Source organism: Desulfosarcina alkanivorans (genome assembly GCF_009688945.1).
Taxonomy (GTDB): domain Bacteria; phylum Desulfobacterota; class Desulfobacteria; order Desulfobacterales; family Desulfosarcinaceae; genus Desulfosarcina; species Desulfosarcina alkanivorans.
Map to the genome: position 1 here is coordinate 6,559,848 of NZ_AP021874.1, position 57,671 is coordinate 6,617,518.

At 59.3% G+C, this 57,671-nt stretch carries 48 protein-coding genes and 1 tRNA gene (1 of these 49 only partly in view); 33 read left to right on the forward strand and 16 right to left on the reverse strand.

The genetic code is table 11. The features are described 5' to 3' along the window. Positions 1–69 precede the first annotated feature (69 nt). The 10 genes from mraY (at position 70) to DSCA_RS28520 (ending at position 11,699) form a co-directional block, all read left to right on the forward strand. Complete coding sequence (gene mraY / locus DSCA_RS28475; RefSeq protein WP_155319665.1) at positions 70–1,149, forward strand: phospho-N-acetylmuramoyl-pentapeptide-transferase; 1,080 nt, start codon at positions 70–72, stop codon at positions 1,147–1,149. Positions 1,150–1,175: 26 nt separating this feature from the next. Continuing rightward, positions 1,176–2,537 carry a UDP-N-acetylmuramoyl-L-alanine--D-glutamate ligase gene (gene murD, locus DSCA_RS28480; protein WP_231716307.1) on the forward strand — a complete coding sequence of 454 codons (1,362 nt, stop codon included), beginning with the start codon at positions 1,176–1,178 and terminating at the stop codon, positions 2,535–2,537. After that, complete coding sequence (gene ftsW, locus DSCA_RS28485; protein ID WP_155319667.1) at positions 2,534–3,658, forward strand: putative lipid II flippase FtsW; 1,125 nt, start codon at positions 2,534–2,536, stop codon at positions 3,656–3,658. The genes murD and ftsW overlap by 4 nt, the downstream gene beginning before the upstream one ends. Then, a complete protein-coding gene (gene murG, locus DSCA_RS28490; protein WP_155319668.1) occupies positions 3,645–4,769 on the forward strand; it encodes an undecaprenyldiphospho-muramoylpentapeptide beta-N-acetylglucosaminyltransferase in 1,125 nt (374 codons plus the stop codon). Before ftsW ends, murG begins: the two co-directional genes overlap by 14 nt. Next, complete coding sequence (murC, locus tag DSCA_RS28495) at positions 4,760–6,157, forward strand: UDP-N-acetylmuramate--L-alanine ligase (RefSeq protein WP_155319669.1); 1,398 nt, start codon at positions 4,760–4,762, stop codon at positions 6,155–6,157. The genes murG and murC overlap by 10 nt, the downstream gene beginning before the upstream one ends. Before the next feature lie 79 nt (positions 6,158–6,236). Beyond that, positions 6,237–7,094 carry a cell division protein FtsQ/DivIB gene (locus tag DSCA_RS28500; RefSeq protein ID WP_155319670.1) on the forward strand — a complete coding sequence of 286 codons (858 nt, stop codon included), beginning with the start codon at positions 6,237–6,239 and terminating at the stop codon, positions 7,092–7,094. 1 nt (position 7,095) lies between these two features. Beyond that, positions 7,096–8,328: a cell division protein FtsA gene (gene ftsA / locus DSCA_RS28505; RefSeq protein WP_407924221.1), complete on the forward strand. Its 1,233-nt coding sequence runs from the start codon at positions 7,096–7,098 to the stop codon at positions 8,326–8,328. Positions 8,329–8,448: 120 nt separating this feature from the next. After that, positions 8,449–9,645, forward strand: coding sequence for a cell division protein FtsZ (gene ftsZ, locus DSCA_RS28510; RefSeq protein ID WP_407924262.1), 1,197 nt, complete (start codon positions 8,449–8,451; stop codon positions 9,643–9,645). Positions 9,646–9,710: 65 nt separating this feature from the next. Beyond that, entirely contained in the window at positions 9,711–9,917 is a 207-nt protein-coding gene (locus DSCA_RS28515; protein ID WP_155319673.1) for a hypothetical protein, read from the forward strand. 45 nt (positions 9,918–9,962) lie between these two features. After that, positions 9,963–11,699: a radical SAM protein gene (locus DSCA_RS28520; protein ID WP_231716308.1), complete on the forward strand. Its 1,737-nt coding sequence runs from the start codon at positions 9,963–9,965 to the stop codon at positions 11,697–11,699. A gap of 35 nt (positions 11,700–11,734) precedes the next feature. On the opposite strand, the gene DSCA_RS28525 is transcribed toward DSCA_RS28520, so the two are convergent. Next, the gene (locus tag DSCA_RS28525; protein ID WP_197904685.1) at positions 11,735–13,297 is read right to left on the reverse strand and encodes a sigma-54-dependent Fis family transcriptional regulator; all 1,563 of its coding nucleotides are present in this window, start codon (positions 13,295–13,297) and stop codon (positions 11,735–11,737) included. Between DSCA_RS28525 and DSCA_RS28530 the strand changes: the two genes are divergently transcribed. Next, on the forward strand, positions 13,296–13,508 hold the full coding sequence (locus DSCA_RS28530) for a hypothetical protein (protein WP_155319674.1): 213 nt from the start codon (positions 13,296–13,298) through the stop codon (positions 13,506–13,508). The two genes, DSCA_RS28525 and DSCA_RS28530, sit on opposite strands and share 2 nt — an antisense overlap. A 126-nt stretch (positions 13,509–13,634) precedes the next feature. On the opposite strand, the gene DSCA_RS28535 is transcribed toward DSCA_RS28530, so the two are convergent. The 7 genes from DSCA_RS28535 to serS form a co-directional block, all read right to left on the reverse strand. After that, positions 13,635–14,003, reverse strand: coding sequence for a hypothetical protein (locus DSCA_RS28535; protein ID WP_155319675.1), 369 nt, complete (start codon positions 14,001–14,003; stop codon positions 13,635–13,637). 294 nt (positions 14,004–14,297) lie between these two features. After that, positions 14,298–15,371 (reverse strand): GAF domain-containing protein, encoded by a 1,074-nt coding sequence (locus DSCA_RS28540; protein WP_231716309.1) that lies wholly within the window; start codon positions 15,369–15,371, stop codon positions 14,298–14,300. Beyond that, the gene (locus DSCA_RS28545) at positions 15,257–15,991 is read right to left on the reverse strand and encodes a PAS domain-containing protein (RefSeq protein ID WP_167527992.1); all 735 of its coding nucleotides are present in this window, start codon (positions 15,989–15,991) and stop codon (positions 15,257–15,259) included. Before DSCA_RS28545 ends, DSCA_RS28540 begins: the two co-directional genes overlap by 115 nt. Before the next feature lie 4 nt (positions 15,992–15,995). Further along, the gene (locus tag DSCA_RS28550) at positions 15,996–16,763 is read right to left on the reverse strand and encodes a tetratricopeptide repeat protein (protein WP_155319678.1); all 768 of its coding nucleotides are present in this window, start codon (positions 16,761–16,763) and stop codon (positions 15,996–15,998) included. Positions 16,764–16,830: 67 nt separating this feature from the next. Beyond that, positions 16,831–18,669 carry a LysM peptidoglycan-binding domain-containing protein gene (locus tag DSCA_RS28555; protein WP_155319679.1) on the reverse strand — a complete coding sequence of 613 codons (1,839 nt, stop codon included), beginning with the start codon at positions 18,667–18,669 and terminating at the stop codon, positions 16,831–16,833. Between the two features lie 14 nt (positions 18,670–18,683). After that, positions 18,684–20,189 carry a threonine synthase gene (thrC, locus tag DSCA_RS28560; RefSeq protein WP_155319680.1) on the reverse strand — a complete coding sequence of 502 codons (1,506 nt, stop codon included), beginning with the start codon at positions 20,187–20,189 and terminating at the stop codon, positions 18,684–18,686. After that, positions 20,186–21,460, reverse strand: a complete 1,275-nt coding sequence (gene serS / locus DSCA_RS28565) for a serine--tRNA ligase (protein ID WP_155319681.1) — start codon at positions 21,458–21,460, stop codon at positions 20,186–20,188. The genes thrC and serS overlap by 4 nt, the downstream gene beginning before the upstream one ends. Positions 21,461–21,834: 374 nt before the next feature. On the opposite strand from serS, the gene DSCA_RS28570 reads away from it, so the two are divergent. The 6 genes from DSCA_RS28570 (at position 21,835) to DSCA_RS28595 (ending at position 28,221) form a co-directional block, all read left to right on the forward strand. Further along, on the forward strand, positions 21,835–22,422 hold the full coding sequence (locus DSCA_RS28570) for a 5-formyltetrahydrofolate cyclo-ligase (RefSeq protein ID WP_167527993.1): 588 nt from the start codon (positions 21,835–21,837) through the stop codon (positions 22,420–22,422). Positions 22,423–22,594: 172 nt separating this feature from the next. Beyond that, complete coding sequence (locus DSCA_RS28575; protein WP_155319683.1) at positions 22,595–23,239, forward strand: protein-L-isoaspartate(D-aspartate) O-methyltransferase; 645 nt, start codon at positions 22,595–22,597, stop codon at positions 23,237–23,239. Next, positions 23,240–23,821 (forward strand): YqaA family protein, encoded by a 582-nt coding sequence (locus DSCA_RS28580; protein ID WP_155319684.1) that lies wholly within the window; start codon positions 23,240–23,242, stop codon positions 23,819–23,821. 165 nt (positions 23,822–23,986) lie between these two features. Beyond that, the gene (locus DSCA_RS28585; protein WP_155319685.1) at positions 23,987–25,201 is read left to right on the forward strand and encodes an aspartate kinase; all 1,215 of its coding nucleotides are present in this window, start codon (positions 23,987–23,989) and stop codon (positions 25,199–25,201) included. Between the two features lie 45 nt (positions 25,202–25,246). Continuing rightward, positions 25,247–26,047: an alpha/beta hydrolase gene (locus tag DSCA_RS28590; protein WP_155319686.1), complete on the forward strand. Its 801-nt coding sequence runs from the start codon at positions 25,247–25,249 to the stop codon at positions 26,045–26,047. A 245-nt stretch (positions 26,048–26,292) separates the two neighbouring features. After that, on the forward strand, positions 26,293–28,221 hold the full coding sequence (locus tag DSCA_RS28595; protein WP_155319687.1) for an oxidoreductase: 1,929 nt from the start codon (positions 26,293–26,295) through the stop codon (positions 28,219–28,221). Between the two features lie 52 nt (positions 28,222–28,273). On the opposite strand, the gene DSCA_RS28600 is transcribed toward DSCA_RS28595, so the two are convergent. After that, positions 28,274–29,935, reverse strand: a complete 1,662-nt coding sequence (locus tag DSCA_RS28600) for a methyl-accepting chemotaxis protein (RefSeq protein ID WP_155319688.1) — start codon at positions 29,933–29,935, stop codon at positions 28,274–28,276. 508 nt (positions 29,936–30,443) lie between these two features. Between DSCA_RS28600 and DSCA_RS28605 the strand changes: the two genes are divergently transcribed. Genes DSCA_RS28605 through DSCA_RS28615 form a run of 3 tightly spaced genes read left to right on the forward strand, consistent with a single transcriptional unit; the run spans position 30,444 to position 31,383 of the window. After that, a complete protein-coding gene (locus tag DSCA_RS28605; RefSeq protein WP_155319689.1) occupies positions 30,444–30,713 on the forward strand; it encodes a Smr/MutS family protein in 270 nt (89 codons plus the stop codon). 26 nt (positions 30,714–30,739) lie between these two features. Then, positions 30,740–31,201: a putative molybdenum carrier protein gene (locus DSCA_RS28610; protein WP_155319690.1), complete on the forward strand. Its 462-nt coding sequence runs from the start codon at positions 30,740–30,742 to the stop codon at positions 31,199–31,201. Next, complete coding sequence (locus DSCA_RS28615; RefSeq protein ID WP_155319691.1) at positions 31,198–31,383, forward strand: hypothetical protein; 186 nt, start codon at positions 31,198–31,200, stop codon at positions 31,381–31,383. Before DSCA_RS28610 ends, DSCA_RS28615 begins: the two co-directional genes overlap by 4 nt. A gap of 61 nt (positions 31,384–31,444) precedes the next feature. On the opposite strand, the gene DSCA_RS28620 is transcribed toward DSCA_RS28615, so the two are convergent. Further along, a tRNA-Ala gene (locus tag DSCA_RS28620) sits at positions 31,445–31,520 on the reverse strand. A gap of 387 nt (positions 31,521–31,907) precedes the next feature. Here DSCA_RS28620 and DSCA_RS28625 point away from each other — a divergent pair. From DSCA_RS28625 to DSCA_RS32155, 3 genes are all read left to right on the forward strand, one after another. Continuing rightward, positions 31,908–33,788, forward strand: coding sequence for a SurA N-terminal domain-containing protein (locus DSCA_RS28625; protein WP_269434693.1), 1,881 nt, complete (start codon positions 31,908–31,910; stop codon positions 33,786–33,788). A gap of 56 nt (positions 33,789–33,844) precedes the next feature. Continuing rightward, on the forward strand, positions 33,845–34,096 hold the full coding sequence (locus DSCA_RS28630) for a hypothetical protein (RefSeq protein ID WP_155319693.1): 252 nt from the start codon (positions 33,845–33,847) through the stop codon (positions 34,094–34,096). 331 nt (positions 34,097–34,427) lie between these two features. Continuing rightward, positions 34,428–34,901, forward strand: coding sequence for a hypothetical protein (locus DSCA_RS32155; RefSeq protein ID WP_174784002.1), 474 nt, complete (start codon positions 34,428–34,430; stop codon positions 34,899–34,901). Here DSCA_RS32155 and DSCA_RS33030 read toward each other — a convergent pair. Then, on the reverse strand, positions 34,880–35,005 hold the full coding sequence (locus DSCA_RS33030) for a hypothetical protein (protein ID WP_269434621.1): 126 nt from the start codon (positions 35,003–35,005) through the stop codon (positions 34,880–34,882). The two genes, DSCA_RS32155 and DSCA_RS33030, sit on opposite strands and share 22 nt — an antisense overlap. Before the next feature lie 93 nt (positions 35,006–35,098). Between DSCA_RS33030 and DSCA_RS28640 the strand changes: the two genes are divergently transcribed. Next, a complete protein-coding gene (locus DSCA_RS28640) occupies positions 35,099–38,050 on the forward strand; it encodes a M16 family metallopeptidase (protein ID WP_155319694.1) in 2,952 nt (983 codons plus the stop codon). 220 nt (positions 38,051–38,270) lie between these two features. Here the strand turns inward: DSCA_RS28640 and DSCA_RS28645 are convergent, their stop codons facing one another. The 4 genes from DSCA_RS28645 to DSCA_RS28660 all read right to left on the reverse strand — a co-directional run bounded on the left by DSCA_RS28645 (position 38,271) and on the right by DSCA_RS28660 (position 43,053). Then, complete coding sequence (locus DSCA_RS28645; protein WP_155319695.1) at positions 38,271–39,401, reverse strand: DUF4340 domain-containing protein; 1,131 nt, start codon at positions 39,399–39,401, stop codon at positions 38,271–38,273. A 3-nt stretch (positions 39,402–39,404) separates the two neighbouring features. After that, positions 39,405–41,285: a GldG family protein gene (locus DSCA_RS28650; RefSeq protein WP_155319696.1), complete on the reverse strand. Its 1,881-nt coding sequence runs from the start codon at positions 41,283–41,285 to the stop codon at positions 39,405–39,407. A gap of 15 nt (positions 41,286–41,300) precedes the next feature. Then, the gene (locus tag DSCA_RS28655; RefSeq protein ID WP_167527995.1) at positions 41,301–42,053 is read right to left on the reverse strand and encodes an ABC transporter permease; all 753 of its coding nucleotides are present in this window, start codon (positions 42,051–42,053) and stop codon (positions 41,301–41,303) included. Between the two features lie 61 nt (positions 42,054–42,114). Continuing rightward, positions 42,115–43,053, reverse strand: coding sequence for an ATP-binding cassette domain-containing protein (locus DSCA_RS28660; RefSeq protein WP_155319697.1), 939 nt, complete (start codon positions 43,051–43,053; stop codon positions 42,115–42,117). 720 nt (positions 43,054–43,773) lie between these two features. On the opposite strand from DSCA_RS28660, the gene qrcA reads away from it, so the two are divergent. The 7 genes from qrcA (at position 43,774) to DSCA_RS28695 (ending at position 53,675) form a co-directional block, all read left to right on the forward strand. Continuing rightward, positions 43,774–44,463 (forward strand): menaquinone reductase multiheme cytochrome c subunit QrcA, encoded by a 690-nt coding sequence (qrcA, locus tag DSCA_RS28665; RefSeq protein WP_155319698.1) that lies wholly within the window; start codon positions 43,774–43,776, stop codon positions 44,461–44,463. Positions 44,464–44,533: 70 nt separating this feature from the next. Beyond that, on the forward strand, positions 44,534–46,702 hold the full coding sequence (gene qrcB, locus DSCA_RS28670; protein WP_155319699.1) for a menaquinone reductase molybdopterin-binding-like subunit QrcB: 2,169 nt from the start codon (positions 44,534–44,536) through the stop codon (positions 46,700–46,702). Positions 46,703–46,723: 21 nt separating this feature from the next. Further along, positions 46,724–47,551: a menaquinone reductase iron-sulfur cluster-binding subunit QrcC gene (gene qrcC / locus DSCA_RS28675; protein ID WP_174784003.1), complete on the forward strand. Its 828-nt coding sequence runs from the start codon at positions 46,724–46,726 to the stop codon at positions 47,549–47,551. Between the two features lie 82 nt (positions 47,552–47,633). After that, entirely contained in the window at positions 47,634–48,938 is a 1,305-nt protein-coding gene (gene qrcD / locus DSCA_RS28680; protein ID WP_155319701.1) for a menaquinone reductase integral membrane subunit QrcD, read from the forward strand. A gap of 21 nt (positions 48,939–48,959) precedes the next feature. Continuing rightward, entirely contained in the window at positions 48,960–49,121 is a 162-nt protein-coding gene (locus tag DSCA_RS32070) for a hypothetical protein (protein ID WP_167527996.1), read from the forward strand. A gap of 233 nt (positions 49,122–49,354) precedes the next feature. Then, positions 49,355–51,703, forward strand: a complete 2,349-nt coding sequence (locus DSCA_RS28685) for a GAF domain-containing protein (RefSeq protein ID WP_155319702.1) — start codon at positions 49,355–49,357, stop codon at positions 51,701–51,703. A gap of 709 nt (positions 51,704–52,412) precedes the next feature. Then, the gene (locus DSCA_RS28695) at positions 52,413–53,675 is read left to right on the forward strand and encodes a cation diffusion facilitator family transporter (protein ID WP_155319704.1); all 1,263 of its coding nucleotides are present in this window, start codon (positions 52,413–52,415) and stop codon (positions 53,673–53,675) included. Positions 53,676–53,884: 209 nt separating this feature from the next. Here DSCA_RS28695 and DSCA_RS28700 read toward each other — a convergent pair whose 3' ends face one another. Next, entirely contained in the window at positions 53,885–54,310 is a 426-nt protein-coding gene (locus DSCA_RS28700; RefSeq protein ID WP_155319705.1) for a hypothetical protein, read from the reverse strand. A 98-nt stretch (positions 54,311–54,408) separates the two neighbouring features. On the opposite strand from DSCA_RS28700, the gene DSCA_RS28705 reads away from it, so the two are divergent. Both DSCA_RS28705 and DSCA_RS28710 read left to right on the forward strand, forming a co-directional pair. After that, on the forward strand, positions 54,409–55,119 hold the full coding sequence (locus tag DSCA_RS28705) for an ABC transporter ATP-binding protein (protein ID WP_155319706.1): 711 nt from the start codon (positions 54,409–54,411) through the stop codon (positions 55,117–55,119). Continuing rightward, a protein-coding gene (locus tag DSCA_RS28710; protein WP_155319707.1) for an FtsX-like permease family protein crosses the window boundary here: on the forward strand, positions 55,116–57,671 show its 5' portion. It continues 48 nt past the right edge of the window; the window shows 2,556 of its 2,604 coding nt (coding positions 1–2,556); its start codon is at positions 55,116–55,118; its stop codon lies beyond the right edge, outside the window. Before DSCA_RS28705 ends, DSCA_RS28710 begins: the two co-directional genes overlap by 4 nt.

Here is a 57,671-nt window from a genome sequence, read left to right on the forward strand (position 1 = left end):
CGTCCTGATACTTTTTTCAACTTTGCCGGAAAGCGAACCTAAACCAAAAGAGAAGCAGACAATCACCAGATGATCTACCACTTCCTATATCCGCTGCATACGACTTTCGCAGCCTTTAACGTGTTCCGGTACATCACCTTCCGGACCATTTACGCCAGCCTTACGGCCTTTCTGATCTGCTTTCTGCTGGGGCCCTGGGTGATCCGGCGGCTCTCCATGATGCAGGTGGGCCAGTACATCCGGGAAGACGGGCCCAAGGACCATTTCAAAAAGGCGGGCACCCCCACCATGGGGGGCGTACTGATCATCTTCGCGGTGGCCGGGTCCACCCTGTTGTGGACCGATCTGACCAACCGTTTTGTCTGGATCGCCCTGCTGGCCACCCTGGGGTTCGGTGCCATCGGTTTTGCCGACGATTACCTGATGCAGGTCAAAAAACGCAGCCTGGGGCTCACCGCCAGACAGAAATTGCTCCTTCAGGTACTCCTGGCGCTGCTGGTCGGATGGCTGGCCACCCTGGTGCCCGAGTTCTCGACCCGGCTCAGCATCCCTTTTTTCAAACGGATAACGCCGGATCCGGGTTGGGGGTACATTTTTTTCGCCGCCCTGGTCATCGTCGGGGCCTCCAATGCCGTGAACCTGACCGACGGCCTGGACGGGCTGGCGATCGGTCCGGTTATCATTGCCGCCGTGACCTACATGATTTTCGCCTATGTGGCCGGTCACGCGCGAATTGCCGACTACCTGCAGATCGCCCCGGTTGCCGGGTGCGGGGAGATCACCGTCTACTGCGGCGCCCTGGCCGGTGCCGGGCTGGGCTTTTTATGGTTCAACGCCTACCCGGCCCAGGTGTTCATGGGGGATGTGGGATCCCTGTCCATGGGCGCGTCCCTGGGCACCGTCGCCGTGATTACCAAACAGGAGATCCTGCTGGCACTGGTGGGCGGCCTTTTCGTCATCGAGGCGCTGTCCGTTATCTTTCAGGTGGGGTTTTTCAAGATGACCAAGGGGCGCCGCATTTTTCGCATGGCCCCCATTCACCACCATTTTGAACTGAAAGGATGGCCGGAGCCCAAGGTGATCGTAAGGTTCTGGATCATTGCCATCGCCCTGGCCCTGATTTCCATGAGTACCCTGAAACTGCGCTAACGCTGGTGCTGAAACGGGACGGTTGCATGCTGATTGAAAACAAACAGGTTGTGGTGGTGGGAATGGGCCGGTCCGGGGTGGCTGCGGCGCGGTTTCTGGTCCGCCGGGGAGCCCGGGTGACAGTGACGGATCGCGCGCCCGCCGATTCCCTGAAAGCCGCCATCGACGCCCTGGGCGGATTGGACATCCGGTTTAAGCTGGGCGGCCATGATGCCGGGGATTTCGAAAGGGCCGATCTGGTGGTGCTCAGTCCCGGCGTGCCCCATACCCTGCCGATGCTGGAACCGGCCTGGGTGAAGGGTACCCCGGTGATCGGAGAACTGGAACTGGCCGCCGGCTTCATCGCCGAACCGATCCTGGCGGTGACCGGTACCAATGGAAAAACCACGACAACGGAGCTGGTGGGACATATGCTTGGCAACAGCGGAAAGCGGGTCTTTGTCGGCGGTAACATCGGCACTCCGCTGATTGCCTATGCCGACGGTGCCTATCCGCGGGCCGATGTCGTCGTGGTCGAGACTTCCAGTTTCCAGTTGGATACCACCATCGATTTCAGGCCGGATACCGCCGTGATGCTCAACATCACCGATGACCACCTGGACCGCTATTCGACGTTTTCGGCATACGCGGAATCCAAGTGGCGGATATTCAACAACCAGCGGCCCGCAGATTCGGCGGTGCTCAACGCCATGGATGCCACGGTGGCGGCGATGATCAAAAAACATCCGCCCGTGGCCCGCCGGCAGCTTTTTTCGGATCAGGCGGTGGTCAACGGGGCACAGATATTCAAGGACAGGATCCTGGTTTTCGATGGCGGCCGTCAAAGCGGTTGCTTTTCATTGGACAAAACCGGGCTGCTCGGCCCCCATAATCGCGAAAACATGGCGGCCGCCTGCCTGGCATGCCTTGGACAGGGGGCCACGGTCGCGGGTATTCAGCAGGCCATCGACGAATTTCAGGGACTCGCCCATCGTCTGGAAACGGTGGGCCGGGTCGGTGGCGTGCGCTTTGTCAATGACTCCAAGGCCACCAATGTGGATGCCGTGAAACGGGCGCTGTCCTGTTTCGACACGCCGGTGGTGCTGATCATGGGCGGCCAGAACAAAAAGGGCGACTTCACCGGGCTCAAATCGCCGGTGCGCCGGCATGTCAAAACCCTGGTGGCCATGGGCGAGGCCAGGGACGAGATCGTTACCGCCCTGGCCGGGGATCCGGAAAAAGGAATCATCGAAGCCACCTCCATGGAAGAGGCGGTCGAAAAGGCTTTCGATGCGGCCGTGGCCGGGGACACCGTCCTCCTCTCCCCGGCCTGTGCCAGTTTCGATATGTTCGACAATTACGGCCAGCGGGGCGATCGGTTCCGGGAAATCGTGGAAAGGCTGGGATGAGCACTGCGGTAAAGCGAAACGGGAGTCAACCGGTAACCTATGACCTGGGGTTGCTGTTCCCCGTTCTGCTGCTCGTGGGCATGGGCATCGTCATGGTATACAGCGCCAGTTCCGCCCTGGCTTTCAAAAAATACGGCAGTGATTACTTTTTTCTGAAAAAGCAGGCCATTTTCTCCCTGGTGGGCATCATGGTGCTGGTGGCATTCAGCTACATCCCCTTCCGGTTATATCGGTTGATGACGTATCCGGCGCTGGCGGCGGCCGTCATGATGCTGGTGGCCGTGGCCTTTACCGGATGGGGCGTGACGGCTGGCGGATCCGCCCGCTGGCTGCAGCTCGGGCCGATCCGTTTTCAGCCGTCGGAGCTGGCCCGCATGGCCCTGGTGGTTTACCTGGCCTACTCGATGAGCAAAAAGGATGACCTGCTGCGGGATTTTTACGTGGGGTTTTTGCCCCATTTCCTGGTTCTTGGCCTGTTTACGGCACTGCTGCTGGTTCAGCCGGATTTTGGATCGGTGGTGATTTTCGCCGCCCTGACCTGGATCATGCTGTTTGTGGGCGGATGCCGCATCACCCACCTGCTGTCGGTGGTCGTTGTGCTGGCGCCAATGGCCTGGCTGTTCATGACCCAGGCCGAGTACCGGGTCAAGCGGCTGATGAGTTTTCTGGATCCCTGGCAGTATTCGGCGGACGAGGGATATCAGATCGTTCATTCACTCATGGCCTTCGGCACCGGGGGCATCACCGGGGCGGGTCTGGGCAAAGGGTACCAGAAATTGTTTTATCTTCCCGAACCGCACACGGATTTCATCTTTTCCGTGGTGGGGGAAGAACTGGGTCTCATCGGCGTCATGATCGTGATCCTGCTTTACGCGATCATGCTGATGCGGGGGATTCGCATCGCCCGTCATGCACAGGATCGCTTCGGGTCGTTTCTGGCCATGGGGATCACCGTCACCATCGGCCTGCAGGTGTGCATCAACATGGGGGTGGCCCTGGGCCTGCTGCCCACCAAGGGATTGACCCTGCCGTTTCTCAGCTACGGCGGCACCAGCCTGCTGATCAACATGGCGGCGGTGGGCATCATGATGAATATCGGAGCACGGAATGCACGGTACTGAATCCAGACAAGCGTGGCGGCCGCTCAACGTGGTCGTTGCCGGTGGCGGCACCGGCGGGCACCTGTTTCCCGGCATCGCCGTGGCCGGTGAGTTCATCGTGCGCAATGCGAACAGCCGGGTGCTCTTCGTGGGGGCCGGCCGTCCCTTTGAAAAAAAAGCCCTGGCCCTGGCCGGCTATCCCCAGAGAACCATCGACATCGAGGGGATCAAGGGAAAAGGGGGATGGGCCCGGGTCCGGGCAGCCATGAAAACCCCCGCTGCCCTGTTGCACGCCGCCGGCATTCTGGCCGACGTGAAGGCAGACCTGGTGGTCGGTGTGGGCGGTTATGCGGCCGGGCCGGTGGCGCTGGCCGCCTGGCTCAAGGGTATCCCCATGGTCGTGTGTGAACAGAACACGGTTCCCGGCATCACCAACCGCATGCTGTTTCCCATGGCCAGGCGCATCTACGTCAGCTTCGAAAATACGCGGGGAAAGATCGATCCCGCAAAGATGCGCATCACCGGCAATCCGGTCCGTCCTCAGATCCTGGCGGCAGCGGCCATTGGCGCGGACCAACGGGACCCATTTACGGTCATGGTCGTGGGCGGCAGCCAGGGCGCCCACGCCATCAACCAGGCGGTGATGGCGGCCCTCCCACTGGTTCGATCGTCCGCGAACATCCGTTTCGTTCACCAGACCGGTGCCGCGGATCAGGATCAGGTAGCGGCCGCCTACCTGAAAACGGGGATCGACGCCGAAGTGAAGGCGTTTTTCAATGATATGGCCTCCCGCTACGGCCAGGCGGACCTGGTCGTCTGCCGGGCCGGCGCCACGACGGTGGCCGAGTTGACCGCCCTGGGCAAGCCGGCCCTGTTGATCCCCTATCCCTTCGCCGCGGACAACCATCAGGAATTGAACGCCCGGACCATGGTCGACCGGGGTGCGGCCCAGATGGTGCTGGAGCGGGACCTGAGCGGCAGCGGACTGGCACAGTGCTTCGACCGGTTTGCCGGCGGTCCGGACCTGTTGGCCGACATGGCATCACGCTCCCGGGCATTGGGGAAACCCGAGGCGGCCCGGGTCATCGTGGACGATTGCTATCAACTGGTGGGGAACCAAGCATGTATTTGAAAAAATACCATATTCATTTTGTCGGCATTGGCGGCATCGGCATGAGCGGCATTGCCGAACTGCTGCTGAATCTGGGTTACCGGGTTTCCGGTTCCGATCTGAAGGCTACGGACATCACGGCCCGTCTGGCGCGACTGGGCGGCACCATCCAAGTCGGCCACCGCGCCGGTCAGATTGCCGGCGCCGATGTGGTGGTCGTTTCCTCGGCCATCGACATGGAAAACCCGGAGGTGGCAGCCGCCCGGCAGTCGGCCATTCCGGTCATCCCCCGGGCCGAAATGCTGGCCGAGCTCATGCGTCTCAAATACAGCGTGGCGGTTGCCGGTGCCCATGGCAAAACCTCCACCACCTCCCTGGTGGCCAACGTGCTGGCCGGCGGGGGGCTGGACCCCACCGTGGTCATCGGCGGCAAGCTCAAAAGCATCGGCCGCAACGCGGTGCTCGGACAGGGCGACTTCATCGTGGCCGAGGCCGACGAAAGCGACGGCTCATTTCTCAAGTTTTCCCCGGCCATTGCCGTGGTCACCAATATTGACCGGGAACACATGGATTTTTACGAGGACATGGATGCCATCAAATCGGTGTTCCTCGATTTTATCGACCGGATTCCTTTTTACGGCCTGGCCGTGCTCTGCCTGGACAACGAGCCGCTCCAGGGCCTCCTCCCCCGTATCAAGAAACGGCTGACCACCTACGGGCGGAGCGCCCAGGCCGATTACCAGGCGCGGGACATCAGTTTCGGCCAGATGAAAAGCCGGTTCACGGTGGTTCACCGGGGAGAAAGCCTGGGCGAATTTCAATTGGCCATGCCGGGCATGCACAATGTATACAACGCCCTGGCCGCCATTGCCGTTGGCCTGGAGCTGGACATCGCGCTGGATGCCATCAAACGGTCCCTGGAGACTGCGGAAGGGGTTCAGCGCCGGATGGAGATAAAGGGTGACGTCAACGGCATTACCGTGGTGGATGACTACGGCCACCACCCCACGGAGATTCAGGTGACCCTCGATGCGGTCAAGAGCAATTGGCCGGACCGTCGCAAAGTGGTGGTTTTTCAACCCCACCGGTACACCCGGACCCGGGCCCTGCTGGAGGATTTCACCCGTTCGTTCAACAACAGCGATGTGCTGGTGGTGCTGCCGATCTATGCGGCCAGCGAAGCCCCCATCCCGGGGGTGAGCGGTGAGGCGCTGGGGGACTGCATCCGTGCCCACGGCCACCGGGACGTTACCTGTCTGGACACGCTCGAGGCCTGTGTCGATCACCTCGTAAAGATGCTCGCACCCAACGATGTGCTGCTGACATTGGGGGCCGGGGATGTCTATCGAGTGGGAGAGATGGTTCTGGAGCGGATGGCTGAAAGCTGGGGACAGACGACAGAAGGCTGAGGTCGGCGGCCGCCGCCCGGAAACGAAAGACCAGCACGTACGAACGATAAACGCTAAACCTGAGACGACTGACTGAAATTTGAAAACGAAACCGATCCGCAAAAACCGATTCAAAAAAAAGAGGGCCGTCCGCCGCTCCCTGCTCAAGGCCCGTGCCGTCTATACGGCCAGGGTCCTGCTGGGAGTCCTGGCATTGGTGGCGGCCAGCGGCGGGTTTATATTCACATACGATTATTTTACCCAGTCCGGGCACTTCCGGGCACGCCGGATCGAAGTGACCGGCCAGCAGCGGCTCAGCCGGCAGCAGGTCATGGAGATTGCCGGCGTCGGAACCCGGTCCAACATCCTGGCCGTGAACCTGACCACGACCCGCCGGCGGCTGCTGGCCCATCCATGGATCGCCGAGGCGACGGTCAGCAGGGAAATTCCCTCGGTGCTGCGGTTTCATGTCCGTGAAGAGAAACCGCTGGCCCTTCTGGAGATGGATGATGGGCGGCATTTTGTGATCAACACCGCCGGCTGGGTGTTCAAGCGGGCGGACGGTTCGGACCCCGGCGGGTTGCCGCGGGTGCAGGGTCTGGATCATACGGACCTGCCGGTTCCCGGCAGGCCGTCCACCAAGGCCTTCAAAATCGTGATGAGCCTGTTTCGCCTGGCGGGTAAAACCGGCAGTGCGCCGCCCTTTTCGGACATCCGCCGGATTCGGGTGGATCGAGAAATCGGGGCCACGATTTACCTGGGTGAAAACGACCGGATGGTGAAGCTGGGATTCGGTCGCTATCCTGAAAAGCTGAAGGCGCTGGAAGCGGTGATGGCCCGCGTGGGCAGTGACAGTCGTTTGGCCCGGTATCGGGTCATCGATCTTTTTGACATCAATCGGATCGTGGTGACGTTGGCATCGGCCGGTTTGTCCGGTTCGGACCATGAGGAGGTGTAAGTTGCAGGGACCCAGGGAAGGCACGATCGTCGTCGGCCTGGACATCGGAACCACCAAGATCTGCGCGGTGGTCGGTGAGGTGACAGGCCCGGAGATCAATATCATCGGCATCGGAACGCACCCGTCGATCGGACTGCGAAAAGGTGTGGTGGTCAATATCGAATCGACGGTGGAATCCATCAAGAAGGCTGTGGAAGAGGCTGAATTGATGGCCGGATGTGAGATCTCCTCGGTATATGCGGGCATTGCCGGCGGGCATATCACCGGTTTCAACAGCCGCGGGATCGTGGCCATCAAGGGCCAGGAGATCACCGATCAGGATGTTGAACGGGTCATCGATGCGGCCCGGGCAGTCGCCATCCCCATGGACCGGGAGGTGATCCACGTGCTGCCCCAGGAGTACATCGTGGATGATCAGATCGGTATCCAGAATCCGGTGGGCATGGCCGGCGTGCGCCTCGAGGCCAAAATCCACATCGTAACCGGTGCCGTCACCTCGGCCCACAATATCGTCAAGTGCGCCAACCGGGCCGGACTGGATGTATGCGACATCGTATTGGAGAGCCTGGCCTCGGGTGAAGCGGTGCTTTCCGACGAGGAGAAACAGCTGGGCACCGGCCTGATTGATCTGGGGGGCGGTACCAGCGACCTGGCCATCTTTTCGGGTAAAAACATCAAACACACGTTCGTGCTGGCCCTGGGGGGCGACAACCTGACCAATGACATTGCCATCGGCGTGAGGGCGCCCCTGAAGGATGCGGAGCAGATCAAGCGTAAATACGGCACGTGCAATGGCGGCGCCATCAGCCCGGACGAAACCATCGAGGTGCCGGGGATGGGGGGACGCGAGTCCCGCAAGCTTCCCCGGCAGATTTTAGGGGAAATCCTCGAACCCCGCATGGAGGAAATCTTCACATTGCTTCAGCGGGAGATATACCGGGCCGGCATGGAAAACATGGTCGCCTCGGGGATGGTCCTTTCCGGGGGCACCGCCCTGCTGGACGGCACCACCGATATCGCCGAGGCGATTTTCGGCGTGCCCACACGCCTGGGGCGGCCCCAGGGCATCGGCGGCCTTACCGACGTGGTGAACAATCCGATGTATGCCACCGGTGTGGGGCTGGTCATATACGGCGCCAAAAAGGAGCCGGAGAAAAAATTCCGCATCCGGGACAAGAATATTTTCAACACGCTTGTCGCCCGGATGAAGAAATGGTTCAGGGACGTCATCTGATTCCGGGGGGAAGACAGGGCGTCCCATGGGAGATCGATCATCGTGATTAACTTGAAAACCAAGGCGTACAGGCAAGCGCCGCTATGGGCAACACAAGAAAAGGGGGAGATTATGACTGGTATGTTTACTTACGTGGAAAATGAAAACTCGGCAAAAATCAAAGTGATTGGCGTGGGCGGGGCAGGCGGCAACGCGATCAACAACATGATCGCCAGCAATCTGCAGGGCGTCCGGTTCATTTCCGCCAACACGGATGCCCAGGCGCTGGACGTATCCCAGGCGGAGATGCGCATTCAGCTGGGAACCCAGATCACCGAAGGCCTGGGCGCCGGCGCCAATCCCCAGGTGGGGCGGGATGCGGCCCTGGAAAATGCGGAAATGATCAAGGATGCATTGTCCGATTCCCACATGGTCTTTATCACCGCCGGGTTCGGCGGGGGTACGGGAACCGGTGCGGCACCGGTAATAGCACGGCTGTGCAAGGAAATGGGCATCCTCACCGTGGCCGTCGTGAGCCGGCCCTTTTCCTTCGAGGGCAGAAAGCGGGCCAAACAGGCCGATGAAGGCATACTCGAGCTTAAAAAAGCGGCGGACACGGTGATCACCATCCCCAATGACCGCCTGCGGGGGCTGGCCTCCAAGAACGCCAAGATGGTGGACATGTTCAAAAAGGCCGATGAGATCCTGCTCCACTCGGTCAAGGGCATCACCGACCTGATCATGATGCCCGGCCTGGTCAACCTCGATTTTGCCGACGTCAAGACCACCATGTCCCGGGCCGGCATGGCCATTATGGGCATCGGCATCTCCAGCGGAGAAAACCGGGCGGTGGAAGCGGCTGAACGGGCGATATCCCATCCGCTGCTGGAAGACATCGCCATCGGCGGGGCCAAGGGGGTGCTGATGAACATCACCTCCAACAGCGACCTCACCATGGAGGAAATGACCGAGGCCTCCGAGCGCATCTACAACGAGGTGGGCGACGATGCGGAGATCATCTGGGGTGCGGTCATCGACGACAGCGTGGGCGATGAAATGAGCGTTACGGTCATTGCCACCGGCATCGGTGAAAAGGACAAGCCGCATCCGAAGGAGGCGGCGGCGCATGTCAGCGACCCGACATACGGTGGCAAGGTGCGTGACATCACACCGGCTGACCTGGCCCGTTCCACGGAACTGGACGAACCGACCTTTATCCGCCGGCGGCAGGCCGCCAACGAAAGGCCGGCCAGCGACCTCTACCGGGAGTACAAGGGGATTGTCATCGACAACGATGACCTCGATGTCCCTACCTTTTTAAGGCGCAAGGCCGATTGACCCTGTGAGGGAGGGCTCGGGCGCCTCCGGGCCAGCTGCGATAACGTTGAACCAAAGGACGGACGATGCAGCCAGATAAATGCAGCGACCACCTGACCGGTGGACGCAGGATGGGTGGCGATCGACGCAACTATTCATATGCCTGCTGCCTTCCTGAACGCCGCAGCGGCATGGATCGCCGCAGCGGCATGGATCGCCGGCAGCAGAGCCGGATGGTCGCCATGATGGTGCCGGTCGACGAGGCCGTCATGACGGTGCCGACCCGATCCTGAACGCCAATGGACAGCGGTCGATGCGGATAAAGGGATGCCCGGGAGATGGCAACTGGACCTCGACAATTATCCCAAGCGTATGCGGCGATGGAACGCGGCGTCATTCGCAAGCCGGCCGCCGGCCGTATTCGCGTGGCCCTGGTCTACCCCAACAGCTATCATGTGGGGATGTCCAACCTGGGGTTCCAGACCGTTTACCGGCTGATCAACGATATTGACCATGTGGTTTGTGAACGGGCTTTTTTACCGGAACAGGATGGCGGTAAAAACCAGCGGGTGTTGACCGTCGAGTCCCAGACGCCCATCGAAGACTTTGACATTATTGCCTTTTCGATCTCATACGAGAACGATGCACCCGCCGTGCTTACCATCCTGGAAACAGCAGGACTCCCCCTGCCGGCTGCCCGGCGTGGCACCACATTCCCCCTTGTGATGGCAGGGGGAGTCTTCTGCTTTCTCAATCCGGAGCCCCTGGCCCCGTTTATCGATGCCTTTTTGCTGGGGGAGGCCGAGGTCCTGATATCGGCATTTTTCGAGACCTTTGATCCGTCGGTCGACAAGCAGGATAATCTGCTCGACATGGCCCGCCGGGTTTCGGGCCTCTATGTGCCGGCCTTCTATCAGGTAAACTATAAGGAAGACGGCACCCTGGCGGAATTCTCACCGCTTTTCGATGTGCCCCCCGCCGTCCGGCGATTGGTGGTGCCGGACCTGTCGAAACTGCCAACCGCCAGCACCATCCTGACCCCGGACACCACCTTTTCGGACACCTACCTCATCGAAGTCTCCCGTGGATGTCCCCATGGGTGCCGGTTCTGCAGTGCCGGATATGTTTACCGGCCGCCGCGGTTTCGTCCCCTCGGCCTGCTTGACCCCCAGGTGGACGAGGGGTGTGCGCTGACCGACCGCATCGGCCTGGTGGGCGCCGCCGTGTCCGACCTGCCCGGCATCCGGGAACTGTGCGCCAAAGACCGGGGTCGCGAGGTGCGGTTTTCGTTCAGCAGCCTGAGGGCCGATGCCCTGGACGGCCCGCTGGTCGATGCACTTAAAAAGAGCCGGGTGAAAACGGCCACCATTGCTCCGGATGCCGGATCGGAGCGCATGCGCCGGGTGGTCAACAAGGGCGTCACCGAAGACCACGTGGTGGCTGCGGCCGATATCCTGGTGGCCGCCGGGATTCCCAACCTGAAGGTCTATTTCATGACCGGCCTGCCCACGGAAACCGATGACGATGTCGCCGCCATCGTCGATCTGGTCAAGCGCATCAAACACCGTTTTCTTCAGACCAGCCGGGGAAAGGGGCGCATCGGAGAAATTACCGTGAGCCTCAGTTCCTTCGTGCCCAAACCCTTTACGCCCTTTCAATGGGTGGCCATGGACGATGTGAAGACCCTGAAACGAAAGAACAAAATGGTGAAGACGGGATTGAAAAAAACGGCCAATGTGCGTGTGCATGCGGACGTGCCCCGGTGGGCCTACCTGCAGGGTGTGATTGCCCGGGGGGACCGGCGGGTGGCGGATATCCTGATGCTGGCTCACCGGAACAGGGGCAACTGGCCCCAGACCTTCAAGGCCTCGCCGGTCAACCCCCATTTTTACGTCCACCGTGAGCGGGGTCCCGAAGAACGGTTCCCCTGGGACTTCATCGACCCGGGTATCGACAAATCCTTCCTGCTGAAGGAGTACCGCCGGGCACTGGCCGGGCGGAGTTCCGCTCCCTGTCCGGCCGATCCCTCGAAATGCAGCATCTGCGGGGTGTGCAAAGGCCGGCCGGGCGGCTGAAGACGGTGTGCCGCCGGTCTCGCCCCCCCTCCCCCTCATTTCCGGATGCCCAATTTTTTCATTCTGGAATCGAATGTGGATCGATTCATGCCGGCATCCCTGGCCGCCCGGGTGACGACCCAGTTGTTCTTTTCAAGAAGGTGGCGGACATAGGCCTTGTCAAGCGCCTCCCATGTTAAGCCGGTAAAAGGGAAATCCGGTCTGCCCGCCGGGTCGGCAGGTTGCCCGCTCGGTGCACCGTCCGCAAACGGAAGCGATTCGCCCCCGGGCAGCTGGCGGTGAGCCGGATGCTTGTAATTGTCAGGAAGGTCGGTGACACCCACCATGTCGCCATCCACCGTGCTGAGAATATATTTCACGAAATTTTCAAGTTCACGGATATTGCCCGGCCATCGATAATCTACCAGACAGGACAACGCCTCGTCTGAAATACGTTTTTGGAAATGCCCCAATTCAAGCGATTCCCGCTTGATGAAGTATTTCAGCAACAGGGGGATGTCATTTTTTCGTTCCCGCAGAGGTGGCAGGTGAAGGGGAAGGACATTGAGGCGATAGTACAGGTCTTCCCTGAATGTTTTTTCTTTCACGGCTTCGTTCAGGTTTTTGTTGGTCGCCGAAATAATCCGTATGTCGATTTTGTGGGTGTTGGATTCTCCCAGCGGTTTGATTTCCTTGTTTTGAATGACGCGCAGCAGCCGGGACTGCAACAGCCGAGACATATCGCCGATTTCATCCAGGAAAACCGTCCCCCCGGTAGCGGCCATCAAAAGGCCGGTTTTGTCGTCAGATGCGCCGGTGAATGCTCCTTTTTTGTAGCCGAACAACTCGCTTTCCAGCAGGGTTTCCGGGATGGCACTGCAATTTTGAACCACAAACGGCTTATCCTTGCGCGAACTGAGGTTGTGCAGCGCCATGGCGACCAGGTCTTTTCCGGTTCCGCTTTCACCGGTGATCAGCACAGGAAAGTCCGTTCGTGCGTAATCGCGTACTTTTTTCATCGCTTCCAGGAAGGAGGCGCTCTGGCCGATTATCTGGATCCGGTTCCGGATTTCACGGAGGGTCTGCTCGAGTTTGCGGTTCCTGGCAATCTGATCGGTATGCTGCAAGGCGTTGTTTATGGCAATGGCGCCCATATCGACAATGCTTTTCAGAATCCGCAGGTAGTGGTCGTCGAGATTCAACCGGCTGCCGCCCGCACTGGTATCAACGATCTGTACGACGCCATAGACCTGCCCGTCTCTCAGGATCAATGGAAATGCCAGAATCAGGGCGCTCTTCAGCTGCATATGCTTTTCAAAGGCCTTGAAATGACGGGGGTCCTTGCCTCCCTCCGCGATCGTCATCCGGCCATTTTCCATCACCCATCCGACAATGCTCTTTTCGTCAGCATGGATACTGGCGCCTTTGATGATATCAATTTGCGATGGCCCGCCCAAGGACTCGACACATACAAAATGGTCCTTTTCCCTGATCCATATGGAACCGCGCTCGACATTCTGAATTTTTAAAAGCAGTTCCAGAAAGCGCTTCATCAGTCGGGCAGGGTCGAGATCTTCAAAAAGGACCCTGTAAAAGTTATAGTCGAGGTCATTCATCATGCGAACGCCACAGGCCGTTGAAAAAATAGATGGGGTGAAAAATGCAAGCGCCGGAAAAGAAAGAAAAGATCGATCCAATGTCGTCTGGATGAATTGTATGACTATTGGGGAGGGCAGTCAATCAAAGGATGCGCTATCGGAAGGTGTGCTGAAAAGCCGCAAGCGTGTCGGGCGGCTGCCGTTCGAAAGCCGCAGCAAATCACTCCGGTGAATGCGAAAGCCCGTATCAAAACGAAAGTGCCGGATTGATGCCTTTCACCGGAGCGACCGGGGATGATCCGAATCCATGATTGCCGATCCTATTGAAAGCCCCGTCGCGGCTGTGCCGCATCGCCGGTCAGGGGACGTGCAGCTCCTCGGGAAGCCAGTAGGGGACCGGTATGTATTTTTCCGACCGGCCGTAACCAACGTCGAACGTGTCGGCCCTGGGGGCGCCCATGCTGCCGAGATCATTTAATTCTTTCCAGACATCAAACGGAAAAGACGTCTGGACCGTTTCCAGCCCATACCCCTTTATGGACATGGGGGGGCCATCGCGTCCGGTGAGCCTTTCATCGGCAACGCTGCCAGGCTGCCAGGCTGCCATCTCTTCCCAGACATCTAACGGGAAGTAATCCGACGCATGCATCACCGGGACCGCCACACCCGCCAATTGCATGATCATCAGGGCGGCAAGCGTCCTTGAAGTTAAGCCTGTTTTTTTCATCGGTGCCTCCTCTCCTCTGTGGTCACCATCGAGATACCTGTTGACGGACCGGGCTTTGCTCATCATTCGAGCAGGAGGCGTGCCATAACCTTGAACGATGTATAACTACATGATTAAAATAAAAATTTATTTGTTTTCACGAATGTTTAAAGAAGAGGGGGCGGTTGGCAGGTAATGAATCCAGGCAAAAATTATGATATTTCATGTTTCGGGTGCCGAAAAATCGTAATCCGCCGATTCGGCATGGATGCAGGGACGTCGGTTACCGGTGGAACGTCCGCCCCGGGCGGCCGGTCAGGTCATCATGTAAAATCCCAGCGTTACATCGCAGGGGGCCTGGCCCACAAACTGGCAACCGATGACTTCCCCGGCCACGGAGCGCACCACCACTTCTTTCTGGACGACCGAACGGGCCGTGTTGTCCAGGGTGAATTTGACCCGGAACCGGTCGGCCACGTGCACGTCCGGTTTGCCGAACACGCGAAAGCCGATTCCATGGCGTGAGAGATTGGTGATGCGGATGCTTCCCCAGTCGTCCGATTTAACGGCAATCCGATCGCCCCGACCGCGGATGAAAATACCGTTGAAGTTTACCGCTTTACGATGCTCCCGGCGAAGTTCGACCTTGATGAACATTTCCTTGCCGCAGGCGCAGGTGGCCTTCAGGCGGGTGCCGATGGTTCGGATTTCGGAAATATCCAGCAGTTTCTGCCGGTTGCAGTGTCTGCAGGCGATATAGGCGGTCTTTCCGTCTTTGAGCAGAGCGGTTCCCTGCATGCCCGGGTCCTCCGGTTCACCCGGTTCGAAGTGCCACCGGGGTTTTCCCGCAGGTGCAGTGTCGGTTTCATCATCAATGATCTCGATGGGCCCTTCGTAGTCAAAAATGGTGTCGCCGTTGGCCGGCCGGGCAGGCTCGACGAAACCAAGAAGGGTTTCACGGATCTCGGCCGGTGCCGTTTCGGCCTGCTGCCGGATCAGTGCGTGGACAATGGTGCTGCCGACGCATTTGACCAGGCTTCGGGTCTCCCTGGACCATGTTGCCGGCTGTTTGACGGCATCACAGCCGATGACCCCAAGCAGGTATCGGCCGTAAAAAAGCGGAGATAAGAGGAAAGACCGGGCGCCAGGGGAATGGAACCCCTCGTGGGCCGCACGGTCTGCCGGGGAGAGCCTGTCGATATCCGATACGGCCACGGTTTTTTGTTTTTTCACCTGGCCCAGCATTTTGGCAAACGGTTTTACTTCTGCTCCCATCAGAGCCGCCGCAGGGGATTCGGTCGCTTCGCTGAGCCACTCATGGGTGATGGAAAGCCGGGTTTTTCTGTCATGAAACAGGCAGACATAGACCCGGTCGGCAGCCGATGCCAAGCCTGCTTTTTCCAGGGTGTAGATGATAATTTCGTCGATGTCGGCCGGGGACCATATCGTAAGATCATCGATGATGGAAAACAGCAGGTTGATAAAGTATTCTTTGAGTTGAAGGGCTTCAGGGCCTGACGATGGGGCGTGATATCCTCCACGGCCAGCAGCATGCCGGGCAGCTGCTGCCTCGGCGTGTCCACCGGGCGGGCGTTCACCCGTACCGACCGTATGACGCCGTCCCTGGCCTTGAGATTGATTTCGAAGGGGTGGTTGGCGGTACCGGAAAATATCCGGCTGCGATGAAGGTAAAAAACGGCCTGGTCTTCAGGGGCGATGAACAGGCTGATGGGTTTTTTCAACAGAAAGGCCTTGTCCGCACCGAGCATGTCGACGGCGTGGTCGTTGACCCAGTCGATAAGGCCGGCCTTGTCCAATGAAATCAGACCGGTGGTCGATGCCCCCAGTAATCGGGAGCAGTCGGCCAATTTTTTCTTTAAGGCTTCCCGTTCGCGGGTGAGGCCCTGTCTGGACTTTTCCAATTCGGTATGGCGGCGGGTCAACTCGGCGAGTCGGCGGCGCAGGTGTTCGGATGATGCATGCTCCGTTGAACGATCGTAGGTGACCATGACCTTACCGGTAGAGTTTGTTGAGTTCTTCGGAGGCCTTGATGGCCAGTTCCGAATCATTCGTGTATTCGATGGCTCCCTTCAGGGCCAGCCTGGCGCTGTTGTAATCACCCAGCAGGCGGTAGGTCCGCCCCAGTTCTAACAACAGGCCCGGGTTCTCGGGGTGGGTTTTGGCAGCCTCTTCGAAAAGGGCCAGTGCGCGATGCATTTGCCCGGTGGCCAGGTAGGTCCGGCCCAGATTCAGCTGGGCAATAAAAAAATCCGGTTTCAGTTCCAGGGCCTCTTCCAGGTATTTCCGGGCTTTGTCATACTGCTTTTTGTTGTAGTGGGCCCAGCCCAGGTTCGACAGCGGATAGTGAGGCGTCGCGTAGAGCAGGTCTGTCGTCACCGATTCGAGCACGGGGATGGCCTTGTCCCATTCCTGCCGGACCATATAAGCACTGCCGAGGTTGTTTTTGGCCAGCGAGTAGTCGGGTTTCAGCTGCACCGCTTTTTCGAAATGAATGACCGCCGTATCGTACTTCTCCTTGGCCATATATGCCAGGCCCAGGTCGTTGTGCAGGATCGGGTCCTCCGGATTCAGCCGTTCTGCTTTGAGCAGTTCTCCGAGGGCAGCGGTGTAGTTGCCTTCACTGAGGTACGCCTCGCCGAGGTTCCGGGAGGCCACGGCCTTTTTTTTATCCCGGGGGGAGACGCCCGGGGTCGCGCAGGCTGAAAACAGCAGCACGGAAAAAACCAGGAAAAGTACCGCCTCCGTTCGCCATCGTGCCATGGATGATTCTCCTTTGGGTTGAGGTATCCGGGTGGGGTGGCCTGCAAGGCCCTTTTTTATCCACCGCCTATCCCCGGGAAGATCCTTGGATCCGGACCAGCCGGATGCCTTGGTCCTGGATGAAAACTTGAATTAATTCGGGTATCTGTTCCTCAACGAACAATCGGTTCATTCCGTTGTCCGAGGGAATGAGAATGCCGTTGACAGTAATGGCCGTGTTGAACTCGGCAGGCCGGTTGGCCCCATAGAAAACAGGGGCGGCGGTATAGGCCATTCCTGCGGTTTCCATCAGGCGTGCGATTATCTCCACCGGTGCGGCGTCCACACTGATCTGCAGGATTTCAAGCCCGGTCTCTTTGATGGCGTCGACGGCATCTCCGTATAAGTCCCCAAAATCAATGAGGATCTCTCTTCCATTACCAAAAGACAGCAGGTTGGACAGGGCCTGGACCTGGATGCCGGCATAGGGGAAGCTGATGCTGGTATTGGGCGAGTAGTGAAATCCCATTAATCGGGCGAAAGATTCGAGCAGCGCTTTCTGGCTGCTGCCGTCGATTCGGTCGACATCGGCCGACGCATTCGCGGGAAGCGGCGGCCGGGTTGCCCCGGACCCGCCGGTCAGAATGTCTTTGATGACGATTTCGTTCCGGTCCAGGTAACGGACAATGGCCGCATGGGTGTGTTCGCCGGCGGACAGGATGGGGGTGATACAGGCGTGGCGGGGGACGCGGCCGTCGGCGGACGCCTCGGTGCGGATCCATTTGGCGCTGACGCGGACGGCGACGCCCCCATCGTCAAAGGCCAGCTGATCGGTGGTCGCTTCACCTGAAAAGGCCGTTAAAACCGCGTCCAGAATCTCCTGCGACGTGGCCTTTTCCGGCACCTTTACCACCTTGACATTTTCCCAGTAGGATTGGATCAGCGGCAGATCGACATTCATCACCCGGTCCTGCGTGGACAGGATCACCTTGGATCCGTTCTGAAGGTCGATCATGGGGTAGCGGGAAAGGTCCAGCTCGAAATCTTTTCCCTGTTTCATGGGGAAAAAATAAGTCCCCTTGTCCAGCAGCCGGCCACCGACGATCGATGCGGCCTCGGCGGCCGGACCGGTATTGGTTGCCTCCTGAGGAGGCCCGGCTGCCTCCGGTGCTGCGGCGAGTGCCTGTTGCCGGGGGGGCGGGGGCGCTTCGGTTTCAGCCTCGGTTTCAGCCTCACCCTCATCCGTGCCGGCCATCCGTTCCACCACATTTCCGGCGTCATCGAAAAGCGCCTCGTACCAGCTTTGTTCGCGGAGGGACGGATCGGGCATGTAAACCTTCTGGCCGGCATAAATCCGATTGACATCCTTGATGTGGGGGTTGACGGCCTGGAACAGCTTCAGGCCCTGGCGGTAGGTCGTATTTCCGTACCGGCCGCCGAATTGCTGGGCAATCAGCCTGGAAACGGTGTCCCCCCGCTGGATGGTGTAGCTCCGGGTGTGCTTCTGGATCATCTCTTTCGGGTTGGAGATCATGACGAAAGGGATGGTGACCACACCGGACGATTGGCCCGGCAGGTTGCCCTGAACCAGCTTTTTCAGCGGGATATCGACCACCTGCCCGGGGCGGATGCGGTCAACGTCCTTCACATGAGGGTTGAGGCGCTGGAAAATGCCCAGAAACTCCCTGAAGTCGTCATGGGCGATTTCCCCCTTCTGGCGAAAGATTTTGAGCACCCAGTCCCCCTGGCGGATCCGGTAGGGGTCGCAGAGGATGTCCCAGCCGCGGTCATAGCGCACCACGTAATTTTTATAGAGCAGGGCACCGTGAAGGTCGGTCGCCAAAAAAACCGGGATAAACGCCAGCACCGGAAGAAGGATCCGGCGGGTGAACCGGTGAAGACACTGGGTGGGATGTCCTGTTGCCATGGCTGTCTGCCTGTTTAGGTTCTTTTTTTCAATCCGAGGTCCCCGGCGATCTGATCCGATACGGCCTTCACAAAGACTGCGAACGCCTCCGGGTCGAGCGGCTTTCCCGGTGCCGGAACCTGTTTCAGAGTCGGGGGATGAACATAGCGCGGGCCGTTGACCAGCGCCGGGTCCGGTTGAACGGCATAGCCGTCCGGGAAACTGTTCTGAAAATACATGTCCTGGAAACCGGAAAATTTGAGGGCGTGGGCCGTGGAATCAACGATGGCCGTCTCGCTGGATGTCACAGCGCCATTTTTAAGGGCCACCTGCAGCCCGGCCAGGGATTCGCCGCCATGGGTGCAGGCGATGTGGCCGTTGCGGTTGGCCGTGAGCTGCCAGTCCATGATGTCCTGTTCGGTCACTTCCGCAAAAAAGACCCGGGGGGTGCCGGCAGCCCGGTTGTAGCGGTCCACCAGATGGATCACCCGGGGCATGGAAACCGGGTTGCCGATCATGGCGGCCTGGGCCACACTGGGCTTGACGGTCATGGGAACGAACCTGCGTTTTTCGGCTTCCGGTTCGCTGTAGTACTCGAACACGGGGTTGGCGTGAACGGACTGGACGCCGAGGATTTTGGGCAGGGCATCGATGATGCCGGTCTCATGGAACTTGAGGAACCCGTTCATCACGGCGGTGATATTGCCCGCGTTGCCGATGGGCACCACCACCACTTTGTCGGCCATGGCATACTCGAACTCCTGGGCGATTTCGTAGGAGTAGGACTCCTGGCCCAGAATACGCCAGGCGTTTTTAGAGTTGAGCAGGGCCACGTTATACGTTTCGGACAGGGCTTCGACGACTTTCATGCAGTCGTCGAACACCCCGGGGATCTCGAACACGTCCGCGCCGCTGCCCAGCGGCTGGGAGAGTTGCTGCGGGGTCACTTTCTTGTGTGGCAGCAGGACGGCCGACTTGATATGCGGTTTGAGATAGGCGGCATAGAGGGCGGCGGCGGCGCTGGTATCTCCGGTGGACGCGCAGATCGAGAGCACCTGGTCGACCAGGCCCTGGCGAATGAGAAAATTGATGTAGCTCAGGGCGCTGGCCATGCCCCGGTCCTTGAAGGAGGCGCTGGGGTTCTGGCCGTCATTCTTGTAGAAAAAACGGATACCCGCTTTTTCCTGAAGGGTGCCGTTGGCCTCCACCACGGGCGTGTGGCCTTCTCCCAGGTAAACCACTGAATCCAGGGGGACCACCGGGCCGATGAACTCGTGGTAGCGGTAAATGCCCTTGACGGCCGGAATCTTGAGCATGCGCCGGTAGTCGAAAATCTGCTGCCAGGTCTCGCCGTCGATGGCTTTGAGCCTGTCGAAGTTGCGGTCGTGGAGCAGCAGCACCTGGCCGCAGTCCGGGCAGGTGTAGAGCAGTGATTCGATGCCGTGCTCGGTCTGGCAGCCCAGGCATCGGTAGACGAGGTCGCCGCCGGGTTCCGGTATCAGGTGCGGCCGGATCGTTTCCGGGAATTGGTCTGTTCTCACGGGGTAATCTCTTCCATTCCGCCCAAGTAAGGCCTGAGCGCTTGTGGGATGACGACACTGCCGTCCTCCCGTTGACAGTTCTCCAGCAGGGCGGCCAGGGTTCGGCCCACGGCCAGGCCGCTGCCGTTCAGGGTGTGGACCAGCCGGGTGCCCTTCTTTCCTTTTTCCCTGAAGCGGATGTTGGCCCGGCGGGCCTGGAAATCTTCGAAGTTGCTGCACGAGGAGATCTCCCGATAGACGCCCTGGGCGGGCATCCACACTTCGATGTCATAGGTCTTGGCGGCCGAGAAGCCGATGTCGCCCGTGCACAGGGTGATCACCCGGTAGGGCAGCTCAAGACGGCGAAGCACGGTCTCCGCATTGTCGAGGAGCGTTTCCAGTTCGTCGTAGGAGGTTTCCGGCAGGGCGAATTTAACCAGTTCCACCTTGTTGAACTGGTGCTGCCGGATCAGTCCGCGCGTGTCCTTGCCGTAGGAGCCGGCTTCCGAGCGAAAGCAGGGCGTGTAGGCCGTGTAGCATAACGGCAGCTGCGATGCGTCGAGAACTTCCTCCTGGTGGATGTTGGTGACCGGGACCTCCGCCGTGGGGATGAGAAAATAGTCCAGGCCTTCCAGCTTGAACAGGTCTTCCTCGAACTTGGGCAGCTGGCCGGTGCCGGTCATGGTCTTGCGGTTGACGATAAACGGCGGCAGCACCTCTTTGTAGCCGTGTTCACCGGTGTGCAGATCCAGCATAAAGTTGATCAGCGCCCGCTCCAGCCGGGCGCCCACGTCCAGATAGAGGGGAAATCGCGCGCCGGCGATTTTCGCGGCACGGGCGAAATCCAGGATTCCCAAACGCTCGCCAAGGGTCCAGTGGGGCAGGGGGGCATAGGCGAAATCGGTGGGCTCCCCGATGGTTTTGACCACAGGGTTGTCCGCCTCGTCTTTGCCGACCGGCACCGTGCCGTGGGGGATGTTTGGCATGGCCATGATGGTTTCGCCAATGGTCGCTTCACATGCCCCCAGGTCTTTTTCCAGGCCCTTGATGGTTGTGGATACGTCGCGCATTTTTTCGATGATGGCATCGGCGTTCTCCCCGCTGCGTTTCATCGCGGCAACCTGATCAGATACGCTGTTGCGCTGGCGCCGGAGTTCTTCAAGGTCAAAAAGGATGGCTTTCCGCCTGGCGTCCAGGGTTTGAAAGGCCTCCCAATCGACAGCCGTGCCCCGGTTGTGCATGGCTGTTTTGACGCGTTCCAAATTTTCTCTGACGAGCTTGATTTCCAGCATAATTGTCCTTATATTCCAAAATTGTGTTTATACGGGGCCATACATCGGATTGAAGGCGGCTTTTACAGTTCGTTTTGGGGTGGTGAACGGCTATACCGATGAAAGGCGAACACCGAAGGCAAAATCAGCCGAAACCTTATCCCAAGTGGTCCGATTAGTCAATGAAGATTGCCGGTTGAACCGCACGGCAAGCGGATTCCCCACCGCTTGAGAGCGAGGAGCAGCGCTTCCGGCTTTCGGATCGTCCGGGAATGCGAAAACCTTGTCAATGCATCGCTTTTATGCGCCGCTCCAATCCGGTGGTTTGCCCAGACCCTGGTGATCAGCGACCCCGTGTTTCGACCCGCGGCAACAATTGAAAGGTGGAAATGGTAATGGATGAAGTCCGGGAAAAAAAGCAGGAAATAAGAAACGACATATCAACATTTTTTAATTCACTTTCCGATGAGACGCTGCAGGAGAATACCCGCATCATAGAGAACCGGCTTTTTGAGTTTGCCAACTTTCTCGAGTCCAAGATTGTCATGCTGTACGTCAATGCCGAGAACGAAGTGGCCACCGACGCCATCGTGAAACGCGCCTTCGAATTCGGCAAGATCGTTGTGCTGCCGGCCTTTGACAAGACCAAGGCCTCCATGCGGCCGATGAAGGTGGATCATCCCGAAAAGGATCTGATTGTCGGTCCGCGAGGGATTCTCGAACCCAACCCGGCCAAATGCAAGCAGGTCCCCCTGGACTGTATCGACATCGCCATCGTTCCCGGCGTCGCCATGGACGAAAAGGGCGGCCGGATCGGTTCCGGCGATGGCTATTACGACCGCATCATCCCGGAACTGCCCATGACCACCCGCAAGGTGGGACTGGTCTTCGAAGGGCAGCTGGTTCCCCAGGTGCCCATGGAATCCCACGACAAGCATGTGGACATCATCATCACCGAAAAGCGGGTCATCTACAAGATATAAGCGGACCACCCATTGGGAATGATCGAAAGCGCCTCCGACTGCGGGGCGCTTTTCTGGTCTCAGGTCTCTGGTTTCTGGTGCCGGTGGCGCTGGCCGTCCCCGGTTACGGGGCATCTAACATCTTGACCGGATTCCTGTGAATTGGTAGACACGTGCTGGGAGAAAATTGCCGATGAAATACCAGCGCCTCAGAAATGAAATGGTTACCAAGCAGATTATCGCCCGCGGGATCAGCGACCCGCGTGTGTTGTCGGCCCTGCGTAGCGTTCCCCGGCACCTGTTTGTCAGTGAGGCCATGATGGATCAGGCATACGGGGATTTCCCCCTGCCCATCGGTGAGCAGCAGACGATATCCCAGCCTTACATCGTTGCGGAGATGACCCAGGCGCTGCAGGTGACCCCGGAAGACCGGGTGCTGGAGATCGGAACCGGCTCCGGCTATCAGGCGGCCATTCTGGCCCAGATTGCCTTTCGGGTATACACGGTGGAGCGAATCCACTCCCTGTATACCCGAACCCGAAAGCTTTTCGACCAGTTGCGCTACCACAACATCGTCACCCGCTATTCGGACGGCACGACCGGCTGGAAGGAGCACAGCCCCTTTGACGCCATCATCGTGACTGCCGGCGCCCCGGAAATTCCCGCGGTGCTGGTCAACCAGCTGGCCATCGGCGGACGCATGGTCATTCCGGTGGGAGACCGCCACACCCAGGATTTGATCAAGCTGTTTCGTGACGAACAGGGCGTCCACCAGTCCAGCCTTGGCGGCTGCCGTTTCGTGAAGCTCATCGGCGAACACGGTTGGAGAGAGTCCTGAATGCTCAGACGCCTTTACGACTGGGTGCTTCACTGGGCGTCGACCCCATACGGCAGCTGGGCCCTGTTCCTGCTGGCGTTTGCGGAGTCCTCTTTTTTCCCCATTCCACCCGACGTGCTGCTCATCGCCATGTGCGTGGCCCGGCCGGAACGGTCCTTCAGATTCGCCCTAGTCTGCGCCGCCGGATCCATTCTCGGGGGATGCCTGGGTTACCTGATCGGGTGGCAGTTCATGGCCTCGGTGGGAAACCGGATCGTTGAATTTTACGGACTGACCGGCAACGTCGCCTATATCGAGCGTCTTTACAACACCTACGATGCCTGGGCCGTGGGGATCGCCGGGTTTACCCCCATTCCCTACAAGGTTTTCACCATCGCCGCCGGCATGTTCAAGATCAACTTCACCGTCTTCGTTCTGGCATCCATGGTGTCCCGTTCGGCCCGTTTTTTTCTTGTGGGCGGACTGATCTATCTGTTCGGGCCGCGCATCCAGCGATTTATCGACCGCTATTTCGATCTGCTGGCCGTCACCTTCACCGTATTGCTGGTGGGCAGTTTTATACTGATCAAATACCTGTTTTAAGTTTAACGGCAATCTCAAAACGCCCCATTTCGGCCACTATCCGCGTTGGCCTCCCATTTCAATCCTCGACATACTTCAAGTATGCCTCCGGTTGAAATGATTGTCCGCCTTGATCTTGACCCAACTGCGACCTTTTGAGACAGCCTCACCGAAGAGGAACTCGCCATGGCCTGTATCGTACAAAAATATGGGGGCAGCAGCCTGTCCGACGTAGACAAGATCATGCAGGTGGCCCGGATGATCGCCGGTGTGAAGGCCACGGGCATGGATGTGGCGGCAGTGGTCTCGGCCATGGGAAAGACCACCAACGGACTGGTGGAGATGGCCCGCAGCATTTCTTCGAAACCGGCCCGGCGGGAGATGGACATGCTGCTGAGTACGGGCGAACGCATTACCATGTCCCTGCTGTGCATGGCCTTGAATGAACTGGGTGTCGCGTCCGTTTCCCTGACCGGTTCCCAGTGTGGCATCATCACCAACCATCGCCACAACGATGCCCAGGTGATCGAGGTGCGTCCTTTCCGGGTGATGGATGAAATGGCCGAGGGCAAGGTCGTGGTGGTGGGCGGTTTCCAGGGCGTAAGCTACAGGCGCGACATTACCACCCTGGGGCGCGGTGGCTCGGACACCACCGCCGTGGCCCTTGCCGCCGCCATCGATGCCGAGCGCTGTGAAATATACTCGGATGTGGACGGGGTGTACTCCTCCGATCCATCCGTGGTTGCCGATGCCCGGCACCTGCCGGAAGTCTCCTATCCGGTGATGCAGGAGATGAGTGCCGCCGGCGCCAAAGTGCTCAATGCCCAGGCGGTCCAGTTTGCCAAGGAAAAGAAGATTGCCATCTATGCCGGCAGCACCTTTGACCGGAGGCGGGAGACGGTGGTCCGCAAACTCCCGACGGGGCAGGTGGCCGGCGTTCAGGCGGTGGTCAGTGAAAAAGAGATCACGCGGGTTCGCATCAGCGGGGACCGGGCGCTGGTGGATTTCAGATGGGCATTGGATTTTCTGGAAGGAGAACAGGTGCCGGTTAAGGAGGTCCATGCGGCCGATGTTTCCGCCGACCCTCTCCCATCCCAGGTTTCCTTCGTGGTCTCCGCTTCCAATATATACGGCTGGAAGGATATCCGGGACCGGCTGGTCCAGCGGCTGGGCGCGTCCGTTCGGTTCGACGCCCACCTGAGTGCGCTGTCGCTTATCGGCGAAGGACTCAATCGGACCAACGCCACCTTGATCGAGGCCCTGGCGCTGTTGGAAAACCATGGCATCGTCGTTGCCGCCGCCACCACCACCTCGTTTCGTATCTCACTGCTGGTGCCCCGGGAGAAGATCGACGCCGGTGTGCGCCTGTGCCATGGACATTGGATTTCCAAAATGAGTTAACCCATCAGACACCAGATATTTTCAACGGGCTTTGGCGGATCGGTGATGATTAAAATGATCATGGAAATCATTAAACTGCTGTTTGTTTTTTTCGTGGGTGCCACCCTGCTGCTTTATTTTTTCCAGGGCAGAATGATTTTTTTCCCCCAGCCGACCGCGGCGGCAAACCAGTCCCGCTATGCCGGGAACGAAATCCGCCTGCGCCACGGCGACATCACCCTGACCGGCTGGTTCTTCAAGGGTGAAATCGGTCCGGGCAGCCCGCTGATTGTCTACTATGGCGGCAACGCCGAGGATGTATCGCTCAATTTTTCGGATCTGGGGCGGTTCAACACCCGATCGTTTCTCTTCATGAACTACCGCGGCTACGGCGGCAGCGACGGTAAGCCGTCTGAACGGGCATTGCTGGACGATGCCCTGTTTGCGATCGATCATGTCCTGGCCGCCGAAGCGATCGATCCGGCCCATGTGGTGCTGATGGGGCGCAGTCTCGGATCGGGGGTGGCCGTGCATGTGGCGGCGAAGCGCCGGGTGGGCGGTGTGATTCTCGTCACGCCTTTCGATTCACTGCTGAATGTGGCCCGGGCACACTACCCCATCTTTCCCGTGGGACTGCTGCTCAAACACCGGTTCGATTCGGCGGCCCTGGCGCCGGAAATTTCGACGCCGGCCCTCTTCCTGACCGCATCCAACGATCAGGTGGTGCCGCTACGGTTCGCCAACAACCTGAAAGCGGCGTGGGGCGGGCCGACCACCGCCGTTACCGTGGACGGCACCGACCACAACTCCATCGAAACCGCTCCGCTGTATTGGGAAGCGGTCAATGCATACCTCTCATCCTTTTAGTTCACTGCACCGGCCACCGTGAAAGGCGCCAATGGAAAAGAAAACCGTTCCATGCACGTACCGTGGCCGCTGCGATGGCGAGGATTGCAGCGGCGGACCCGGCCGGCCACCGGACGCTGACCTCGGACGAAATTGCCGAATGGGGTAGCGATTGACGCGGAGGGGCAAAAAGGTGTATATCCCCCTTTTAGACATAAGACCGACCGGTTTTACTTTTTAATTGCCACTTTATTCCGGAGGCCTGAATGACCATTCTCAAGCACCTTTTTTCCCCGATCCAGATCGGCCGGATGACGGCCAAGAATCGACTGCTCATGTCCGCCATGAGCATTAATTTCGGCGTGGACGAGAACGGCTACGTCACCGACCAGCTGACCGGTTACCTGGCGGCCCGGGCCAGAGGCGGCGCGGGCATGATCCTGGTGGGCGGCGGCGGCGTGCATCCGACGGGGTTGGAACTGCCCGGCCTGCCCGCCCTGTGGGACGACGGGTGTATCCCGGCCCTGAAAAAGATGGTTGAGGCGGTCAAACCGTATGACACCTGCTTCGGCGTCCAGTTGATGCATGGGGGTCGACAGTCCTACCATGACCGCAAGGTGGCGCCGTCGCCCATCCCTGCGCCGGCGGTGGTAAAGGGGACCCCCAAGGAGCTGACCGTCGAGGAAATCGCCGAACTGGTGGCCGCTTTTGGCGATGCCGCCCGGCGATGCCGGGATGCCGGCTTCGATTTCGTCGAGGTCCACGGCGCCCACGGCTACCTGATCAACCAGTTTCTGGCCCTTAATTCCAACCATCGTGAAGATGCCTATGGCGGCAGCTTCGACAACCGCATCCGCTTTTTCCTGGAACTGCTGGCCGACATCAAGGCCAAGGCCGGCGCCGATTTCCCCGTGGGGCTGCGCATCAACGGGGAAGACTACATCGACGGCGGCTGGACCCTGGCCGACGCCCTGCGCCTGGCACCGATTTTAGAACGCCACGGGGCGGACTACCTGCATGTATCCGCAGGGGTGTATGGGTCGACCCAGCTGACCATTCCTTCCATGTATGTGAAACACGGCTGCTTCGTGCACCTGGCCGAAGCTGTCAAGCAGGTCGTGGACATCCCCGTGGTGGGCGTGGGCCGGGTCAAGAGCCCGGAACTGGCCGACCGCATCCTCAAAGACGGGCAGGCGGACGTGGTGGCCATGGGCCGTGCCCTGATCGCCGATCCCATGCTGCCGGAAAAAGCCCGTGCCGGGAACCTGAACACCATTCGGCCCTGCATCGGCTGCTGCCTGGGCTGCATTCATGCGGTGCTGGCCCTGGAGCCCGGTTCCTGTGTGGTCAATCCCGATGTGGGGCGCGAGTATTTGATGGACGCGGACGAAAAGGCTGCGGAGCCTAAGAACGTGCTGGTGGTTGGCGCCGGTCCTGCCGGTCTGGCGGCTGCCCGCATGGCGGCCATGCGCGGCCACCGGGTGACCATCGCCGAAGAAAAGGGCCGTGTCGGCGGACTGCTGCGGCTGGCCGCCCTGGCGCCGGGGCGGGGCGAGATCATGGATGTGATCGATTTTCTGACTCTTGAAGTTGAACGACTGGGGGTGTCGTTGCGGCTCAATACCGCCCTGGATGAAGCATTGCTGGAAGAACTGAATCCGGAGGCGGTGGTCCTGGCCTCGGGCAGCCTGCCGGACATGCCCATCATCAAGGGATTGTTCAAGACCCGGATGGATCTGTGCACGGTGACCGAAGTGCTCGAGGGAAAAATCACCGGGGACCGGGTGATCATCCTGGGCGGCGGCCAGGCCGGGCTGGTGACGGCGGACTTTTTGGCGGAAAAGGGCCGCGAGGTGGCGGTGCTCAATCGCAAGCGCCACTTTGCCGATGAGATGTCAAGCAACGACCGTTTTTACCTGAGAGAACGGCTCAAACGCGACCGTGTCCATCTGTTCAAGCAGGTGGCCGTAAAAAAATTCACCGACGATGGCGTGACCTTTACCACCGCGGGCCATGCGACCACCCTGGAGGGCTTCGACACGGTGGTGGTGGCCGAAGCCATGACCCCGGTCCGCGATGCCAAAACATTGCTGGACCGGCGGGACATCGATGTCTTCGTCATCGGGGATGCCAGGACGCCGCGGAATCTCATGCTGGCCCAGAGTGAGGCCGAGGAAATCGGCCGCAGTCTTTGAGGAAAGACGCAGCGGGAACCGGAGGTGACCGGTCCCCGCTTTTTTCGACGGGTTAGATCCTGAACTGGTCCACCATTTGTTTGAGATTCTCCGAAAGTTGGGAAAGCTCCTGCGCGCTGAGGTTGACCTGGGAACTGCTGGTGGACATCTCGTTCATGGAGGTGCTGACATCGGAGATGTCCCTTGAAATTTCCCCGGACACCGAAGCGCTCTGGTTGACGTTTTCATTGACCTCCTGGATCCCCTGTGAGGCCTGGGCCACGTTGGCGACGATTTCTTTGGTGGCTGCCGATTGCTGCTCGACCGCAGATGCAATATTGGTTACCACATCATTGACGTCGGTGATGACCTCGGTGATTTCGGTGATCTGGCCCACCGTCATGGACGTGGTCCCCTGAATGTCTTCGATTTTCTCCTTGATGTCCTGGGTGGCGTCGGCGGTCTGTTTGGCCAGTTCCTTGATCTCGTTGGCCACGACGGCAAACCCCTTGCCGGCTTCACCGGCGCGTGCCGCCTCGATGGTGGCATTGAGGGCCAGCAGGTTCACCTGTTCGGAAATGTCCGTGATGGTCTCGATGACTTTGCCGATAGAATTGGCAGCCGTTCCCAGCTGATCCATGTTGGCCGATGCGTTGGACGACTTCCGGGCCGCGTCATCGGAAATTCCCCTGGCTTTTTCCGCATTTTGTGCAATTTCACCGATGGTGGAAGACATTTCTTCGGATGCCGTAGCCACCATATTGGTGTTGGTCGCACTCTCTTCCATGGCCGCGGCCACATTGTTCATGTTGGCGTTCATCTCTTCGGCCGCTGCAGATACGGTGTTGGACTTATCCGAAACCGTGTCGATACCCTGGGTCATTTGGGTGGAAATGGCCCCCAGTTCGGTTGATGCGGAAGAAAGTGTATCCACTCCGCCGGCAATCTGTTGAAGCATCGTTCTCAGGGAGCCGGCCATCTGGTTGAGGGCTTTAACGAGTACGCCGATCTCATCGCTACGGTTGTCGTGCAGTTGCTGCGTAAAATTTCCGGTAGACATGGTTTCGGCCAGCGTAACGGCCTTGCTCAGGGGGGTGACAATGCTGCGCGTCAGGAAAAATGCCACGGCGGCGCCCATCAAGATGGCAATGGCCGTGATGGTATAGGTCAGGTTGAGCGCCCGGTCGCGGGACCGGTTGGCATTTTCCATAAATTCATCGGCCTTGGACTGGGCAAATGTCTCGAACGCATTAATCGCCTTAACAATGGATTGGACATGGGTGGCCCCTTTACCTTTGGTAATGGCCGCCGCACCGGCCCGGTCGCCCTTGCGCATCAGGTCGATCACCTCCGCACGGATGGGCCGCCAGCCGACCATTTTTTTATTCAGATCTTCAACCTGTTTCTGGTCGCCCAGAAAGCGCTCTCTCAAGACCTCTATCTGCGTGGCTATTTCGTTTTCAAAACCGGCGATTTTTTTGAGCTCTGCATCATAGGCGGAATCGGTTTTCGCCAGGGCGACATCTTTCATCGCCCGGTGAATTTTGACCAGGTCGGTTTCGACTTTGACAATCGCCTTGGTGACGGCATACGGATGGCGATAGAGTTTTTCTGTCATATCCGATAGCTTCTGCATGTTGTATCTGCCAACCAGCGCAATCACGGCGGTGAGCAGCAGGACGGCCGTGAACCCGATGCCCAATTTGACACCCATTTTAAGATTATTGAATTTCATGGAACGCTCCTTTCAGTGGTGGGGAGGGATATCGGCCGACGGTTCAAAGCCATCATCCATCGTCTTTGTCGGGAATAACTCCGGAATCCAAAAAAGAAACAGAAGCCGTTTCAAACACTGTTCGCCAGTTATCGGTTGCTAGGATCCAGACTTTAGGAAAACTACTTAGGTGTTGGTTCGTTGGGATGTCCGCTTGCTATAAGACGCAGGAGATAGTCCTGCTCCTTAAATTTTCAGTCGGTTTGCGTTTTTGGCGCAGAACCGGTTTGTCGATCCCGCAATACGCAGCCGGAAAAGACAGACCTTCAGGTGGAACCCCACGCCCGATCAGGGAAACCCGATCCCCCCTGCAGACGCTTGCCCCCCGGACAGGTTTAAGATATGGTAACATTGTTGTCGGATCATCTGCCCCGCCGCACCGGCCAGCGCGATCAGGACAGGCAACCGTTGCGCTGCCGGACAAGAGGCAGCGACTGAACCCTTTTTGCCGAAGGGGGGTAAAGGCATCATGGACCCGGTCATCATCCCCATCGACGGTGTTCTCGATCTGCACACCTTTGCGCCCGGCGAACTCAAGGACCTGATGCACGATTATATCGATGCCTGTCTGGAAGCCGGGATTCATGACCTGCGAATCATCCATGGCAAGGGCAGCGGGGTGATGCGTGCCCGGGTACGGTCGCTGTTGAAAAAGGATCCGCGGGTCGCGGCGGTCGAAGATGCACCGGCCGATGCCGGCGGGTGGGGCGCCACACTGGTCAGACTCAACAGAACTTGATACCTTGACAAAAGGACGGGGCGACGATGTTGAAAAAGATAATATCCGGAGGACAGACCGGCGTTGACCGTGCGGCCCTGGACGTGGCCATGCGACTGGGCATCGCCCATGGCGGGTGGATTCCCAGGGGACGCCTGACCGAAGACGGTCCCCTGCCGCCTCACTATCAACTCCGGGAGATGCCCACGGAGGACTATGGCGCACGAACGGAAAAAAACGTGCTGGCCGCGGACGGCACCCTGATTATCAGCCGGGGCAGGCTCACCGGCGGCAGCGACTATACCCGCAAGATGGCATTGAAACACGGCAAGCAGCTGCTGCATATCGACCTGAATCTGGGGCAGCGGGCCTCGGACGCCGGGTCGCTGGTCGCCTCCTGGGCTGAGATGAACCGCATTGAAACGCTGAACGTGGCCGGTCCCCGGGCCAGCCATGACCCGGGCATCTACATGGACGCCATCAATATACTGACCCACGCCCTGCAATGAGTGATATTCCATCAAACGGCGACATCGTCGAGGGGGTCGTGACCGCACGGCCGTGCGACTGCTGCGGGCATCATGAAGTCGGAATCGTCACCGCTGCCGGCGACTATCTCCCGCTCAGGCCCGGCATGCAGGTGAGAATCCTCCGCCAGGCGGAGGCGGAGGATGATGAGCCGGTGGGGTAATCGGTCAGCCACAAACCAAAAAGGGGCCGCTTTTTTAAGCGAGCCCCTTTCGAGTTTTTATTGGTGGAGCTGAGGGGGATCGAACCCCTGACCTCATGACTGCCAGTCATGCGCTCTCCCAGCTGAGCTACAGCCCCGAAAACGAAAACGCAACCTAACAAAATCGGTTTTTCCTGTCAACGCAATTTTTCGCTTCCCGGCGACTTCCTGATTTTGACGCCGGGTGCACCCGATGGGAAAGCGTTGCCGGCCCTGCCTGCGCGGATGGCCAGAACAGGCAGGGCCCGGCGGGAAACTGTTGACAAAATGTGCGCCAGCACTTAATGTCAATCGTTTGAAAAAATGGGATATTTTGATGTGCCGGGCCAATGCTGAAGGGGGCGGCGACGCCCCCTGTCACGGGTGGCGCCTTTTATCGGTTCCGGTGGCAGCAAAAAAAACAGGGAAACGACATATAATATCGGGAGCCTGCAAGGGGTCCGGTCCAATATCTACAAAAAATGAGGTCGTGAATGCTCAACGTGATGCGCAAACATGCTGGCAGCTGGATGATCAAAGTAGTTCTGTTCGCTATCGTAATTGTCTTCGTTTTCTGGGGGGTGGGCAGTTTCCGCTCTCGTGAAGCATCCAAAGTCGCCACCGTCAACGATGAAATCATCACGGTGGTTGATTACCGACGCGCCTACAACAATATGCTCGATCAGTATCGCCAGCGATTCGGTTCAAGTCTCAATGACGACATGATCGAGATGCTTCAAATCAAAAAACAGGCCCTGGATCAGCTGATCGACCGTAAACTCCTCCTGCAGGAGGCTGAACACCTGGGGCTGCGGGTTTCCGACTCAGAAATTGCCGATTCGATCATTAATACTCAGGTTTTCCAGAACAACGGGTCTTTTGACAACCGCCGTTACCGACGTCTTCTTGCACAGGTGCACCTGACTCCGGAAGAGTATGAAACCGATCAGAAACAGGTTCTTCTTGGAGGAAAACTCTCCCGCATTGTCATGGGCGCCGCAAAGGTGTCCGACCAGGAGGCGCGCCAATGGTATGACTGGCAAAACGCCTCCGTGAGCGTTGACTATGTCCTGTTTGAGCCGGCACGCTACACTGGTATCGACCCCTCCGAAGAGGCGATTTCCACCTATTTCGACGCCAACAAAGAAACATACAAAACCGACCCGATGGTCAACGTCAGATACGTGGTGTTTGAACCGGACACCTACAGGGACCAGGTTACGGTGGATGAAGACGAACTCCTGGATTACTATGAGACCAACCTCGCCGAATTCAAAACAGAAAAAACAGTAGAAGCCCGGCATGTGCTGATCAAGCTGGACGCCAACGCCGATGAAGACGCCGACCAGGCGGCTAAATCCAGGGCGGAAGAGGTCGCCAAAATGGCCCGCGCCGGCCAGGATTTTGCCGAACTGGCCCAGACCTATTCCGAAGGCCCCACAAAGGACCGGGGCGGTTATCTGGGCAAGTTCCAGCGCTCGCAGATGGTCAGGCCTTTTGCCGACCAGGCGTTCTCCATGGCTGCCGGTGACGTCAGCGATCCGGTCAAGACCCAGTTCGGTTGGCATGTCATCAAGGTGGAGTCCGTGGAAGCAGCCTCGACAAAGACCCTTGAGGAAAGCAAGGACCGGATTGTCAAAACCCTTACCGACAGGAAATCGAGAAACCTGGCCTATGACACCGCCGAGCAGTTCTACGAAGGCTGTTTTGAGAAGGATGACCTGGTCAACAACGCCAAGACCTTCAAGCTCGCTGTAATGGAAGCCGGCCCGTTCAGCCGTGTCGGTCCGGAAGTGCTGGGCACGGGCAAAGGGGCCTTTGCCAACGCCGCGTTTGCACTCAAGGCGGATGAAATCAGCGACATCCAGGATATCGACGGCCGCTACTACCTTATTCAGCAGACGGAGACCATTGACGCCGCCATTCCCGGGCTTGAGACAGTCACTGAAAGGGTGAAAGCGGATCTGACCAAGAAAATACAGGCCGACAAGGCCAAAGCCGATGCCGATGCAATGGCGGCCGCGCTGAGTGAAGGCGGCGCGTTTGACCAGATTGCCGCCCAGCGCGGCGCAACGGTCAAGAATACCGGCCTGTTTGCACGCAGCGCAGCGATACCTGATATCGGCTCCGATCCTGAATTCTCAGAAGCAGCCTTCCAGCTCTCCTCGGTCGGCGACACCAGCGGGCAGCCGGTAAGGGGCGGAGCCGGCTTCTACCTGATGCGGCTCGCGGAGAGAAAAGCACCTGATGCCGGAGCTTTCGAATCGGAAAAAGAAAGCATCAGAAGTATGCTTCTCAGGCAAAAACAGAGAACCGTGTTCCAGGATTGGATCGATTCACGCAAAGCCGACAGCCAGATCATCATCGAAGAGGCGTATCTGGAGTAGCAGGCCGCCTGTCGCAAAATTGTTCTCCGGCGCCGGAAAGGAATAATGGGGATGATATGAAAAAACCGCGCGATGCAGTCGACCCAGGCAGTCCCGGCAGCGGATTTATCTCCAAAAAGTGCCCGGAATGTATGGAGTACATGCCGCTGAGCGCGGAAGTGTGCCCTGCGTGCAAGCTGCCCGTCGGAAAGATCAACAAGCACGGCATGGCTTCCCGGAAAACGGACTGGAAAGGGTATGCGACCGCCATCGCTGCCTGGCTTTTCTTCTTCTTTTATATCTGGTGGGCGTTTATCAGAGAACAATGAAAGACCGGGTATGAGTCTTAGGCCGCAGGAGATTCATCCCTTTTTTGGCGTTGGTATGCCGCGGGGCCCCTGTAGATCGGGCCGGCGGCATTGCTTCCGACATTCATCCCAGCCACGCCTGTTTTCAAACTGCGGCATTGATATGGACCTCCCCGCGGTTTCCACAAAAAAAATACTTCCATTCAAAAGCAATCGAATAAAACCCTTTACTTCAACCGTGGATGAAAAATTGCTCAAAACAAGTGTTGACAATAAGGGAGAAATATAATAGGCCTCAGACTAAATAGCTAAATTTTTAGCTAAAACCGCTTTAACAAGGAGGCTCGAGCTGATGAAAGATGTTCAAAAGGAACTATTAGCGATTTCCACTGCGCTATCTTCTCTTGTCAAACAGGTAGAAAAAATGGCTGCTGCCATTGAAAAGGGAAGCGGAAAAGCGGCACCGGCGAAAAAGGTGAAAGCAGTAAAAAAGGCCAAGGCACCGGCAAAGAAAGCGGCGGCAGTAAAAAAGACCGCGGCGCCGAAAAAAAAGGCCAAGGCCCCTGTGAAAAAAGCCAAGGCGGCACCAAAAAAGAGGGCCGCAAAAAAGACAGCACCGGCCGCCGCAGCACCTGCGTCAGGGACGACGATGCTTGACAACATTTTTGGGATGATCAGCAAAAGCCGAAAAGGAATTACCGTAGAACGCCTGAAAAAAAGAACCAATCTCGAAGCCCGGCAGGTGAGCAATGCCCTGTACAAACTGACCAAAAAAGGGAAAATTGAGACACTCTCCCGGGGTGTTTACATCAAAAAGAAAAAGTAACCTTTTTCACCAGGGTTCAAACCACAGCACAAACCGGCACCAATCAGCAAAGCCTTCCGGTTGCGGCATCCAGACAGATGACGCGGAAGGCTTTTCTCTTTCATGACGATCATCCTCCCGCGCATTGCCATTCGCTATCACTGTATTACTATCTGATGTGTTCGATTACCCTGTAGCGATCAAGAAAAGGGACATCTATGATTCATTTCTGTACGATTGGATTCACGAGAAGCGGTGCGGTGAGGCGTCTGTCGGCTGCGTTAGCGGTTTTTCTGCTCATGGGGTGGTGGGCACCCTTCGTGGATACCGCCGCCTCGGCCGCAACACAGCTAGCGGACCCTGCAGGAATCCTGCAAGGGGAAAGCAAGGGCCGGGCATACCAGACCTGGCCCCATGAAAAAAGTGACCTGGAACCTGATCCGGCAATCCGGTTTGGACGGCTTGCCAGCGGTTTCCGATACGTCCTCATGGAGAACAACCGCCCGGCGGACCGGGTCAGTGTCCACCTTTATATCGGCGCCGGCAGTCTGAATGAAACCGATGCACAGCAGGGCATCGCCCATTTTCTCGAACATATGCTGTTCAATGGATCCACCCATTTCCCTCCCGGTGAACTCGTTCGCTATTTCCAGAGCATCGGCATGCAATTCGGAAACGACGCCAACGCCCACACCGGTTTCGATGAAACCGTGTACGACATCATTCTGCCCACCGGCGATGAGGAGAGCCTGAAAAAGGGGCTGCTGGTGGTCAGGGATTACGCCATGGGAGCGTTGCTGCTCGAAGAGGAAGTCAAGCGGGAAAGTGGGGTTATTCTCTCGGAAATGCGCTCCCGGGATTCGGTGTCCTACCGGACCTTTAAAGCCTCACTGGCGTTTGAACTGGGGGACCACCTGATATCCAGACGGCTGCCGATCGGTAAGGCAGAGATAATCAAAAATGCGGACAGAGCACTTCTCAAACAGTTTTATGATGCCTGGTATCGGCCGGACAACATGGTGCTGGTCCTGGTGGGAAATTTTTCCACGCCCATGGCCGAAAGGCTTATCCGCACACAATTTTCCGATTTCGCCCCCAGAGCGTCAGCCCCGGCGGCACCCGTCCTTGGCACCATCAATCATACCGGCCTGAAAATTTTTCACCACCATGAACCGGAAGCGGGGGGGACCACGGTGAGCCTGGAAGTCATCCGTCCCCTCGTGACGGTCCCGGACTCCCTCGCCCTTCAGCGACGGGAACTGGTGGCGGAGATGGGGGACCAAATCGTTCAGAATCGTCTTGACGACCGGTTGAAAGCACCGGAATCGCCGTTCACGTCTGCTGCTGTCGGCTCCGGCAGTTACCTGAATCGCATCCGCTACGCCGAAATTTCAGCGGACAGCGCCGCTGATCGATGGGAGCAGACCCTTGCCGTCCTGGAGCAGACGCTGCGACAGGCCAGGCTGCACGGTTTTTCAGAAACCGAACTGGCGCGTGTAAAAAAAGACACCCTGAAAATGCTCGAGAACAAGGTCAGGGAAGCCGCCACCCGAAACAGCACGGCGCTGGCCAGGGGCATTGTCCGGGATCTTTCCGACGACCGGGTCATCCTTTCTCCCCTGCAGGAAAAAGAGGCCCTGGCCCCCATGATCCACGATATTACATTGGCTGAAGTCCACCAGGCGTTCAAAGAGAACTGGCCCGACGACCATCGCCTGGTCCTGGTCTCCGGAGACGCCGACTTGAAGACGATATCCCAGAAAGCGCCGGAAACGCTGATCCGCGATGCCTTTCTGGCGTCGGCAAGCACCGTGGTCCATCGACCCGAGGTTGAGGCGGTCGGCGCCTTTCCCTACCTGCCGATGCCTGAAGATACCGGTTCGATTGTATCCCGGGAGGTGGTGGACGACCTCGGTATCACCCGCATTCGCTTCGCCAACGGTATCCGGGTCAACCTGAAGCACACCGATTACAAAACCAACGAGGTCCTGGCCAATCTGATTTTCGGTCAGGGGCAGTCGGCGGAGCCCGGCGGCCTTCCGGGACTTTCACTGCTGGCCGAAGCCACCATGGATGAAAGCGGTCTGGGACAGATGGGATCCAATGAACTGGCCCAGGCCCTGGCCGGCAAAAGCACCTACGTGGATTTCAGGATCACGGAAACCCATTTCAATCTGTTCGGTGAGACCGTTTCCGGAGAAGTGGAACTGCTTTTTCAGTTGATTTACGCGAACCTCACGGACCCCGGTTTCCGTGAGGATGCACTGGCCCTGGCCCGTGAGCGATTGCGCCGGGAGTATGGGGCCTTTTCCCGGTCCATCGAGGGGATGATGCGGATCGAGGGGCTGCGGTTTCTGGCCGGAGGAGACAATCGATTCGGCATGCCGTCGCTGGAGCAGATCCAAGCCGTTCAGCTGGATGATATCCGGGGCTGGATTGCGCCTCGCCTGAACCGTGCCCCTCTGGAATTGTCCGTCGTCGGCGACTTTGACGAAAACCAGGTCATCGAACTGGCCCGGCGATACCTGGCGGCCCTGCCCCCGAGGGACCAACATGTTGAAGAACCCGTGAGTGACCTGCCCCGCCTGCCCTCGGGAACGGTCAAGCGGATCGACGTGGATACCCAGATCCCCAAGGCCATGGTCGTTGCCGCCTGGCAGACGGAGGATTTCTGGGACATAAACCGGACCCGCCGGCTGTCTGTCCTCGCCGATGTGTTTTCCGAGCGTCTCAGGCAGCGGATCAGGGAGAAACTGGGCGCATCCTATTCCCCCTATGCCTTTAACCGCGCCAGCAGGGCTTACGCCGGCTATGGCGTTTTTCAGGCCTACATCAACGTGGCTCCGGAACAGACCGACACCGTCCTGGCGGAAGTCAACGCCATTGCCGGCGACCTGGCCCGCAACGGAATTACAGCGGATGAACTGGCCCGTGCGGTGGATCCCATTCTCACCTCGATCAAAGAACTGCGGCAGACCAACGGGTACTGGCTCAACAGCGTCATGACCGGCTCGGAACGCCATCCCCAGCAACTCGAGTGGGCCAGAAGCTTCCAGAGCGACTATGCCGCGGTCACCACCGGGGAACTCGCCCTGCTCGCCGCGACCTACCTGACCGATGAGCGCAGTGCGGCGATCATTATTCAGCCGATGCAGAAATCCGGGAGCTGATGTGCGGGGCTGAAGTCGGCCGCCAGACGATGGAAACCTGAGAACTGGGCTGGGATAACCCGGGCCATGGGGAAATAAGAATTGGTTTCGGAGTCTATCCAGTAAGAAGGCCGGGGTGATTCCCGGCCTTTTTTGCATGGTTTCTCAGCCAAAAACGCTTGTCAAACGAACCAAACTGATTAATCCCTGGCTTTTTGCGGTTCACGGTTCACGGATTCCATCAGCTGCCGTCCTCCTGCACCTTTACTTCTTCCAGGAGCGATTCCAGCCGGGTGATGAAGCTGTCAAACTGCCACTTTTTCACCGAGAACACCCACGGATTCAATTCGCCGTTGAGTTCGCGGGCCGTTTTCGGCGCCGGTGCGTCCGTATCCGGCGCCTGCGTTTCGACATCGCCCGTTTTTTCGTCTTGCTGGACCGGTTCATCGGCCGCACCCGCTTCCACTTCGCTTTCCCCGGCGCTCACCCGCAGGGTGTAGCGGCCGCCGGCGTCGGCTATGGGGAAAATGGAAATCTGCCGGCCGTCATAGAGCTGGTAGACCAGGCGGAACGATTCCGATTCGGGCGAAGGCGGATTTTCACCGGCGGGCCTGACGTCGTCCAGGGTCAGGGGGGAGAGGGCGTCGACAACCTGGTCGATTTTTGCCGGGTCGGCCGTCCTTCCCGCCGGGACGGGGGTCAACCGGGGGGCCTCATCTTTTTCCGGCCGTTTGAGGGTATACACCGGGGGCCGGGCGTCGCCTGAATAACAGACCACCGACGCCACATCGTCGGCTTTCACGTTCAGGATCTCTTTTCGCAGCCACTGGGCAGGCGCCGTCTTCAGGAAACGGAAACTGCCGTCCACGAGAAAAATGGTCTCGGCATCGGCTTTTTTCAGATATTGCCCGCCGCTTCCACCGCCATCAGTTTCACGGGGTTGTCCCAGCGTGACATCGGCGAGGATATTTTCCGATTGATCCCTCAGGATAATCTGCTTGCCGGCACCCGGTGTGTCCGGGGCGGACGGTGTCACCAGGGAGAGCCGGATCAGGCTCTCGGGCGTCGCGGAAAAGCTGCGGCCGACTTTAAGCCGGGAGAGCTTGACCACCGTGTCCCTGAGTTCATCGAAATCGGCCGGATATCCATTGCGTTCTTCCACCTGCCACACCTTTTCGCCTCTGACCAGGGTCACCCGGTTTTCAGCATCGGCAATGGTAATGCCGGCCACCTGGTTTACCGGCAGGTCGGCAAATAACTTGGCACCCATTTTGACCGTTCCGGTCTGATTCTGCTCTCCGAATCGAAGCAGCGAGAAGGCCACCAGAACCCCCGCCGCCACCAGCAGTATCAAAAACGTCTTGCCTTTCATCGATCATGCCTTTCTTCTTCGGGTGAATGCGAAAATGATCCCGCCGATGCCGATAAGCAGCGGGACAAGGAAGATATTGACGAACTTGACCGTCTTGCCGAGCTGTTCGATATCGGCCCGCAGGTTTCGCCGGACAATCTTCAGTTCCTTGCTTATTTTGAGCTTTTCTTCCTGGAACCGGGCGATCTCTTTTTCCTGTTCTTCGCTCAGGATGGCGCGCTGGGAGGCATCCTTCTGCTGATCGAGCACGCGCAGTTTCTCGTTGGTTTCCTCCACCTGGCGGACCAGGGCCTGCTCCCGGTCGAGCCACCGGTCCTGGGCCTTGCGCTCCAATTCCTGAACCCGGGTGAAGGGCCGTTCGAAGGTGCCCCGGGACCGGATGCTGATCAGGGCGGGGTCGCCGGTCAGCATTTCGCAGGTGTTGAGCATGAAGTTCAGGTTGTCGTTGAAGATGTTGGACATGGTGAAGCCCAACAGGTTCTGCTGGCTCAGGTAGTAGCCGTCATACAGCAGGTCGCTGTCCGCCACCACCACGATGACAGCGGCTGACGTGCCTTCCTTCAATGGGGCTTGGGATGGCTCGGGGTCCGTCTCGGGCACGTCCTCGCCGGCTTGGGGGGCCGCCGGCGGTTTCCCTTCCGGAAACGCGGTCTTGAACGTGCCCGAGATGCGCACGGCCAGGTTGCGTGCCTCCCCCGACGGTTTGAAGTCCCGCCGCAGGGCCGCCACATCCATGTTGTGGGCGAAGGCGTCCACTTTTTTGTTGTTGGTACTGGTTTGAATCAGGGACTCGACGGTATAGGCGCTGTCCGGCATGGCCTCGATGGCGCCGGCAACGGGCAGCAGCATGGACTCCAGGTTGGCGGTAATCAGGTTGTCCGCGTTGAAGGCACCGGCCTGGGCGGAAAGCCACAAGGGGTTGATTTCGACCTGGTTGCTGCGATTCCGCAGTCGCGTGGCGTAGGTGTAGTCGGCCACGGCCTTTCCCGTTTCCATGGAAATGCCCCAGGCTTTGAACAGGGATTCGGGTATTGAGCCGCCGGGCCCCATGCGCGGGTCGTCCATCAGCGACAGGGGGTCGGCAAAGACAATGGCGTTGCCGCCGCCCAGGATATACTGATCCACGGCAAACGCCAGGCCGTCTGACATATTTTTGGGGTGGAACAGCACCAGCAGCCCCGCCGCCGGGTCGATGCGCTCGGCATCCGGCTGCACCTCGATCAAGTCGTAGGTCTTGCGCAGCTCCTGGATGAAAAACCAGGGCTCCGAACCGGGGCGGGATCCGCCCATGCCCATGTTCATGGGCGGGCTGCCGAACACCGGCAGGCCGCTGAACACGGCAATCTTCATGCGGTCCGTCGTTTGCACTCGGGAGATGATGCGGGTCAGATCATACTCCAGCCGCGTCTCCTGGGTGGGGTCGATGAAGGCAATGGCCGCTTCCTGGTCGGCGGCCAGGGCGACCAGCCCCAGGTACACCTGATCGCCGGCTGGCAGGCTGATGCCTTTCATGCCGTATTTGATGGCCCACTCCTCCTCTTCGGAATCGGGTTTGGGATCGTAGACCTCGACTGAAATGCGGCCTTTTCCGTATTGTTCGTACTCGGAAAGAAAATCGATCACCCGCTGGGCAAATGTCTTTATGTGGGACGGGATGTTGACCACGTGCTTGCTGTAAAACACCTTGATCACCACCTCCTGGTCCAGTTCGGCAAGGATGGTCCGCGTTCCCGGGGACAATGAATACAGATTGTCTTCGGTGGCGTCCCACCGCAGGGTCGTGCGGGATAAAAGAATGTTCACCAGCACGATGATGACGAGCACCAGCAAGGCGCTGCCGGCCGAAAATGCAGTTTTTCCAATGCGTCTTTTTCCATCGCTCATGGATTCAGGCCTCCTTTATGCCGATTCCCGGTTTTGCAGAATAACACCGTTGACAAAGATCATGAAGACCATCACCGACAGGTAGTAGAGCAGGTCCCGAACGTCCAGCACGCCCCGGGCGATCGAGGCGAAATGCGAAAGAACGCTGGTCGATGATACGAGATCCACCAGCCACGCCGGCGCCCAGCCGGACAAAACCGCGGTTACCGGTGCGAACCCGGCCAGGATCAGGAACAGGCAGGCCACCACCGCCAGAATGAAGCTGACCACCTGGCTCCGGGTGAGCGCCGAGGTCATGCTGCCGACACTCAAAAACGTGCCGGCCATGAGGAATGAACCCACATAGGCGCAAAAAATCACTCCCAGATCCGGATTGCCCAGGAACATGACGGTCAGCACCAGGGGAAAGGTCAGTGCCAGGGCAATGCCGATAAAGAACCAGGCGGCCAGGAATTTGCCCAGGACGACATCGGTGACCGTCACCGGCAGGGTCAGCAGCAGTTCGATGGTTCCCAGCCGGCGCTCCTCCGCCCACAGCCGCATGGCCACGGCAGGCACAAGGAACATGAACAGCCACGGGTGCCACTGGAAGAATCCTTTCAGGTCCGCCTGTCCGGCTTCGAAAAAGTTGCTGATGTAGAAAGTGAAAAATCCGGTCAGGAGGAGAAAGATCACGATGAAGACGTAGGCGACCGGGGAACCGAAATATCCGGCCAGTTCGCGTTTCATGATGATCCGTATGTTTCTCAAAAAATTACCGTTCTGCATGGGCCGCTCCATTGGTTGTTGATTCCTTGAAAAGCTGGCAATTGATCAGGAGGACGGTCGATCATTTGCCGGTGGTGATATCACGAAACACATCGTCCAGCCGGCCCTGTTCGACGAAGACCGAGGCAATGGTCGCCCCGTTCCGGCCGACGGAGGCGATCACCCGGTCGGCAACCGGCACCGCCGGGTCGCCGGGGAAGATGCGCAGGGTCGTCCGGTCGGCATCGGCATCCACCACCGAAACCGATGCCACTCCGTCGAGTGTGGTGATCTCTTTTTCCAGGCCATCGCGTTCCGCCCCCGTAACGGTAAGGACAACGGACCCGTGAAAGCCCGACCGTTGTCGAAGCCCGTCAGGGGTGTCATCCGCCACCACCTTGCCGTCCGCAATGATGATGGCACGGCTGCAGACGGTGTCCACCTCGTCGAGGATGTGGGTTGAAAAGATAATGGCCTTGGTTGCGCTCATCTCCCGGATCATCAGGCGCACTTCATGTTTCTGATTGGGGTCCAGCCCGTCGGTGGGTTCGTCGAGGATCAGGTATTCGGGGTCGTGCAGGATGCTCTGGGCGAAGCAGACCCGCTGCTTGTAGCCCTTGGACAGGGTGTTCACCGCCTGATGGCGGACGCCGGTCAGAAAACATCGCTCCAGGGTCTCGCCCACCCGCTGTTTTCTGGCGGCGCCAGAGAATCCGCGGATGTCGGCACAGAAGTCCAGATAGCGGATGACCGTCATGTCCGGGTAGACCGGTGCGTTTTCAGGAAGGTACCCGATTTTTTTGCGGGCGGCGATGGATTGGGTCAAAATGTCGTTGCCGCCGACGATTACCGTCCCGTCCGTCGGCGGGAAAAATCCGGTGATCATTCTCATGGTGGTGGACTTCCCCGCGCCATTGGGGCCTAAAAAACCAAGTATTTCGCCCTTTTCCGCGGTAAAGGAGATGTTGTCCACCGCCAGATGACTGCCGAACTGCTTGGTCAGGTGCTTGACTTCAATCATGGGTGTGCGGTCTCCTTGGCCTTTGAATTGACTGGTGGCAATGGCAGCACGCCGCCTGCCGTGTCGCCGTCGCCGGCGTGCAGGGCCTGCAGGGGGCAACACTGTGCTCACGGGTGGTGCGCTGTATGGTGACAACAGGCCGGAAGATGACGGGAATACTCACCCGGGCCCGAAACGGCGGCCTGCAAAATCATGAAAAAATAATATTTGATCGTCACATGTCAAGTCTGTTCGCGAAGCGCCACGGGACAACTGAATCCGGATTAAATATCTGCCGCTGTCCATTTTTCGGACATGCCGGTGGAAGCGACCAGACCCGGAGGGCCGACGTCTGCGTCCGGACCCAGCGCCAACTTCAAAACAGCCCGTTTCGACCCGGTGGGCCAGCTTTTGCGAATGTCGGGCAAATCGTTGCCCCACAGCGGTCTATAGCGGACGACAGGGGCCGGTCAACGGCCTGTTTTCAAGGATTTTTTCTTGACAAAACGACCAACGGCCGATAGAAAGTCGCAAGATTTACCTCCCGTGATTTTTACTCATGGGCGGGATTGCCTCCCGCCTTAACAATTTACACACGCAGGTATCGTTAACGAACGCGGCGTGTTCGAAAATGGAGCCGCATGGGCCCTGGGCCGATGCGGCGACTGGCGCAGGGGTTTTAAGTTTAATCGGTTATGGTTTCACCACAGAAATCATCACACAGCGGTTGACGGAGATTCCATGAGTACCAAAGATGAAAAGGCGAAAGAGGTGATGGATGAGGGTACGGCACATGCCAAAGGGGGCAGGGATACCGGGGCCGGCGGATTTATCATCCTGTTCTTCATCATCGGCTTTGCAGCCAGCATGGTGTTGGGGTGGGTGGTTTTTCCCCAACTCCTTTATTCCCAGAAGCAGCAACCGTTCAATTTCAATCATGCCCTGCACGTAGAGGAAGTGGACGAGGGCTGCGAAAGTTGTCACTTCTTCAGGGACGACGGCAGCTTTTCAGGAATTCCCAAGCTGGCTCAGTGCACGGATTGTCATGAAGAGCCCATGGGCGACACCGAAGATGAAGAGATTTTTGTCGAGCAGTATGTTACCCGGGACAGGGAAGTGCCCTGGTTGTCATACTCCCGCCAGCCGGACTGCGTGTTCTTTTCCCATGCCGCCCACGTGATCGGCGCCAAGATGGACTGTGTTTCCTGCCACGGGCACATCGGCGAATCCGAAAGCTCCAGGCCATACGAATACAACCGGGTCACCGGCTACAGCCGGGACATCTGGGGCAAGAACATCGCCGGATTCAAGAAAAACAGCTGGGACCGCATGAAAATGGATGACTGCGCCCAATGCCACAAGGAGGCGGGAATCGTTCACACCTCCAGCGTTCAGACCGAGCGCGATGCCTGTTTTGTCTGCCATAAATAGGGGTAACGCGAAATCACGAACCGGAAAATGATTGCAGCATCTGTTTTGCATATAAGGTGAGGGGAAATTCATGAAAGTTGACAGAAGAAGTTTCTTGTCGTTCGTAATCGGCGGCGCAGCAGGTACGGCCCTTTCGCCATTGCCGTGGAAACTGATGGATGATTCTTCCATCTGGTCGCAGATGTGGCCCTGGACACCGGTGCCGCCGGACGGAGAAGTGGTTTACGAAGATTCCACATGCTCCCTGTGCCCGGGCGGTTGTGGCATCTCCGTTCGCAAAGTCGACAATCGGGCCGTTAAAATCGAGGGCAAGCAGGGCCACCCCGTCAACGACGGCGGAATCTGCATTCTGGGACTTTCCGGGCTTCAATTGCTCTACGGCCCCACCCGCATCAAATCGCCCATGAAGCGAATCGGCGAGCGGGGAGAAGGAAAATGGCAGAAAATTTCCTGGGACGAAGCCACCGCCATCCTGTCGGAGAAACTCACCGATATCCGCAACAAAGGCGAAGCCCACACCGTGGCGGCCATCACCGGGGCGGACAGCGGAACGGTGCCGGCGTTGATCGAGCGTTTCATGACCGCCTACGGGTCGCCTAATTTCATGCGTATGCCGTCCCACCGGGATGCCGATGAACTGGCCGTGAAAACCCTTTTCGGTGCCAATGGCCGAATCGGTTTTGACCTGGAAAATGCCGATTTTGTCCTCAGTTTCGGCAGCGGTATCGTCGACGGATGGGGATCACCGGTTCGCATGTTCAGGGTCAGCAGCCAATGGAAGGAAAAAAAGACCACCGTGGTTCAGGTGGAGCCGCGTCTGTCCAACAGCGCAGCCAAAGCCACCCAGTGGGTTCCGATCAATCCCGGGACCGAGGCGGACCTGGCCCTTGGCATCGCCGCATACATGATTGACCACAACCTGGCGGCCAACGCCGCTGTTTCAGGGTTGAGCAGCTGGAAAGCCGATCTGCTGGCCAGTTACGATATTGAAACGGTATCACAGACCACCGGGGTGGCCGCCGATGTGATCGTTGCACTGGCCAAGGGCTTTGCAACGGCCAACCGGCCGCTGGCGCTGTGCGGCAGGGGCAAGGGCCTCGTGGCGGGGAGCCTGCGGGAAACCGTCGCGGTTTATGCCCTCAATGCCCTGGCCGGCAATATCAACCAGGACGGCGGCATGTGGGCCGTCCCCGAAGCCGACTACATCCAGTGGCCCGATGCGGCACCCGATCAGCTGGCGTCGGCCGGCCTTGACCAGCCGCGCATCGACGGTGCCGGTGCGGGCCGCTACGCCAATGCCCGGTATCTGCCCAACCGGCTGGCCGAGGGGATCAACGGCGGCGGGCCCTACCCCTTGCAGGTCCTGCTTGTGGCCGGCGCCAATCCCTGCCATGACCTGCCTGACACCCAAAGCGTCCAGGCCGCTTTTGCGCGCATTCCTTTTATCGTCAGTTTTTCGTCCTTCAGCGATGAAACCGCTGCCATGGCCGACCTGTTGCTGCCCGACCATGTTTACCTGGAACGCTATGAGGATGTTTCCGTGGGCGCCGGTCTTGCCCGGCAGGTCATCGGTTTGAGCAAGCCGGTGGTGTCTCCGCAATTCAATACCCGCCACCTGGGCGAAACCATGATTGCGACGGCCAAGGCCATGGGCGGATCCATTGCCGATGCGTTTCCCTGGGACGACTATGAAACCTGCCTGGAGGAGACCCTGGCGGAAAAATGGGATGCCCTCATGGAAGAAGGCGTGTGGGTGGAAAGCGACATCGACCCCGTAGCCAGCCGGGTTCAGCTGGCTGGAATGGATGCACCGGCCGTTCAGGCCGAGGGTGATGTGAACAGCTTTCCCCTGCTGCTCGTACCGTATGACTCCATTCGAATTTCCAGTGGCACCGCCGGGGAGCCCCCCTTCATGATCAAAACCGTTGCCGATACCGTCATTAAAGGCAAGGACGGCTTCGTTGAAGTCAATCCCCAGACCGCCAGCGCCGCCGGTCTCGACGAAGGCGCCCTGGCAACGTTGACCACGCCCCGCGGCGAAGTTCAGGTGCGGATCCACCTGTTCGAAGGAATCCGGCCCGGCGTGGTCGCCATGGCCAGAGGACTGGGCCACACCGCCTATGACGGCTACATGGCCGGCAAGGGGGTCAACGTCAACGAACTCATCGGCCCCGTTGAGGATCCGTCCTCCGGTCATGACGCAGCCTGGGGAATCCGGGCCAAGCTGGCCAAAGCCTAACCACCCTGACATGAGGTTCTGATGAAACACGAGCAGAAACACAACCCGCCCATGAGATACGGAATGGCCATCGATCTTGACAAGTGCACCGGCTGCGGCGCCTGCATGGTGGCCTGTATGTCCGAGAACAACGTGCCCTTCAAGGAAGATGAATCCAATAAGCTGGACAGCATCACCTGGATACGCGTCTACAAGCTGACCAACAATAAACCCTACCCCGATACGGAAATCTGCTATCTTCCGCGGCCCTGCCAGCACTGTGAGGGGCACGGGGGGCACAGTCCCTGCGTGTCGGTGTGCCCGGCCACGGCTACCGACTACAGCCGGGAAACGGGCATCGTCAGCCAGATTTACACCCGCTGCTTCGGTTGCCGCTACTGCATGGCGGCCTGCCCTTACCACGCACGGTATTTCAACTGGTGGGATCCGATCTGGCCCGACGGCATGGAAAAATACCTGAGTCCCAATGTGTCACCCCGCATGCGCGGTGTGGTGGAAAAATGCAGCTTCTGCTTCCACCGCTATCAGCTGGCCAAAAACAAAGCCTACCTGGACGGCGAACGCCGGGTGCCCGAAGCGGCCTACCAGACTGCCTGCACCCAGGCCTGCCCGGCAGGGGCCATTGTCTTCGGCGATCTCAACAACCCGGAACACCAGGTGAGCCAGATCGTCAAGCCGGACCCCAAAAACGGAAATAAATCCAGGAACCCCAGGGCCTTCAGACTCCTGGAACGGCTGGGGACCAACACCAAGGTGTACTACCTGTCCAGCAGGGAGTGGGTCCGACGCGCCGGCGACAATTACCTGGCCCACGAGAAAACCGGGCAGGTTTCCCAGCCGCACCATTAAAAGCGCCATGGCGGTCAAGGCTTTTGCGCCGGAGACATAAGACAAGAACGGTAAACCGTACAGATCAAGGAGTACTTACCCTATGGATTCTGCTTTAATACCCAAAGGAGTCAAGCGTTGTCCCATGTGGCAGTTCCTCCTGGGACTGGGCATCGTGGGCGCTGTCCTGGCGTGGGGCGTTTACGCCATGCTGTTGTGCTGGTTCAAGGGCCTGAACCAGACCAACATGAATGATTACTACGGGTTCGCCCTGTGGATCTGGGCGGACCTGGCGGTCATCGCCCTGGGTGGCGGTGCATTCTTCAGCGGCCTGCTCAAATACATCATCGGCAAGGACGAACTGAAGCACATCATCAATTACGCCGTGCTCATCGGCTTTATCTGCTACAGTTCCGCCCTGCTGATCCTGGCCATCGATATCGGCCAGCCCCTGCGCGGGTGGTTTATTTTCTGGCACGCCAACGTGCACTCCATGCTTACCGAGGTGGCCTTCTGCCTGTCGTGCTATTTTTCGGTGCTGACCATCGAGTACATCCCCTTGATTCTGGAAAACCGCCAGCTGGACAAGGTGCCCTTTTTTCACAACCTGAGCCACAACATGCACGAAGTCATGGCCGTTTTCGCCGCGACCGGCGCCTTCCTCTCCTTTTTCCACCAGGGCTCCCTGGGAGGCGTGGCCGGCGTGCTCTTCGGACGTCCCTTTGCCTTCCGTGAAGGGTTGCTCATCTGGCCGTGGACGTTTTTTCTGTTCACCTGGTCCGCCGCCGCTTACGGTCCCTGCTTTACGCTGCTGATCACCTGGATCACGGAAAAGGTGACCCGCAAAAAGCTGGTCAAGGACAACGTGGTGGAATTGCTGGCCAAGATTTCCGGCTGGATGATCTTCACCTATACCATTGCCAAGACCTGCGATTTCACCCGCTGGGCCAATATCACGGCGCCGGGTCTGGGACAGACGCTGACCGATTTTTATACCGGTAACGCCCTGTACGGCTACTGGATCATCTTCGCCGAGATCGTTCTGGGCGGCCTGGTCCCGGCCATTATCCTGATCAGCCGGCCGTTGAGAAAGCGACCCGCCTGGCGGGTGACGGCTTTCCTGCTGGCCGTGATGGGGGTTTCCCTGAACCGCTGGGTGATGGTGCTGCAGGTTATGGCCATTCCGGTCATGCCTTTTGACAACTGGGCCCTGTACTATCCCAGCTGGCAGGAAGTGGCCACCACCATCCTGCCCGTGGCATACGGCATTATCCTGATCATGATTTCCTACCGCTATCTGCCGATCTTTCCCCAGGAGGCCGAGCTGAATCCACTCGAGGACGAGGGCGGAGCAGCAGTGGCGGCACAGATGGAATCCACACCGGACCTGGAACCGGCAAAAGCATAGCTTGTTTGAGGAGGAGAAAATATGTTCCCTTTCAGTTTTGAATGGATCTGGGACGCCGGTCACCTGGTATTTCACGGCGGCCTCTGGTATGCGTTGAATATTATCGGCCTGGGCATGACCTACTGCGTGGTCAAAGCCGTCATCGACGCATCCAAGGGAAAGGGCGATCACGGCCATCATTAAGTCCCTGTCCCGCTGACCTGCTTCCAAAAAATCAAAAAGCGTTTTTCCCGGATCTCGGTCCAGGGAAAAACGCTTTTTGCATTACTTGCCGCCTTCAGGGCCTGTGCCCCGCAGAATCCCGCCGAATCCATGTGGCGGAATCCCGTTTGATGCTTATTGTAAAACTTATTCGACGCAACCATCCAGCGTGCCGGCGGCGGTTGTTCAACCGATCGGCTGCAAGGAGTGATCCCATGTCAACCTTCCCGACCCCCGATGATTTCAGGACCGTTCTCAGCATCGACCCGCTGCTTGATTTCTGGCGCGAAAAAGTGGCGCCAAAGTGTCCGCATATGGCCGAGATGTTCCGGGTTTTCGAAGAAAAGATCCAGAAAACCCCTGATTTGAAGGGTGATATTGATAGTCCCGAAGTGGCCGCCCGGTACACGGATATCCTTTCACCGCTGATGAGCGTGGCCTTTCCCTCATCCACCTGGGACACGGAGATCAGCGCGGCATTCACCCCTTTTCAACACCAGGCCATCTATGGCACGCCGGCCTATCACCGGCTGCTTTTCGATCCGTCCGGAAAGATCGCCGGGCATTTGAAAGGCCAGCACCATACCCTTGACTTCCAGCGCGTCGTTCGTGCCTATGCCCTGATTCTGAAACGTCTGTACGGGATTGATCAGGGGATCCACAGCCCCCTGATCCGGATCGTGACCGATCCGACCACCGGCCTTGAGCGCCATTTCCAGATCACCCCCGATTTCCAGTTTGTCCAGGTGGGCACGGTGGGCAAGCCGCCGGTGCTGAACGACCGCGAGCGGGAACGGGTGATCGAGCACATTGCCAACCCGGATGTGCTCACCACCCTGCTTCCGCCAGGAAACTTCATTTTCAGGGGCTTTGCCGTGATGCGTGCGGTTGACGTCACCGAATCGGAAATTACATCGGCTCTCGAGCGCGACCTCATCGATCAGGAATCGATTTTTTCTGCCGACGGATTCAAGCGCCTGCAAAGCCGGCTGCGCACCCTGTTCGGCCAGCCGGAGCTCAAAGCCAGCCTGGCGGCGCTCCAGGGTGACAAAGTGCTGATTCTCAACGACGGGCACACCTCCGAGGCCAACTGCCTGTTCACCAATTCGAGCCATATTCCGCTGACGGATCTGAAGCATTCGGTATGGCTTCAGTCCGTGGAGCACGCGGATATCCTGCGCATCCCCGACCTGAGCAAAGAACCCAACCTGTGTCCGGCCGAGCAGGAGGCCGTCGACCATGGCGTGCGCGCCATGCTCATCGCTCCCCTGTCTTTCGGCGGTGAGGCCATCGGTACATTCTGGGTCAAATCCAACCGGGCCAACGGTCTGGGTGCCGTGGACATCGAGAAGATGCGTCACCTCGCCCCCCTTTTTTCCATGGCCCTCAAACGCGGTCTGGATGATATGAACAACGAAATCCAGGCCGTGATCAAGGAAAAATGCACCGCCGTGCACCCGTCCGTGGAATGGCGTTTCCGCAGTGCCGCCGTGGAACACATGGAACGGCTGCGCCAGGGCAAGCCGTCTGAAATGGAGCCGATTGTTTTCAAATCGGTGATTCCGCTCTTCGGCCAGTCGGACATCCGCGGGTCGTCGGAAGCCCGGGTGCACGCCATCCAGTCGGACCTGACCGAACAGCTGAGCCTGGCGGGAAATATTATGCGGCGGGCGGGCGAAATCAAATCCTGGCCCTTGATCGACGAATTCAGCTTCCGCATCGACCAGCGCATTGCCCGTATCAAAAGCGGCCTGTCCACCGAGGAGGAGAGTGGGGTAGCCTCCTTTCTGCAGCAGGATGTGGAGCCAAGTTTTTCCGAGCTTCGCGGCATCGGCCCTTCGGTCAGCCATGCCATCGACCGGTACGCCGAGGCCGTGGATCCGGTTACCGGGGTTGTCTATCGCAAGCGCAAGGCCTTTGAAGAGAGCGTCTCCAGACTCAATGAACGGATGTCCGGCTATCTGGACCAGCAGCAGGCCGAGGCCCAGCAGATTTTCCCCCATTATTTCGAAAAGCACCAGACCGATGGCATCGATTATGTGATCTATCTTGGGGCCTCCATGCACCCGACAGGGGTGCACAGCGTTTTTTCCCTCAACAATCTGGCGCTATGGCAATTCAAGGTCGCCTGCGGCATGGCCTGGCACACCCGCCAGATTCAGCCCGCGCTGAAGGTGCCGCTGGATACCTGTCACCTGATCCTGGTCAACCACGCCCCGCTTTCCATACGTTTCCGCTACGACGAAAAGCGGTTTGACGTTGACGGTGCCTACGACGTGCGCCATGAAATCATAAAATCCCGCCTGGACAAGGCCATGGTCAAGGGCGGCCGTGAACGCCTCACCCAGCCGGGCCGGATCGCCATCGTCTACGCGCACCCCAAAGAAGGCAGGGACATGCGGCGCCACATCGACTACCTGCAGAACCGCGGGTATCTCCTCGATGATATGGAACCCATCGACCTGGAAGATCTGCCCGGTGTACGGGGCCTCAAGGCCCTGCGTGTCGGAGTCAACCTGGAGGCCGCTGCTGCCGTACAAGGTGACCGCGAGATGGTCGGGTGAACGGCCGGCGGCTTGGCCGTTGGGGCGGGGGCACCCGTTCCTCCCCTGCGCCTTCAAGGGGTCAGCTGAATGCCGCAGCGTTTCGTGCGGTTCCAGACCGTCACACGTTTGACCCCCCAGGATCCGGGCCGGCCTCGGTCCGGTTGCCGCCGGACTGCTGAAGGGCGCTGATCAGTTGCCGGCGCCAGGTTTCCTCGCGACCTATGGCCGACTCCCGTTTCGGCCCGCTCCCTGAAGCGCCGCTGATATCCCCTTTGTGGTTGGCCAGGCCGTGGTTCCCAACCGCCACCCCGGAGGACTGCCGGGGTGGGTGGTCGACATGAAGGCCAAGCTCCCGTTCAACCGCGACACCGGCAGCATCATCGGCGGGCATGTCCGCGGCGGAGCGTCCACCGCGGACATGGTCAATATCGTGGCCGCTGCCAGCTAAGGCGGATGCCTTTCGATCAGATTCAGGGAAACGGGGCGGTTCGAACCGGGAATCGCCCTGCCACCCCATGTCACAGCCGCTTGCCGATAATGCCGCCTTGACGGCGGCGACCGGAATGGGTTAACTCAGCCTTGAGAACCGGTTCAGGCTTTTTCTTTTAGATTTCCAGCAGTGTTCATCTTACAGGACTTGTCCGACCCTGCCACGACAACCCGTGTGCTGGCGGCCGGGCGATATTCCGGTTGTCCTGCCTGCCGGTCCAGCGCCAGGGGGTTGGGGATGGAAAAAAACCGCGGAAAGATAACGGCTGACCCGCCTGTATGCGTAGCGCTCGAGACCCGACAGATTCATCGGGTCGCCGCATACGCATTCCTGGTGAACCTTGGCCTGGCCATCATGAAAACCGTCCTTGCAGTTCTTTCCGGAAGTCTCGCCATTACCGCCAGCGCCATCGATTCGGGAACCGATGCGGTCGCCTCCCTGGTGATTTTTGGCGGGGTAAAGCTGTCGACGAGAAAAACGCGCTCGTTTCCCATGGGGCTGTATAAACTTGAAAACGTCGCCTCCGTGGTCATTGCCATATTTATCTTCATTGCCGGCTACGAGATTCTCCGGGAGATCTTTTCCCCCGCCGGGACGCCTCCCCGAATTGCGCTGGCCTATATCCCGTTGCTTTTTGCCGGCAGTGTGGCCACACTCTGGTTTGGACGATTTGCCATATCCATCGGACGGCGGACAGAATCCCCCACACTGATCGCCGAGGGCCGACACCGCCAGGTGGATTTTCTTTCATCGATGGTGGTTCTGGTTTCGGTAACCCTGAGCTATTTCAATATCCAAATGAATTTCAGGGGGATCACCATCGATCACATCGGGGCGGCGTGCATCCTCATCTTTATCGCCCGCGCAGGCTGGGAACTGCTCTCTGACGGCATGCGGGTGCTTCTTGACGCATCGATTGATGGTTCTACGCTCCATCGCATCCGCCAGATTATTCAGGGCGAGCCCCTGGTGAGCAGGATCAAGTCGCTCACCGGCAGGAACGCCGGCCGGTTTCGATTCATCGAGGCCACCATCACCATCAGGACGCAGGATCTGGAGCGGGCCCACCAGATAACGGAAGACATCGAGAAAAAAATCAGGGGCAGGATTCCGCACATTGAAAAGGTCATCATTCACTACGGCCCCCGGGAACGATCCCATGAACGGGTCGCGGTACCCCTTGATGACCAAGACGGTCGGGTGAGCGGGCACTTCGGGGAAGCGCCTTACTTCGGCATGGTTCTCATCCGTCGAAAAGACCGGTTGATTGAAAAAAAGAAGATATTGGACAATCCGCATCGACTGGTAGAAACGGCCAAAGGCATCCGTGTGGCGGAGTGGCTGCTCGAACAGGGCATTGAACATGTCGGGATGAAAGAGGACGTTTCCCGCAGGGGGCCGGGTTATGTGCTTGCCAACGGCGGGGTGAAACTGCACATCATATCGGCAGACCACCTTAATCAGGCGATCCGTGAGATTTTTGGGAACCCCGGGCGGTGACGGCCCGGGTGCCTTTATCGGGTCGGGGCCCCTGCTGCAGGACTTCCGGCAGCCGCCGGATCACCCTGAGCCATCAAGCTCCCAAGGCGGGCATCCCGCAAAAAGCAGTTATGGAAAAAACGCCGCATATCGCCGTCAATACTGCCGGCTCTGGTTGTCAGGCGGCATGACCTCGAGAAGATGGCCGGTCATGCCACCGGTCATCCACGCTATCCGGGTATCGAGACCGGGGATGCCTTACCGATCTCCTCCATGATCACCCGTTTTCTCGTGCCTTTTTTCCATGGCGTCTGCCTGGATCCCCGGATCGGTGCCTCCAGCCGGGTGCTGCCGTATGTTCTGCGCATGTTCGCCTGAGGAGATGCGGCCCTGCCGGCCAGGGCCATGGAGCAGATCCCATGGCAGCCGGCCGGCTCGCTTCCCGGAGAATGCCTGCGCACCAGCCTACGTGTGCGCCAGGTCCGCAGCGACGGGGTCATACTGGATGTCGGAACCACCATGGCGGCCCGGGACGTTTCGTCTGTGGCGAACACCGAAGCATGCCGGGCATTCAGTGGGCCCTGGTGTCCGGCCGACGGGCAGCCGAGGCGCTGCTCGCCTATCTGGGAACGGGCGTTTTTTTCATCATAGGGCACAGGCCCCTGCGGGCGGCGGGGGAGGGCCGGGTTTGACTTCCTCCGCCGGATGCAAATTTTATACAGATGATCGTCAGTCAATCCACAGTGGCGTCCTGATGAACGCAGCAAACACATCCGCTTCCCCGAACGCAGACCCGATGGCCGTGTCCGCCCGCCGGCTGACACGCGTCTACACCGTCGGGTCGGCTCAGGTGACCGGTGTCGACGGCATCGATCTGTCGATCCCCAGTGGTCAGATGGTCGTGCTCAAGGGGCACAGCGGGTCGGGAAAGAGCACCTTGCTGTCCTTGCTGGCGGGGCTGGACCGGCTCTCCAGCGGAAGGCTGACCGTTGCCGGCCGCGATTTGAATCACTGCAGCGAAGCCGACCTGACCGACTTCCGGCGCAACGCCGTGGGCATGATCTTTCAGGCTTTCAACCTGCTGCCCACCCTGACCGTGCTCGAAAACGTCTGCCTGCCGGCCATGCTGGCCGGCAGGCCCCAGGGGCCAACGCGGTCCAGTGCCGCCGAACTGCTGGCCGGACTCGGTCTGGGCAACCGCCTGGCTCACCGGCCGCGGCAGCTTTCCGGCGGAGAAATGCAGCGCACCGCCATTGCCCGCGCCCTGATCAACGATCCGGCCATTGTGCTGGCGGACGAGCCCACGGGGAACCTGGACTCGAGCAATGCGCGCAAGGTCATGGGGCTGCTGGCCGATCTGAACCGCCAGTCCCGCCGGACCGTCGTGGTGGCCACCCACAGCGATCTGGCCGATGCATACGCCAGCGTGATCCTGACGATGCAGGACGGCCGGGTCGTGTCATGAGGGGCCTGCTGGCAGGGTCTCTGCGCTATCTACGCCTGTTTCACTGGTTCAGCCTGCGTCACCTGCAGGGACACATGATGCGCACCGTGGCGGTGCTGCTGGGCATCGCCCTGGGTGCGGCGGTTTTCACCAGCGTTCGCCTGGCCGTTCACGCCACCCTGGATTCCTTCGGCCGCAGCATGGACCTGATCGCCGGCGACAGTGACCTGACGCTCGTCCGCCCCGGCGGCCGGCTGCCCGATACCCTGGTGCCGGCGCTGATCGAGCACCCGGCCGTGCGGACCGCATCACCGGTGTTGTCCACTTACGTGCGGCCTGCCGACCGGGAGACCCCTTTTCTGCTGATCGGCATCGATCCGGTCCTGGACCGTGACCTGCGAACGTGGACCGTCCAGTCATCCGGGCAGGGGGCCGACGTCCAATGGGGGGCGATAATCGCCCGACCGGGTTCGGTGGTCATCGGCGCCCGGCTTGGCGAGGCGTTCGGCTGGCGGTCCGGCGAGCAGGTGAGGCTGGTTCATTCCAACCGGACCGCGACCTTCAGCATCCTGGCCATGCTGGATCGCGACGGACTGGCCCTGGTGGAAGGGGGGCGCATCGCCCTGTGCGACATCGCCACTTTCCAGGAGTTCACCGGACTTTTCGGCCAGGCCGACCGCATCGATCTGAAGATCGAGCCCGGTATGGCCGCGGATGCAAAGGCATCCCTGGCCGCCCTGCTGCCCGCCGGGGTGGTGGCCCGGTCACCCTCGGCCCGCAGCCGGAGCGGTCGCGGTATGATCCGGGCCTACGAGCTCAGCCTGACCTTCCTGAGCTTCATCTCGCTCTTCGTGGGCATGTTTCTGGTCTACAGCCTGGTGGCCCTCAACGCGGCCGCCCGCCGGCGCGAGCTGGCCGTGATGCGCGCCACCGGTGCTTCGGGGCGACTGCTTTTCTGCCTGTTCGTGGGGGAAGGGGCCTTTGTCGGCCTTGTGGGATGGCTCCTGGCCCTGCCGATCAGCACCGTGCTGGTACGATACCTGCTGGACGCCGTGAGCCGAACGGTTTCGATGCTCTTTGTTCGCGTGCAGGTGGATGGGCTGTCCCTGAGCCCCTGGGAAGTACTGCTCTCCTTCGGTGTCACCCTGACGGTCGCCGTGCTGGCCGCCCTGCAGCCGGCCCGGGAGGCCATGGGGGTGCCCCCCCGCGAAGCGTTGGACATCGACCCCGGCACAAGCCTCCGCCCGCGGCTGATCCGCAACATGGCCCTGGGCGGCGTCGGCCTGCTGGCCCTGGTCTATCCCGTCTCGCGGCTTCCCAGTCCGCCGTCGGTTTCCCTGCCCGGGTACCTGGCGGCCTTCCTGCTGTTCGTGGGCTTTGCCCTCCTGGCGCCCCTGCTGCTGCGGCAGTTCGGCCGCCTGGCCGCCCCGCGGCTGCTGCGCCTGGGGGGCCAGCCGGCCTTTCTGGCCGCCGGTTACCTCAAGGAAAGCGGCGTTCAGACGGCCATTTCCGTGGGGGCGCTGATTACGGCGGTGGCCCTGTTCACCGCCCTGGTGGTCATGATTCACAGTTTTCGCAGCACGGTGGCCCTGTGGGTCCAGCAGAGCATCGCCGGCGATATCTACATCCGGCCCAAACTGGCCGAACTCAATCGCTTCCGGGACCCACTGCCGTCCCGTGTGGTAGCGGCAATCCAGTCCCTGCCGGTGCCGGTGGAACTGGTGCCCATGCAGCGCCTGGAGCTGGACCTCGAGGGCCACCGGCATCTTTTCGAGGCCATGGATTACGAGGCCTATGCGCGGCGCAGCCGCTTCATCTGGATGGGCGGCGACGCGGGGCGGATCGAAGCGGACCTGATCGCCGGGAAGGGCGCGGTGGTTTCGGAGGTATTCGCCAACAGCACCGGCCTGAACGCCGGTGACCGCTACCGGGTGCAGGTCGGCGAGCAGGTGCTGGACGTGCCGATTCTGGGCGTTTTTCGGGATTACCGCACCCGCGGCGGCGCGGTCTACTACTCGCTGACCCACTACCGGCAGCGCTTTGGCGATGACGCCTGGAGCGGGGTGCAGATCAATTTCTCCCAGCGCGGGGCCGAATTACGGGAGGCCATGGAGCGGGTGTGGTCATCCCTGCTGACCTGCTGCGGGGAAACCATCGAGATGATCGACGGGCGGCACCTGCGCCGGGCGGTGCTGCGCATATTCGACGAAACCTTTGCCATCACCACCGTATTGCTCCTGATCGCCCTGGTGGTGGCGGCCCTGGGCATCGCCACCACCCTCGCGGTGCTGGTGCTTCAACGGCGGGTGCAGATCAACACCATCCGGGCCCTGGGCGGCAGCGCTGCGCAGCTGCGCCGCATGATCATCTGGGAGGCCAGCCTGATCGTTCTCGCCGGCCAGGCGGCCGGGCTGATCTGCGGGTTTATTTTGTCCACCCTGCTGATTTTCGTGGTCAACCGGCAGTCCTTCGGCTGGACCTTTCTCTACCGCGTCGACTGGTCGTCGCTGCTGACGGCCCTGCCGCTGATATCTGCCGCCGCCCTGCTGGCCGCCCTGCCGGCGGTCCGGCTG

What these genes read in the sequence shown, in the direction of transcription:
- mraY (WP_155319665.1), top strand. Translation starts at nt 70, where the DNA reads ATGATCTACCACTTCCTATATCCGCTGCATACGACTTTCGCAGCCTTT.
- murD (WP_231716307.1), top strand. Translation starts at nt 1,176, where the DNA reads ATGCTGATTGAAAACAAACAGGTTGTGGTGGTGGGAATGGGCCGGTCC.
- ftsW (WP_155319667.1), top strand. Translation starts at nt 2,534, where the DNA reads ATGAGCACTGCGGTAAAGCGAAACGGGAGTCAACCGGTAACCTATGAC.
- murG (WP_155319668.1), top strand. Translation starts at nt 3,645, where the DNA reads ATGCACGGTACTGAATCCAGACAAGCGTGGCGGCCGCTCAACGTGGTC.
- murC (WP_155319669.1), top strand. Translation starts at nt 4,760, where the DNA reads ATGTATTTGAAAAAATACCATATTCATTTTGTCGGCATTGGCGGCATC.
- ftsZ (WP_407924262.1), top strand. Translation starts at nt 8,449, where the DNA reads ATGTTTACTTACGTGGAAAATGAAAACTCGGCAAAAATCAAAGTGATT.
- DSCA_RS28515 (WP_155319673.1), top strand. Translation starts at nt 9,711, where the DNA reads ATGCAGCCAGATAAATGCAGCGACCACCTGACCGGTGGACGCAGGATG.
- DSCA_RS28520 (WP_231716308.1), top strand. Translation starts at nt 9,963, where the DNA reads ATGGCAACTGGACCTCGACAATTATCCCAAGCGTATGCGGCGATGGAA.
- DSCA_RS28530 (WP_155319674.1), top strand. Translation starts at nt 13,296, where the DNA reads ATGCGAACGCCACAGGCCGTTGAAAAAATAGATGGGGTGAAAAATGCA.
- DSCA_RS28525 (WP_197904685.1), bottom strand. Translation starts at nt 13,297, where the DNA reads ATGATGAATGACCTCGACTATAACTTTTACAGGGTCCTTTTTGAAGAT.
- DSCA_RS28535 (WP_155319675.1), bottom strand. Translation starts at nt 14,003, where the DNA reads ATGAAAAAAACAGGCTTAACTTCAAGGACGCTTGCCGCCCTGATGATC.
- DSCA_RS28545 (WP_167527992.1), bottom strand. Translation starts at nt 15,991, where the DNA reads ATGGTCACCTACGATCGTTCAACGGAGCATGCATCATCCGAACACCTG.
- DSCA_RS28550 (WP_155319678.1), bottom strand. Translation starts at nt 16,763, where the DNA reads ATGGCACGATGGCGAACGGAGGCGGTACTTTTCCTGGTTTTTTCCGTG.
- DSCA_RS28555 (WP_155319679.1), bottom strand. Translation starts at nt 18,669, where the DNA reads ATGGCAACAGGACATCCCACCCAGTGTCTTCACCGGTTCACCCGCCGG.
- serS (WP_155319681.1), bottom strand. Translation starts at nt 21,460, where the DNA reads ATGCTGGAAATCAAGCTCGTCAGAGAAAATTTGGAACGCGTCAAAACA.
- DSCA_RS28570 (WP_167527993.1), top strand. Translation starts at nt 21,835, where the DNA reads ATGGATGAAGTCCGGGAAAAAAAGCAGGAAATAAGAAACGACATATCA.
- DSCA_RS28575 (WP_155319683.1), top strand. Translation starts at nt 22,595, where the DNA reads ATGAAATACCAGCGCCTCAGAAATGAAATGGTTACCAAGCAGATTATC.
- DSCA_RS28580 (WP_155319684.1), top strand. Translation starts at nt 23,240, where the DNA reads ATGCTCAGACGCCTTTACGACTGGGTGCTTCACTGGGCGTCGACCCCA.
- DSCA_RS28585 (WP_155319685.1), top strand. Translation starts at nt 23,987, where the DNA reads ATGGCCTGTATCGTACAAAAATATGGGGGCAGCAGCCTGTCCGACGTA.
- DSCA_RS28590 (WP_155319686.1), top strand. Translation starts at nt 25,247, where the DNA reads ATGATTAAAATGATCATGGAAATCATTAAACTGCTGTTTGTTTTTTTC.
- DSCA_RS28595 (WP_155319687.1), top strand. Translation starts at nt 26,293, where the DNA reads ATGACCATTCTCAAGCACCTTTTTTCCCCGATCCAGATCGGCCGGATG.
- DSCA_RS28600 (WP_155319688.1), bottom strand. Translation starts at nt 29,935, where the DNA reads ATGAAATTCAATAATCTTAAAATGGGTGTCAAATTGGGCATCGGGTTC.
- DSCA_RS28605 (WP_155319689.1), top strand. Translation starts at nt 30,444, where the DNA reads ATGGACCCGGTCATCATCCCCATCGACGGTGTTCTCGATCTGCACACC.
- DSCA_RS28610 (WP_155319690.1), top strand. Translation starts at nt 30,740, where the DNA reads ATGTTGAAAAAGATAATATCCGGAGGACAGACCGGCGTTGACCGTGCG.
- DSCA_RS28615 (WP_155319691.1), top strand. Translation starts at nt 31,198, where the DNA reads ATGAGTGATATTCCATCAAACGGCGACATCGTCGAGGGGGTCGTGACC.
- DSCA_RS28625 (WP_269434693.1), top strand. Translation starts at nt 31,908, where the DNA reads ATGCGCAAACATGCTGGCAGCTGGATGATCAAAGTAGTTCTGTTCGCT.
- DSCA_RS28630 (WP_155319693.1), top strand. Translation starts at nt 33,845, where the DNA reads ATGAAAAAACCGCGCGATGCAGTCGACCCAGGCAGTCCCGGCAGCGGA.
- DSCA_RS32155 (WP_174784002.1), top strand. Translation starts at nt 34,428, where the DNA reads ATGAAAGATGTTCAAAAGGAACTATTAGCGATTTCCACTGCGCTATCT.
- DSCA_RS33030 (WP_269434621.1), bottom strand. Translation starts at nt 35,005, where the DNA reads ATGAAAGAGAAAAGCCTTCCGCGTCATCTGTCTGGATGCCGCAACCGG.
- DSCA_RS28640 (WP_155319694.1), top strand. Translation starts at nt 35,099, where the DNA reads ATGATTCATTTCTGTACGATTGGATTCACGAGAAGCGGTGCGGTGAGG.
- DSCA_RS28645 (WP_155319695.1), bottom strand. Translation starts at nt 39,401, where the DNA reads ATGAAAGGCAAGACGTTTTTGATACTGCTGGTGGCGGCGGGGGTTCTG.
- DSCA_RS28650 (WP_155319696.1), bottom strand. Translation starts at nt 41,285, where the DNA reads ATGAGCGATGGAAAAAGACGCATTGGAAAAACTGCATTTTCGGCCGGC.
- DSCA_RS28655 (WP_167527995.1), bottom strand. Translation starts at nt 42,053, where the DNA reads ATGCAGAACGGTAATTTTTTGAGAAACATACGGATCATCATGAAACGC.
- DSCA_RS28660 (WP_155319697.1), bottom strand. Translation starts at nt 43,053, where the DNA reads ATGATTGAAGTCAAGCACCTGACCAAGCAGTTCGGCAGTCATCTGGCG.
- qrcA (WP_155319698.1), top strand. Translation starts at nt 43,774, where the DNA reads ATGAGTACCAAAGATGAAAAGGCGAAAGAGGTGATGGATGAGGGTACG.
- qrcB (WP_155319699.1), top strand. Translation starts at nt 44,534, where the DNA reads ATGAAAGTTGACAGAAGAAGTTTCTTGTCGTTCGTAATCGGCGGCGCA.
- qrcC (WP_174784003.1), top strand. Translation starts at nt 46,724, where the DNA reads ATGAAACACGAGCAGAAACACAACCCGCCCATGAGATACGGAATGGCC.
- qrcD (WP_155319701.1), top strand. Translation starts at nt 47,634, where the DNA reads ATGGATTCTGCTTTAATACCCAAAGGAGTCAAGCGTTGTCCCATGTGG.
- DSCA_RS32070 (WP_167527996.1), top strand. Translation starts at nt 48,960, where the DNA reads ATGTTCCCTTTCAGTTTTGAATGGATCTGGGACGCCGGTCACCTGGTA.
- DSCA_RS28685 (WP_155319702.1), top strand. Translation starts at nt 49,355, where the DNA reads ATGTCAACCTTCCCGACCCCCGATGATTTCAGGACCGTTCTCAGCATC.
- DSCA_RS28695 (WP_155319704.1), top strand. Translation starts at nt 52,413, where the DNA reads ATGGAAAAAAACCGCGGAAAGATAACGGCTGACCCGCCTGTATGCGTA.
- DSCA_RS28705 (WP_155319706.1), top strand. Translation starts at nt 54,409, where the DNA reads ATGAACGCAGCAAACACATCCGCTTCCCCGAACGCAGACCCGATGGCC.